Below are 49188 nucleotides of genomic sequence, written 5' to 3'. Positions count from 1 at the left end.
CCCTCAACCCACGGAATTATTATTATTTTTTAAATAGTCCACTGACTATTTATCTTCAATAGCTGAGCATAGACCAGCCTTTTACTTCTGCGATGGCCTGGCAGGATATATTCTTCCCTAATGGTACAGAAATGCCCTCATCAAAAAATGGATGTGACTTACTCACTCCAGGAATGATAGTAGATTCTTATAAAAATTTTCCTTCAGGCAGTGTTTATACTCAGCCATACGCATTACGTATAAAATAAGATAATCTCATCAATTAATCGTTTCAGCATCAATACACAAAATCTTCTTATTAGTTTGTGTTAGTGAATAATCGATTTTCCCTTTCTTTTTCCATGTTTTTCAACAACTTTCTTCTGGTCAGGCAATGAACCATGGCTAACTCATTATTTATTATTAAACTTTTTTTCTTTAGATATTGTTATCAAATTGAACTAGTCTTTTTTCCTGAAGAATTTCCTAAAATTGTTCGCCTTGGAAAGCCGGAATTTTGGTTGCCCGTCGTAAACATTCGAACAGAACCTATTAATTTCATTCAGAAAGGATGAAATATTTTTGCCCTGGCTATACTCAATTTGCCATCCTAAAAACTGGAGTTTCCCCCATGCAAAAAAGTGTCCCCTTTAGAAGGACGATGATTGCCAGTGTGCTGACATTAGCAGCTGGCGCTGTGTCCACTGTTCATGCTGCACCTGCAACATCAAACGCAGCGGAAAATGCGCCAAAACAAGATTCATCAAAACCAAACATCGTCGTTATTTTTGGTGATGACATCGGCTACTGGAACCTGAGTACCTATAATCAGGGCACCATGGGCTATAAAACCCCGAATATCGACAGCATTGCTGCTGAAGGTGCTAAGTTCACTTCCTATTATGCTGAGCAAAGCTCAACGGCAGGCCGTTCTTCTTTCATTACCGGGCAGATGCCGTTCCGTACCGGGATGAGTAAAGTCGGGATGCCGGGTGCGCCGCAGGGTCTACAAAAAGAAGACCCGACCATTGCGAACATCCTGAAACAACTCGGTTATGCCACCGGCCAGTTTGGTAAGAACCACCTCGGCGATCGCGATGAATTCCTGCCAACTGCGCACGGTTTCGATGAGTTCATGGGTAACCTTTACCATCTGAACGCGGAAGAAGAACCGGAGAACCCGGACTACCCGAAAGATCCTGCTTTCCGCAAAGAGTTTGGCCCGCGCGGCGTGATTAAGAGCACCGCCGACGGCAAAATTGAAGATACCGGCCCGCTTACCGTAGAACGTATGAAAACCGTGGACGAAGAAACGCTTGCGGCTAACAACGACTTCATGGAACGTCAGGTTAAAGCCGGTAAGCCATTCTTTACCTGGTTCAACACCACCCGTATGCACAATAAAACCCACCTGAAAGACGGGAGCATTGGCGCTACGGGTCTCGGTACCTACGCTGACGGTATGGTGGAACATGACAAGATGATTGGCGAAGTGCTGCAGAAAATTAAAGATCTCGGCATCGAAGACAATACCATTCTCGTCTATACCACAGACAACGGCCCGATGACGGCCACCTGGCCAGATGCTGGCGAAACGCCGTTCCGCGGCGAGAAGAACACCGGCTGGGAAGGCGGTTTCCGCGTACCGGCGATGATTCGTTGGCCGGGCCACGTTAAACCGGGCACCATCATTGACGGCATTTTCGGCAGTAACGACTGGTTCCCGACTCTGGTCGCCGCTGCGGGTGATGCCAACATTAAAAATGAGCTGTTAAAAGGCTACAAAACGCCGTCCATTACCTACAAGGTTCACCTGGATGGCTACAACCAGCTCGACTACCTCCAGGGCAAAGGCCCTAACCAGCGTAAAGAGTTCTTCTACTGGAGCGATGACGGCGACCTGCTGGCAATGCGCTACGACCGTTGGAAAGTTCACTTTATGATTCAGGAGCATACCGGTCTTGATTTGTGGAAATATCCGTTCACTAAACTGCGTACACCGTTGATCTTCGACCTCGAAGCCGATCCGCTGGAAAAAGGCAGTGACGGTATGGGCTACAACTCCTGGTTCTACGACCGTCTGTTCCTGATGGGCGGCGCGCAGAAATACGCGAAAGAGATGCTGGCGACATTTAAAGAGTTCCCGCCGCGTCAGAAACCGGGTTCGTTCACCATTTCCGACGCTTCGGCAATGCTGGAACAGGGCTCTAATATCAATAAATAACCCAAGCCTCCTGGCAGGCTGTGCAAACAGTCTGCCCGTTTTTTGAAGAGTAGTGACGTTTTCTTGTTAGGGGTCTGCTATATGAAGTACAGCACCACACTACCGGTTAAAGCGCTTCCGTCGGCGGAAAAATATGACGGCAATGGACCAGAATACAAGCGCCGCTTTCATGTGATGGCCAAGCCTACCGGTTCGACCTGTAATCTTGACTGTTCCTACTGTTTTTATCTGCATAAAGAAGAACTACTGCATCAGGACCGACATACCGGCATGAGCGACGAGGTGCTGGAGAATTTTATTCGCCAGTATATCGACGGTCAGGACGGCGACCAGGTGGTTTTTTCCTGGCAAGGCGGCGAGCCCACGTTGATGGGGCTGGAGTTTTTCCAGAAGGTCGTCAAATTTCAGAAGCAGTATCAAAAGCCCGGCCAGCGCGTCGAAAACGACTTACAAACTAATGGCGTGTTGCTGAACGACAAATGGGCTGAATTTCTCAAACAACATCAATTTCTGGTGGGTCTATCCATTGATGGCCCACGCGAACTGCATGACCGCTATCGCGTTACCCGTAGCGGCAAACCGACATTCGACAAAGTGATGGCGGGCGTTGAGGCCCTGAAGCGTCACAGCGTCCCGTTTAACGCGCTGGTGACGGTAAACCGCACCAATGCCCGCTTTCCGTTAGAAGTGTACCGCTTCGTCACTCGCGAACTGGGTGCGACCTACGTGCAGTTTAACCCCTGCGTCGAACCGGTCGATTTTAAGCAAACCGCACCGCAGTTCTGGCAGGACGACGCCATTCCGGTCACCGGTAGCCGTCGCGCGCGCCCCGGCGATCTCGACTCTATTGTCACCGACTGGTCGGTTGATCCTGAAGACTGGGGCAAATTTCTGATTGCCGTGTTTGAAGAGTGGGTCAATAACGATCTGGGCCGCGTACAGGTCAATCTGTTTGAAACGGCAGTCGCCCAGACCATGGGGATGCCGGCGCAGATTTGTACCCATTCCGAATTCTGCGGCAAAGGGCTGGCGATTGAGAAAAATGGCGACATTTTTTCCTGCGATCACTACGTCTATCCGGAATACCAGATTGGCAATATTGAACACGCCCAGCTATCGCACCTGGCTTTTTCCGAACGGCAGAAAGCCTTCGGCATGGGCAAGCGCGACACGCTGCCCAGCTACTGCAAAACCTGCCCCTATCTGAAGCTGTGCTGGGGCGAATGCCCGAAAAACCGCATTGTGCGCGCACCGGATGGCGAGCTGGGGCTGAACTATCTTTGCCCAGGCATCAAAGCCTTTTTCAACTATGCCGAGCCGATTCTGGTGGGCATCACAACCCTAATCAAACGTGATTTTGCAGGGCTACGCCGATGATAAATAGAGAAAAGTTATTGCAGCTTGAACAACGGATGAACGAACAGGTTCTTGGTCAGGAAGAGCTGGTACGCATGTTGATAATCGCCCTGCTCTGCGACGGACACGTGCTGCTGGAAGGGTTACCGGGGCTGGCGAAAACCCGTGCCGTGCGCGAACTTGCACGCCACGTTGAAGGGGATTATCGTCGTATTCAGTTCACGCCAGATCTTCTGCCTTCAGACATCACCGGCAGCGAAATTTATCAGCAAAACGCCGCCCGCGAAGAAGATCAATTTCGCTTTCGCCCCGGCCCGGTGTTCGGCAATATCATCCTTGCCGATGAAATCAACCGCGCCTCGGCCCGCGTGCAGTCCGCACTGCTGGAAGCGATGGAAGAGCGTCACGTCACCGTGGCGGGCAACAGCTGGCCTCTGCCCGGCGTTTTTATGGTCCTCGCCACGCAAAACCCGGTGGATCAGGAAGGCACCTGGCCGCTGCCGGAAGCCCAACTGGACCGTTTCTTGATGAAGGTGCTGGTGCACTACCCGTCAAAAGAAAACGAACAGAAAGTCATGCAGCTGGTGCGTGCCGAGCAGCAGAAAAAATATCAACAGCTAACCAACGCCGCATCATCTGCACCGGAACAACCCGATCCGCTGATGCTGAGTCAGCAGGAAATTGCCGAATGCTGGCAGGCCATCTCTGCCATACACGTCTCCTCTACGGTCGAAAACTATATCGTCAACCTTGTGGATTTAAGCCGCCATCCGCAGTCGGTGAGCGATACGCTGGCCGGTTATCTGTCGTTTGGCATCAGTCCCCGCGGTACGCTGGCGCTGGAGCGCTGCGGCCGGGCGCAGGCCTGGCTGGAAGGCCGTGACGCGGTACTGCCAGAAGACATTAAAAAGATAGCCCCGGCCGTGTTGCGCCACCGCCTGATGCTCAGCTACCAGGCCAGCGCCGACAACTGCACGCCGGACGATGCCGTGCGGATGCTGCTTGACGCCGTGGTGGCATAATGAGCAGCGCCGTTCGCGTTGACCGCGATACGCTGCTGAAGCTTGCCGCTGATGCGCGAGCCATCGCCAATCCGCCCGGGCAAATCCCGCCGGGCGCGCTCGGCGGAGAACGCACCTCTCGCCAGCAGGGGCGCGGACTAAACTTTGACAGCCTGCGTCGCTATCAGCCCGGCGATGACGTCCGGCTGATCGACTGGCAGGCCACTGCCCGCATGCGCACCCCGTGGATCCGCCTGTATAACGAAGAAAAAGAGCGTCCTGTGTTTTTGCTGGTCGATCAGCGACGGGATATGTTCTTTTCGACGCGGGTCCAGACAAAATCCGTGGCAGCGGCAAAAACCGCCGGGCTGCTGGCCTGGCGCAGCTGGCACGATGGCGATCGTTTAGGCGGCATCGTATTTGGCGACCGGGACTTTTCCCTGCGCAAATGCCGTGCGCCAAACGCTACGCTGCCCGCGTTTCTCGACGATGTCGTGCAGTACAACCACTCTGTGGCGGACAACTATCCGCATGAAGCCCCCCATTCACTTTCGCTGGCGGACATCCTGCGCCACAGCCTACCGGTGATTCCCACCGGCTGCTGGGTGGCGTTAATCAGCGATTTTCACGATCTGGATAACGAGTGCGATGCACTGCTGGCGGCGCTGCGCCGTCGGGGGGAAGTGAGCGCGTTCGTGATGCTCGACGATCTGCATTTACGCCTGCCTGCGCACGGGCGACTGGCCGCACGCTATGAAGGGCAAGAGGCGGCATTTTCGCTCTCACCCGCGCTACAGGACAGCATCAAACAGAGCATCACCGCACGACTTTCGGCACAGGCGTCGCGCCTCTCGCGGCTTGGCGTCCAGGTGAAGCAGATTGTCGTCGCCGGAGATCTGCTCCGACAGCTACAAAAAGGGGTCTAGATGCTGGAGAAAGGATTTACGGTACCCGAACTGGCGGAACCGGCTCTCCCCGATTCGCCGTCATGGTTTCCCCTGCCGCCGGGATGGTTTGCCCTGGGCTGCATCATCCTGGTCGTGCTGCTGATTTTCTTCATCATTCGCCTCGCCAGATGGCGGCGTAACCTATGGCGTCGTCAGGCCCTGACAGCGCTTACTCAGCCGCAAACGGTAGACAGCTGGCTGCTGCTGATGAAACGCGTTTTGCTGGTGCATCAGCCGCGGGAACAGGTGAGCGGCGCGCTGGATCCAGCCCAATGGTTGCAGCACGTCCCGCTGGATGATGTGCTGCGCCAGCATCTTTGCGAACGCTACTGTCAGCCAGAAAACCAGCTGAGCGATGCCGATACCGCGCGGCTGCGTATGCAGCTTCGCACCTGGTTTGAGGGATTACCCCATGTCTGAATACCTCTCACGACTGGCCTTTGCCTGGCCGTGGGCCTGGCTACTGCTCTTACTGCCGCTGGCAGGCCGCTTTGTGATGGCCAAAGAGCGCTCGCTGAAAGAGTATGTCCGGGTGCCTTTTTTACCTGGGTTGATTAATGAACTCCAGCTCAACAGTCAGCCTGCCCGTGGCGGAAAGCTATCCACCGGACTGTTCTGGTTGGTCTGGGCGCTGCTGGTCTGTGCGCTTGCTCGCCCGGAATTACTCACCCCACCGCAGCATATTGAAAAACCGATGCGCAACATCATGCTGATTCTGGACGTTTCCGGCTCCATGGAGAAAAACGACGTTGCGGGCGGTATTACCCGGCTACAGGCGGTGCAGGAGTCGGTTAAAAAATTCGTGGCGGCCCGCAAATCTGACCGCATTGGTTTAGTTATCTTTGCCAACAGTGCCTGGCCTTTCGCACCGGTCAGCGAAGACAAACAGGCGCTGGAAACCCGTATCAACCAGCTTGCGCCGGGCATGGCAGGGCAACAGACGGCGATTGGCGACGCGCTGGGCGTGACGGTGAAGCTGCTGGATTCCAGCGGCAACAATGACGCCAGCAAACTCGCTATTCTTCTGACCGACGGTAACGATACCGCCTCACAGCTGACCCCACGCCTCGCCGCACAGCTGGCAGCCAGTCACCACGTACAGGTCCACACCATCGCATTTGGCGACGTGAACACTGGCGGCGATGACAACGTGGATTTAGATCTTTTACAGGACATCGCCCATACCACCGGTGGACGCGCGTGGACGGCGCAGAACAGCGGGGCATCGCTGGATGCAGTCTGGCAAGAGATTGACGCCATCACGCCGGTGCAGGTGAAAAGCATCGGCTGGTCATGGCGTATACCACTGTTTGCCTGGCCGCTGGCCGCCGCGCTGATTTTACTGCTGACCTTCAATCTGTATCGCGCGTTCAGGGAGAGAATGGCATGAGTGATTTCCACTTTTTATACCCCTGGCGTTTACTGCTGCTAATCCCCGCCATCGTACTGTGGTGGTTACCCTCCGCCGGGCGTAGCGCCTGGTCGCGGATTATGGATAAGCCGCTGGCGAAAGCGCTGATTGTCGGACGGCAGCACAAACTCAGCCGGGCGTTGCCGTGGCTGGCGATGCTTGGCGTTATCGCGCTGGCCGGTCCTAGCTGGCAGCGTCAGCTTCCCGCCGCCCTGACGCCGGAAAGCAACGTGATGGTCATTTTGCAACAGGATACCGCGATGTTTGCCAGCGACCTGCCTCCCAGCCGACATCAGCGGATGCAGACCAAAATCATGTCGCTGATGGAGCGTATGCCGGGTACCCGTTTTGGCCTGGTGGTCTATAACGCCGGGGCCTGGCTGACGACCCCGCTGACCGTCGACACGGCATTTTACTCGCTGTTCCTGCATGCACAAACGCCAGCATTATTACCCTCTGGCGAGGGTTCGGGATTACAGCATGCGGTCTCGCTGGCGCTGCATAATATGCCCGCCGCGCCGCGTAGCATTATCCTGGTTGCCGATAATCTCAGCCCGGAAGACGCAAAGTGGCTGGGTGAACAGAAAACGCCAATCCAAATCTGGGTGCCGGGAACCGCTCAGGGGGGCGCGTTACCCGAGAAATATGCCGCCAGCGGTACCGATACGCGACTGAACGTTTCGCGCTTTGAACAGGTGCGTGACGACGGTATCCCGGTCACGCTGGTGACCGCCGATGACGACGACCTGCCCGTGATACAGAGTCACATCCAGCAAAGCGTCACCGCGCAGAACAATGCCCGCAGCGATTTACACTGGCGTAACGATGGCTGGCTGCTGGCGATCCCGATGCTTGCCTTGCTGTTTTTCTTACGACGTCAGCTTTTTTGCTGGATCTTAGTTGCGCCACTGCTGTTCTGGCAGCCTTCAGGGCACGCCACCTGGCTGGACTCCTGGATAAGCCCGGATGTACAAGGGCAGCACGCGTTTGCCGACGGGGATTACACCCGTGCGGCCCAGCATTATAGCGACCCGCTACGGCGGGGTATTGCATGGTATCGGGCGGGCAATTATCCCGCCGCCACCGCCGCGTTCCGCCAGGCCCAACAAACCCCGGAAACCCTGCTCTGGACCGGCAATAGTTACGCCCAACAAAAACAGTGGCAACAGGCGCTGAACAGCTACGACCGGGCGTTAAGTCTACGTCCGGACTGGAAGATGGCACAGGGTAACCGTGCGAAAATCGCCGCTATCATCATGCAACTGCGACAAAAAGAGCGCGAGAACAAATCTGCGCAGAGTGAAGAAGAAGATTACAAACCTGATGAAATTAAGCATGACCTGAAGCCCCACCAGGGGGCAGAGCAAAAGGATATTCAGCCCATTGCCGGCGGGAACCCGCAGGTGAATCAGTGGTATGAAAACCTGGCCGTTTCACCTTCAGGGCTACTGGAAAGCCTTTACCGCACCCAGTCAGGAGAAAACCAATGAAGCTTATCTGGTTATTATTGCTGACGGCGCTTCCCTGCCAGGCGGCAATGACGGTCACCCGAGAACTGATCGCCCCCGAACACGTTGTTCCGGGCCAGCCGGTGCGCGTAGCGGTGACGTTCTGGACCGATTCCTGGTTTAACCCACCGCCGCAGTGGCCCAGCTTCCCGGTAGAAAATGGCGACATGTTGACCGGAGCTTCTCCGAATCAGCTCCTGACCCGTCACGAAGGCGGCAGCAGTTGGAGCGGCATACGTATGGAACGCCAGCTCACTGCCTGGGATCAGGGCAAGCTGGGTTTACCGGCCTTCGAAATGACATTAACCGCCTCCGGGCAAGCGCCTGTGACGGTTAAACTGCCGGCGCTGGAAACGCAGGTCAACTGGCCACAGGGTGTTGAACAGCCGGACCGTTTCCTACCCGCCGCCAGCCTGTCGCTCAGCCAGAAAGTGAATATTTACCGCAGCGGTGAAGATCAAACACTGCGCGCCGGTGACGTTATCGAACGCGTGGTCACCGCCCGTGCCACCGATGTGATGCCCGCGCAGATCCCTCCGCTGCTTTATGCCATCAACGGCACGCATACCCAGCGCCTGACGCCAAAAAACCGTCTCGTCACCTCGGGGCGCGGCGATATTGAAGGCGCAGAACGGGTGGAAACCCTTCGTTATCTGCCGGTTGTGGCAGGTGAAGTCACGCTGCCGCCGATTAAATTGCGCTGGTGGGATACCGCCCATCAGCAGTGGAAAACTGCGGAGCTGCCCGGCAGCAAGTATACCGTTGCCGCATCGCGTACCGCCGGTGCGGAATCGGCGTTAAAGGGCAGCCGCGACGCCTTCACCTGGCTAAGCGCGCTACTGCTGGCGAGTGGACTCGGGTTACTCGTGCTGATGTTCATTTTCCGCCGCACTTTGCTGCGCAGCGCGCGTTATTTATCTCACCGCTGGCGCCGATTCTGGCAGCCTATTTCGCTTCCGGGGCAAACCCCGGATAACAGGAGTTCACGATGAAGCGTACGTTAATCACACTGACATTATGCGCCTTCTGCGGCACCGCCGCGGCAGAGCCGCTCTCTGCATGGAACGATACGGCGGCCAAACGCGCCATCGAGGAATGGGTACAAAACACCACTACCCCAGACAGCCCAACGTTTATTCCCACCGAAAAGCGCTACGTCGTATTTGATAATGACGGCACCCTGTGGCCGGAAGCGCCGCTGACGTTTCAGATTAAGTTCGCGCTGGATGAAGTCAAACGTCTGGCCCCGCAAAATCCAGGGTGGTCAAGCGACCCACTGGTGCAGGCCGTATTAAAAGACGACATCAAAACCGTCGCAGCTTCCGGTGAAAAAGGGCTTATGCATCTGTTGTCGCTCACGCACAGCGGCATGACGACGGATGACTTTAATCAGCGTGTCGCCAACTGGGTTTCATCGCACAAAGATGCACGTTTTGGCTGCCAGTACGACCAGATGGGCTACCAGCCGATGCGCCAGCTGCTGGATTATCTGCGGGCAAACGGCTTTAAAACATGGATTGTTTCCGGCGGTGGTATCGATTTTATGCGCGTGCTGTCGCAGAAGATGTACGGTATTCCGCCTGAACAGGTGATCGGCTCGTTCTCGCTCGGCGAATTCGCGTTATCCGGCGACGGGACAAAAATTACCAAGACGATGTCAGGGGCCTTCAATGACGATGCGACTAATAAGCCCGTGGCTATCCATCTTTTCATGGGCCAGCGCCCCGTGGGCGCATTTGGCAATAGCGATGGCGATCTCGCCATGTTGCAGTACACAGCCGCCAATCCGGACGTGAAAACCTTCGGTCTGCTGGTGCATCATACGGATGCCGCGCGTGAATACGCCTATGATAGTCATCCACCCGCCAGTGGAAAACTGGTTGCAGGATTAACGCAGGCAAAAGCGCATGGCTGGACCGTGGTTGATATGAAGCAGGACTGGAAGACTATATTTGACCCAGCAATGTGCGCGACAAAACCGGGATCTTAGGATTTTTTAAGCTTACACCTAAGCAAAAAAATCAGGGCTAAAGATTGTTGAATTAGTGATTGATAGCTTTCAAGAAACCTGGTGAAAAATAGTATTATCAGGCTTATTTACCGGATGGGGTATTAATCAGATCTGTGTAATTAAAATTCAAAATTTCTACAATATCCGCTTCTGGCACACAGCGGACGGCTAGCAGGAGCACGAAGGCCGTTATAAGCAAGAAGCGAACATAGTTTTCATCTCTACTGTTTATAGTGACGCTGACTGGATGCGGGGTGTCGCAAGAGGGACGCTTCGGGGCGTATTGGACGTCGCACCAACTCCCCTCCGCAGTTCGGGCAATGGCCATTAAGCCGTTGGGTCACGCAATCAACACAAAATGTGCATTCAAATGAACAGATGAATGCCTCCTTTGATTCAGGTGGCAGATCTTTATCACAGCATTCGCAATTAGGACGGAGTTCAAGCATGGTGCTCTCTTATTGTTAAAGGGACATCATTGGCTATACCAAAGGCGATCTACCCGTATCTCCTTATGCGATAGATGACGCTATTGTTTTTCACGTGTATTAGATGAGCATGGTCTCTAGTCTGGGAAAATTCAAGAGAGTGAATTATCCGACAGAAACGCTCACGTGAGAAAACGAACGACAAGCCTACAACTTCCACCAAAGCCTCAACCAACACGCAAAACCCAGCCTTCAACAATCAACTTAAAAATCAGTCAGATACAAAACCCCTTCCATATCAACATCATCACCACTCTTTTTGCGCCTTCCCCTTCGCGCAAAAATCAAAATCCCCAATAAACTCAACCCCCCCAATTACAAGGACGCCAGCCCAAAATCTTTAGCGGCGATTCCAGAGTTGACCGCAGAAGTCGAAAGCCCGCGAGGCGTAAGTCTTGCGGGCTTTTTGTTGGGTTTTGTTTATGGATATCTTTATAAATCAGCAACCTAAAAGATAACCCTCATCGCTACCCGGCGTGCTGGATCGAAACCCTTTGCGATCTCATCCTCACTTATCGCCGCCAGATGCGGCGGTCGCGCCTCCCCTTCTACAATTTCAAAACCTAACGTGGCGTAAAACCGGGCATTAAATGCCGCCATTTTGTCGGTAGTTAGCGTGGCGCCTGTCAGGCTGCGTTGTTTCCCGTTAAGGAGAATCGCCTGCATGAGTTGTTTACCGTTCCCTCGGCGTTGCCAATTCGGATACACATCCATTTCTGCGATATGTAGCCATTCGCCAGCGATTTGTCCCGCGATGAATCCAACGGGAACGGAGTCTGATGTACAGGCCGCAAGCAGTAACCCGTTACGGCTGAAATCCCTGAGTTCTTCAATGCTGCTGGCGCTGGCGGGACCGGCCATAGCCCCGGCGTGGCGCAGCGTCTCAAAGGCGGCCAGCTCGATAGCGCGAAGAGCGGCAAAGTGCTCTGAGTGTGCGGTGGTGATGATGACGTTTATGTGCGGGCTCTCCGTGAGGGTTGTTGGTACGATTATTCTTTTGGCTGAAGATTGGGGAGAACGGTTCGGCTACAAGGTAGCATATGTTTGCGAAGTCTGTTGTTAATTGGGGGCGAACTGTTGGGAAGATAATAGGGCTGCTTTGAGCGAAAAGCAGACCAACTCATTTAAGCCAGCTCGTTTTATCTCACCATCATCTCCCCCCTAAAGCATCGACTGTGGATCTTGCAGGACCACTCACTTTGCCGCCTGCATAATTGAATACCGAATCTGGCTTGATACTGATCAAAAAAGACAGATTTAACTTGATGAAAAGAATGATAATTCTTGTGTAATGACAAAATACGGGGATAGTAGCGTTGATTATTAGACGATCGGTCAATATTATTTGTTGACGACTTTGTAGCTAAACGACATACGACCAGAAAGATGAGGTAATAGTGTTTAAATCTTTATTAATCAACAAAACAGATGATCGCTACAGTACACAAATTGCAGAAATCGCTGAAAGTGAGCTGCCGCAGGGGGATGTGGAGGTCTGTGTCGACTATTCATCCATCAACTACAAAGACGCACTGGCCATTACAGGCCGCGGGCCTATCGTCCGGCACTTTCCAATGGTCCCGGGCATTGATTTTGCCGGTACGGTGTCCGCCAGCTCACATCCTGAGTATCAGATCGGAGATAAGGTCCTCCTGACCGGATGGGGTGTAGGAGAAAAACACTGGGGTGGGCTTTCCGAAAAAGCGCGGGTAAAAGGAGACTGGCTGACGCCGCTCCCGGCTGGCGCAAACAGCAAACATGTAATGGCAATCGGAACAGCTGGTTTTACCGCGATGCTATGTGTCGACGCATTATTGACTCATGGTATTAAGCCTGAAGATGGCCCGGTACTTGTTACTGGTGCCAGCGGAGGTGTCGGGAGTATTGCGGCCATGATCCTTGCGTCGATGGGTTACCGCGTGACCGCATCTACTGGTCGTCCGGAAGAAGCCGCCTGGCTCTATAAGGCGGTCGGTGTAGAGGAGATTATTAATCGTTCCGAGCTTTCATCCCCTGGAAAACCGTTACAAAAAGAACGCTGGGCTGCCGCCATTGATACAGTTGGCAGCCACACGCTTTGCAATGCCTGCGCCGGGGTGCGGTATGGCAGTATCGTGGCGGCCTGCGGCATGGCACAGGGTATGGATCTGATGGGCAATGTGGCTCCGTTTATTCTGCGTGGTATCACGCTTAAAGGAATTGACAGTGTCATGTTCGCGAAAGAGAAAAGAGCAGCAATCTGGCAGCAGGCGGTACAGTATTTGCCAGAATCCAGGCTGGATAGCCTCACGACAGTATACCCGCTGAGTGAAGCCATCAATGTGGCCGAAAAACTACTGAGTGGCGGAATTCGCGGCCGGGCAGTCATTCAATGTAGCTAATTAGATGGATGCCGAGCTCAGTCTTGGTGTAATAAGTTTTAGGGGCTGCGGCCCCTTTTACTGGTCAGTTGTTGCTTCTTGAGAAGACTGATAGCGTACCGAGGTTTTGAAATAGCTCCAGAAGTCGTACACTGGCTGAGTAGAACAATAGAGTTTGGAACGCATTACCGCACCTTCCCAGCCACTCCAGAAAATAGCCGCCAGTTGTGTATTATTCATATTTGAACTTATTTCGCCTGAAGATAACGCGTCGGACAGGCAGGCCGCAACAAGTGCCTGCCAGCTCTCAAGAATATTCTGTAGCAATTTAATAAAGGATTGTGGAAGCCCCGGACTCTCCTGCATCATATTTCCAACCAGGCAGCCGCGGGTGAAATTGTATTTTTTAATCCCCTCGCAGGCATCATTGATGAAATTGTCCAGACGTACCATTGGTGTGTGGGCAGATTCCTGTAGATGTTTTTTGAGTTTATGCTCGAAGAAACTGTCATAGGCATTCAGAACGGTCTGAGCATATTCCTCTTTACTCTTGAAGTAGTAATAAAATGAGCCTTTGGGAACATTGGCATTTTTAACAATGGCATCAACTCCCGTCGCGAGAAAACCATTCTGCGTCAGCAGTTCGAGTCCACTGCGGATCAGGTCATTACGAGTATCTGCATAGGTACTTTCTGTCTTTCGTGGCCTTCCCCGTCCACGATTCTCGCCTGCCATGACTCATCTCCTACATTATATTAACGCAAAAGAATAAGTGATTTTGCGCGAGGGCTTCAATCAGTTTATCCCCAACAGTGGCAAAGTGGTCGCTTTTGCCGACTGGACAGTGCCTGTCGCTATAGCGCCATCGCTGAACAGTGCAGAATTATCAATGTCTGCTTCTGGCACTCAGCAGAAATTTGAATTTTCCCCTTATCCTGACATCCGAACCTAACTTTAACACGGTTACAGTTACCAAACCGAGTTGTCCATTCCTTGATTTGAGTATTGGCGGCCTCTTCCATGATGCTTTTACTCCGACCGTGTAAACGACCGGAGTATCAATTTAACCCCTGCCAGAATACGCTTTCAACATGGCAAGAACCGCCAAACGAGCCGCATCATCTGCGATATTTTCAGGCAAAGCATCAGCCCGCAGATTGATATAAGCGTCAACAGCCCTACTGATGGCAATACTGACGGAGTCACAATCGTGCGTTGCCAACGTGGAAGTCAGCAGACCATCAGGATCAATGCCGTAGAATTCAATGCGGCGAACCCCACGTTGCGGCAGATTTGCGCGACGGTACAGCATTGGTCCCAGCACCTGCTCCCGGAAGAATGCCAGCATACCAATCGCCTCAAAGAGTTCGCCCCTTCCCAGTTTAACCACTGCGTAATGAAGCCAGATCCAGGCTCGGGACTCAAACCACTCCGGCGTCATGTTGGGCCAGTGAGCGCTAAATTTTGCCAGTTGTCGTTCCAGAGCAGTGCTATCACGGGTAAATAACACCGCTGGCTCCTCAACGCGTTGAGTAAGCATGTCCAGGGTGACAAATTTCAGATCGACGTGAAGGAGTTCAGGGCCATACAGGCATATTAGCAGGCGAGGCTCACCGACATGTTCCCCGGTGAAAGCATGCAGAAGATGGCCTAATGTTCCGGCAAGCTCCCTACGCTGCGTCATGATTTCGTCATAGTGGAGAGGGTCGACGACAACGATGAAATCGAGATCGGAGTATTTATCAAATCCGCCATGAACAATCGAGCCACCAGCGAGAAGGGAATTAATCCGCGAATCCGACTGAAATTTAAGCTTGAGTTGCTCTGCAAAACGTCTGTGTAAATCGGGTAACGTACTCAGCATACTTTTTCCTGTTCACAAAAAACACAAAGCGTTTCAGAATATCGAGTTGTTTATATTCAGACCAGATATTTTGTGCAGGAACAGTAATGCCCTGAGAAAATTTATTCACTTAACCGCATGTCCACTATTGGTGGTTTAGAACACTTCCGCTTCTGGCACCACCGCGCCCTACCCCCACCAATACCCCATCCCATAAACCACACCCACCAGCACCGCGACATTCACCACCACGCTCCCCACAAACCACCGTTTAAACGGCTGTTTCTGCGTTTTATGCCTGAACAATTGCTGAGCGGCTAACCCGCCGGGCCATCCACCCACAAGGCCAAATGCCAGCAATGTCTTTTCCGGTACGCGCTGCCAGCTTCTCCGTGCGGCAAATTTATCCGCACCATAGATGAAAAAGGTCAAAACATTGACCAGCAAAAACCACGCCCAAACGGGATGTAAAAACCAGAAGCTGGCGATCAATGATGCGGCCAGTAAGCCATAACAAATTTTATTGATCATCACGAATTAATCACTCAGATCCATAATTTTTTTGATCACACTAGCCGGATCAATCGAAAGCAATTTTGCCAAATGAATAAACTCGACCACATCCAGCCTGCGCTCTCCATTTTCAACCTTCGCAATAAACGACTGAGGCTTGCCTAAAGCTTTTGCGAGGGTCGTCTGTGTTAATCCTTGCTCAAGGCGCGCATTCCGCAACGCGCTTATAACAAACTGATATTCTTGAGAATAAATGGATGACATTTTTCTTTCTCGATTTTTATCCCAAAATCGAATATCAGCGATTCACTCTTTTATCCCAAAACGGGATAATTCATGTTTTCAAAGTATCAAGGATGAATAAAGGCCCCAAAAAAACTGGCACCCCGCCGACATCATCGCAGCACTGCGCAAGCGCAGTACCAATCTTGCGCGCGTATCCCGCGAAGCCGGGCTGGCCTCCTCTACGCTAGCTAATACACAGAATCGACCATGGCCTAAGGGGGAGTGGCTCATTGCTAATGCGCTTAACCTACATCCTTCGGTGATCTGACCTGCACGCTATCAAAACTGTCACGATACACGCCTGCCCAGGGAAATGATCAGCCCTGAAGAATAGCGTCTGACGCAGGGGCCAGGAATTTTATTGCGCCAGGCCTCCCTACCAATTCAACCGGGAGTCTGCAAGAGAGATTATTTTATTGATTTGTTGAATACATAATTCAGCAAATCCTGAATCTGAGGCGGTGCGTAAAAAAATGCCGCGATCACACGTATTTTCATGTATTAACGCAGCCAGATGAAAGGTGTCTGTACAATGATTTAGTAGCGATCTTTCACTACCAAAATCACTCAATGCAGAACATCCTGATCCAAATACAGTTTTTTCCTAATGCATCTGCCGCTTCGCTCTGCCATGCTGAATATATCGCATACAGCCATAACGATAGATGAGGATATTATGAAAAAAACAATGATCGCATTATCTGCCCTGCTGCTGGCTTCTCCTGTTTTTGCTGCCACCACCCACGCAACGGACGATACCGTTGCCGCGGCGCATGAGAATGCGAATACCGCTAAAGAAAAGCTGCATCAGGCGCAGCATGAAGGCGAAGAGCTGAAGCTGAAATCCAAACATGCTGCTGAAGGTAAAGCAGACAGCACCGGGAGCAAAGTGAGCGAAGGCTCGCAGAAAGCCTGGAATAAAACCAAAGAAGGTGCTGAGTCGCTGAAAAATAAAGTGACTGAGTAATTTCTCAGAGTGATAAAAAGGCCGCTTAGCGGCCTTTTTGCTTTGGTGCTTATGCCGGATGCGCTGCGCTTATCCGGCCTACAGGTTATCTACAATGTGTTGGACTTGCGGTATTTTGCTGGCTAACAACTCAATTATACACCAGCGCAAACGTCACAATACTGTTCGCTTCCCCTGCCGTTACGCTGCCTTCCGTCTGAACATACTGCGCCGAAAAATTCACGTTCTCCGCGTTACCCGCATTTGCCGCCGTCACATGCTTCAGAATAGGCAGGTTAGACGCTTCATTAATTTTTACCGACGTGCCTGCTGAAGGTGCAGAGGCATCATTGTTGCCATAAGTCAGCTTAACGCCCACGCCCGTTGCCGCATCGCCGCTTTTCGTCAGTGCCAGCGTATCCGGGGAATCGCTGGCGGCAAGAACGCCGAAGAAGCCCACTCTGACATCGCTTGGCGCCGAACAATAAACCGGAATATCAAAGGAACGGGCGGAGCCTGCCGTCAGCCCTTTGCCCTTAAATTCGGCGCGATTCACAGATCCCAGGTTTACCTGAATGCTGGAGGCGCTGACCTGACAACTGCCGCTGGCGCCAATATCAACATTAAGCGCCGCCAGGTCAATCGACACCGGATTGCTTTTCACACTGGTCGCGCTGTCGGTACGATCCTCAATATAGAGTTCACCTAAATGCGGCTGAGATTCCACGTTGGTGTGGTTGCCGCCGCTCATCGTCACCTCACCGGTTTTATAGAAAGTGATATACATTTTGACGATGGGCTCGCGCTCACTAAGAAGGTCCGGCAGTTCATCACTGTCACATACCGTCACCGACTCACCGCCCGCCGGAGCCGTGCTGTCGCCGATATAGCGAATCGGCCCACCATTGCACTGAAATCCTGCCGAGTAGCTCACGCCATCCAGTTTTGAGGCAAACACATGATGCCCATTGATCACTGTCCCGGAACCGGTGGTGTCCTTTTGTTGGTAAACAATGCGTTTCCAGTTCGCCAGTGGTGTTTGCAAATCACAGGAAAAGTGAATCCCGTTGCCGTTATCCGCCATCTGATTGGCCATTTGCGTGTTCACGGGCAGCGTGGGTAAGTAGGTCAAATTATGCGTATTCAGCGTCATCTGCCCGACGCTCGCCATGCAGGTTTCCGCATGCGAAGCGTGGCTATAAAAACCCGCAATCAGCAGGAAAAAGAAAAACAGCGCGCCGTCACGATGTCGCATATCGCTCTCTCTTATAAGCAAAGACCAGTGACTGTTTTCACCGGATTTTGCTGTGGGTTACTGGAAATATGGAAGTGCAGCGTGCAGTGGTGCGAGATGTTATCGGTTTCCCATTGCGCCACCAGCGTGCCTTCTTCGGGCACGCCGCTCAGATACACTTGTCCCTGTTCAGCGACAATACCGCTGGCAGGCGTCGCGTCGTCATCGCTGTTTTTACGTATCTGCGCGCTGGCACCGAAGGGCAATGGCCCGTGGCTATCATGGAGAGTAAACAGAACGCGATTACCAATGTGCGTTTGATAATTCGCCATCACTACCGCACCGCCGCCGGGGATCACCGTCTGCCCCTGAAGATCGACGTCGGTGTCATCTTTGAGCGACTCGGTGTCGAGGGTAATGTAGTTTTTGCGATACGGCGTTAAGGTCGGCACCACTGCGTAGCCGCGCCAGTCCGTATGCACGTTCGTCCCATTCTGGATGGCCACGTCCGATGCGCCTGGGGCGCGAACAATCGCAAAGCTGTCGCCCGTACTCTGCCCAAACGTAACGCCGTGGGGATGCGCGACAATCGAGCCCGATGCGCCCCAGGTAAGTTGGTTACTCTGCTTATCGTGGCGATAACCCAGTTGAGTGCTGCCGTACCCCCCACGGTAATCAAGCGCAACGCTGCTGTTGGCGCCCTGGCCGTTATTGCCGTAACCCTGCTGGACGGTGTAATAAAGATTTTGATTATCCGGCACCGAGCCGTACAACGAAACCTGCTGCGAGGTATAACCGTTGTTATCTGATGTGGTGTTGTAGCTCACCGAGCTGTTGGATAACCACTGGCCGAGCGGGATCGTGATGTTAAATGACAGTGAACGGTCAGATTTATTCTGCTCGGAAGATTTGGTGTAGTAGTAGCCTACGCCCCACGAAACGCCCTGCCAGGTGTTGTAAAACCCGAAATGCACCGTCTGATCGTGACGCCCGGTACGCCAGTATCGTTGGGAATAAGCAGATGCCGTCAGGCTGCTGCTACCACCAAGGGGCTGTGAAATCGATATCTCTTCACGACTACGCTTGTTGTCCACCAGACCGTTTTCACTCTCCAGCGCATTGGCTTCGCTGAAGTCATAAAATCCGTTGGATGAGTAGCGGTAGCTGGCAAGGTTAAAGGTCGTACCGGTTAGACTCACATCTTTTTGGTACTGCACACGGACAGAGTGACCTGAATAACGCTTACCGGAAGGCGCGCGCGTATTGGCCCAGGTGACATCCGCCCCCAGCGAGCCGAAATCGCCAAACCCGTGCCCCGCACCAGCCGCCCAGGATTGATAATCCTGTGCCAGTTGACTGCCGCCGTAGAGCGTAAAGCTCGCCGGTAACCCGTAAAACAGCGTCGACTGAATAAACTGCGGGGAACGATTACCATCAATGCCTGAATGATAGTGGCCTGCGCTGACGCTGTATTTTAGCCGCCCCTCGCGCAGCATAAAGGGGATCGCGGAATAGGGCTGGGTAAACTTGCGCTCGGAACCGCCGCTCTCTTTTACCGTGACCTCAAGATCGCCGCTTTGCGCGGTCGGATAAAGATCTTTCAGGGCAAATGCCCCTGGTGCGACATAGGTTTCATAAATGACATAACCGTGCTGCGAGACGGTGACTTTGGCGTTGCTGTGTGCCATCCCGCGGATCACTGGCGCAAAGCCGCGCATGCTGTCCGGCAGCATTTCGCCATCCGAGGAGAGCTGCGCGCCACGAAACTGCACGCTATCGAAAACGTCGCCGGAGGTATAAGTATCCCCCACGCGCAGCAGGCTTTTTAAAGACTTCACGTCGCGCTGCAAATAGGTGCTTTGTGAGCGCCAGTGGCTGGTTTTGTCGTATTGCATCGACGAGACGTTGCGCAGCCGCCAGGCGCCAATGTTCATGCCGCTGCGTAAGCTTAAATAGTTCGAGTTATGCTCGCCGTCGCGATACCGCGATTGTGCGCCAGTAAGATTGTAATTTACAAAGGCAGCCGGTACGCCATCATCCCAGCGCGCCGGGTCAACGTAGCCACGGCTTTGCAGGTTCATTGCCGCCTGCGGAATACTGAGATTCAGCCGCTGTTCGCTAAAATCGAAAGTACTGCTGGCATCAGGAATATAGCGGCTGATCTGAGCAAATGTTTCGCCATCATGTAGCTGATTAAAAGCAGAAAAAGCGCTGACGTTGACGCCAAATTCCGCCAATTGCGCCGCCGTCAGCAGAGGTTGCAGAGTGCCATTGTCCTCGACAAAGGTCACATTCCCCTGCCCGACCTGCTGATTATTCACCCAGATAGCCACCGGGTAAGTACCGGGCTGCTGGCCGCCATTCTTTTCAAAATAGTGAAGATCGGCGGTTTTCTGCTGCGGATCGGTCACCTCCAGCGCAGCCGGATCGAAATAGTCGTCGGCCAGCGCCAGACGGTGGTGGCACAACAGAAACAGTGCGGTTGGCACCGTTGCCAGCAGCAGTGCCTTGTCCATCGTCGTATACGAATGGCTGCGTGGGAACGGGCACATTACTGCTGCGCAACGTCAGTGATGCCGCCGAAATCATTAATTGCACGCCATTTCACCGTCCCCGAGCCACTCATCGGCCACGTTAACGATGACATGGGCGCAACCATTCCTGGTTCATCGACCTCTTTTCCGGCAACGGAAACAGAAAATAAAGACACAAAATAGGGCGTAGGGTTATTTACCACTAACTGATTACCCGTCGTGTGAAATTGCAGCTGCTGCCATGCTTTAGCCGGATCACCCGCCAAATTGTCTGGGCGATAAAAAATCTTAAATTTAGATTTAATGTTTACCTGTAATTTATTCACATCCCCTTTCTGGGAAGGCGAAATAGTCTTCACATTCAACCAGAATACGGACTCCCGATCATGCGGCAATTCCATACCGGTATAGCTGATGCGCAGCATATTTCTTTTTTCAGGATCAAGACGGAACAGCGGCGGCGTAACAATAAAGGGCACCGGGCGTTTGTCATTTTCGTTAAAATTCTCCGCCCAGGATTGCACCAGATACGGCGTGTGGGTATCAGCATTCGTCACCGAAATAGAGGCTTCACGCTTCCCTTCCTCATATATTACGCGGGTTCCCCCCACGACCACGCCCGCCTTAGCAGCAGTAACCAATAAGAATGAAAGAGCAACGCCTGCGATAATACGTTTCATAAATAGCAATCATTTGTGAGGGGAAACGAGAAAAAGATTAATGAGCAGGAGAAATCCCCTGCTCAGATTCGACTTAGTTGTAAATCATTTCGAAATTGGTCACGCCATCAGCGTTACCTGCTGTGACGGTATCGGCAGTAGCACGATAGTCAGCGTAGAACAACAGATCGGCGCTACCCGCCTCACCTTTGCTGCCTGCATCAATCGGGTAATCTTTAGAAATCGTACCCAGTTTAACCTGCGTGGTTTCGTCCGCTTCAATCAGTTTAATACCAACGCCTGTCGCATCACCTTTAATCGCCAGCAGATCGCTTTCAATAGCATCATGCGTGCCATCGAACAGTACAGAAACTTTACTCACAGAAGACGGGCAATCTTTAACTTTGATGTGGAAAGGCGTTTTAGTCGTTTCTGTCCCGGTTGCTTTAAAGTAGCTACTTGCCCATTTTCCCAGATCGACCACCTGATTGGTGCTGTTGGCATCGATATCGCACGCTGCGTCAGTGATTTCCCCGGTAAATTTCACCTGACCGCCAGCACCCTGAGCACCATCAGCGGCGGGCACGGTAGTGGTCATGTCGTTAGCAATAGCGGAAAGCGTGGTACCTGATGCCAGAGCCGCGATAACCACGGCCATAATACGGAACTGCGATTTCATTGTTATTTCTCTCTTCTTTGACGGCTATCCAGTGCGGTATACGCAAAGCAATAAAATGCCAGGCGTTATCGCCAGTTCTTCCGTGTTGAAGTTAATCGTCGTTCCATCGGTAGGATATTATGCACAGTCTTTATCTCAGTGTTCTCAACCGAAAAATATCGACTTTAATGAGTGTCAGACCCGATAAACATATTAGGCCTACGAATAAATAATATCGGCAATAGCACGAATTGCAACAACAAATTATGTGACTTATGCGTTGCGGAATTTAAACACTTCCAGGTTAATCGTTAAATAAGAATGATATGTTGGACTGAGGATATAAATGAATGCATTATAAATTACAATATATGTCATTATGATTAACACAGTAGTTAATAAACGCTGATAGTTAACATAAATTTGATATTTAAAGTGAATAATGTTCATCCATAAGCTTTAAATATTTACATTAAGTAAGAATATTCCTACCAAGAATATTAACCATAGTCATCATGCGGCTAAACCATGATCTTGCTAAGTGTTAAAATTCGAACCATGATTATTTTACTTTTTATATTAATCATTAATGACGAATAGTGGACAGTTCTCACTCTCGTTATTCACCTGCATATACATTAAGATAGGAACACCCCTGCACAAGGTATCAGGATAATGACAACAGAGATGATTTCCCCCCAGCAGGCGCTAACGCAACTTCAAGAAGGCGCAAAGCTGGTTGATATCCGCGACGCAGATGAATTTGCTCGCGAACATATTGCCCAGGCTCAACCGTTACCATTAAGCGTCATTGAGCGGGGTTCGACGCTGCCTGTTAACGCCGATGACGTGGTTATTTTCCATTGCCAGTCCGGAAACCGCACCCGCAACAATCTCACCCGGCTGGTTGCCGCCGCCGCGCCTGCTAAGGTAATGGTGCTGGAAGGTGGCATTCAGGCATGGAAAGCCGCCGGGCTGGAAACAATCGAAGATAAAAAGCAGCCATTACCGCTTATGCGGCAGGTGCAAATTGCGGCCGGTGGATTAATTCTTCTGGGCTGCGTTTTGGGTTACACGGTTTCAGAGGCATTCTTCCTGCTGAGCGCCTTTGTCGGTGCCGGTCTCACCTTCGCGGGTATCAGCGGATTTTGTGGCATGGCCAGGCTGTTAGCCGTCATGCCGTGGAATCGTCGTTAAGGATGCTGCATTTACTATTTCGTTACACCAGCTTAATCTTAGATAACGTTAACAAATAGAGCAGGAGTATTGCGATGTATTCACCAGGTGATTTTGTACAACCGAAAATGGGTGGGCCAAAACTCAAAGTTGTGGAAACGCACAACGATCATATTGTTGCTGTACAGGCAAGTAATGAGCAGGGAGAGAAATACACCCTGAAGCTGGAAGAGGTTACGCCATATACCGAAGAAGGTGATTTCGGCGTTTGCTGATAAATTGTGCGGTGAGACACTTCTCACCGCTTTATTTGGGCACTTAGATCAGAAAATCATCCAGTGATTTACCGTTAGCCAGCGCCTGCGCGATAGGTTTTGGCGTACGGCCCTGGCCAGTCCAGGTTTTTACTTCACCGTTGAAATCGGTAAAGCGATATTTTGCCGGACGCGATGCGCGTTTTTTCGGCGCACCGGCGATAGCGGCTTTCATATCCGCCAGCTCTTCCGGTGAAATACCATCAGCCTGCATTAACTCGAGCCAGGTATTAATTTTTTCTTGCTGCTCTGCACGTTGCTGCATCGCTAACTGCTCTTTATTTCTCTTTTCTTCAGTGACGATCCTGACTTTTTCCAGCATTTCTTCAAGAACGTCAATGGAGAAATCTCGCGCCATTGCACGCAAAGAACGGATGTTATTCAATTTTTGTAACATAACAGACATAGGGCTATAAAATTCCTTATTCAAAACAAAATACATTACTACAGCGGCTAATTATATTGTATTTACAAATATATTACCACCGCCGAAATATTAATGAATATATCCTCACGGTGTTTCGATATTATATTTAAATACAGCCCGCAGATACTAAATTAATATTCCCGCAACCGATGCGCATTTGCCGGATGTTGCAACGTCTTGTTAACAAAACAACAGGGTGAATAATAACCCACGCTAAGTGCATAACTACAGAATAATGACATCAGAACTAACTGCTGCAAAACACCGTTAACTGGCATAAAAAACACCAAAAATGACAAATATCACACTTATAAACCGTATCCCAAGCTTACTGGCCTCAACAGCACATCTCAGTTATCTGCAACACAGTGCACATAAACACATAAATTATTGATTTTAAAACAATAAAAACAACACATAACTAAAAATAATGCTAACAGTTAAAATCATCCATCGACAGAGTATTTTATTGACAAAAAGCGTTTAAATAAAAATATTTCACTAGTTGTTAGTTTTAACCCAGCCAGATAATCTATACATAGCAACAAAGGCAACCCAAAACGCCTTTAGAACCCCCTTTATTGACGGTTTTCGTTACTTTTCGAGGAGCATACCGATGTTCTCTGCGCAGTCACGCCTGCGTCACGCAGCAGCAGACACTTTCGCCATGGTGGTCTACTGTTCCGTCGTGAACATGATGATTGAAATTTTTCTCTCCGGAATGACCTTTGAGCAGTCGCTTTCTTCTCGTCTGTTAGCGGTACCGGTAAACATTATTATTGCATGGCCGTACGGTATTTATCGTGATGCGATTATGCGCCTGGCACGTCGCATTAGCCCGGCAGGCTGGGTGAAAAATCTCGCGGATACGCTGGCGTATGTTACGTTTCAGTCGCCGGTGTATGTGGTTATCCTGCTGACTATCGGCGCAGACTGGCATCAGATTGCCGCCGCCGTAAGCTCGAATATTGTGGTTTCAATGGTGATGGGCGCGGTATACGGTTATTTTCTCGATTTCTGTCGCCGACTTTTCCGTGTCAGCCAGTACAGTCAGGCAAAGGCATAATGCACTGCGACTGGCCAATGCCAGTCGCTCGCTTAATGAAACTCGCCAAATAAACCGTTCAAATAACGCTCCAGCGCAATACGCGAACTGAAGCCATGCGGAATACCGTAATGTTGCTGTTCATCCCCACCTAAATAGAGCGGGAATTGCTGATAGTGATCGCAGGTTTTGATTTCAGAAGCCGGTTCTGCTAACGAATTACTACGCTCTTTTAACGCCGGATGGATAATCAACGCCGTGCGTCCCATCCGCGCTTCACGATTCACGTAAACATAATTCTCGCCACGGCGATAGCCGTAAGCTTTTTGGGTTACCACATCCACAGTGAAGCCCACTTTTTCAAGAACGCGCGCCACCTCATCAGGTCGTAAATACATTATTTTTTCCTCGTCATCTCTTACTGCATCGCCACCTTACAGTAATCAGCATTAACCCCGCTTTCAGAAAAATCCACAAACGCGTCGATTCGCTGTGATTCGCTCCAAAGGATAAAAATTTTGCCTACACTTAATTCCGTCCCCACATAAAAAGGAGAAACACATGCCTAATCGATTTGGCCGCAATGAGGTTGTTGATGAGACTCAGGATATCCAGGATCAAGTTAATCAGTTAGCTGATAGCCTTGAGGATGTACTAAAAAGCTGGGGTAGCGATGCAAAAGGTGAGGCTGACGCCGCACGTCGTAAAGCACAGGCGCTGTTGAAAGAGTCCCGCGCCAGACTGCATGGCCGCAGCCGTTCCCAGCAGGCCGCCTGCGATTACCTGAACTGCGCCAGTACCTACGTCCGTGAGAAGCCCTGGCAGAGCTTAGGCGCGGTTGCCGCCGTTGGGATATTTGTTGGCGCATTATTAAGTTTGCGTCGATAATTGAAGTGAAACAGTCAAGATAATAAATGCGCCGTATCGGGAAAATTTAAGATCAGTTTCTGAACGGCTACGCGTCTGCACCCCGGCGTTTACGCCGGGGTTTTTATTTTAAAGCCCGCTTCAACGCCAAAACCTGCTCGTTTGCCATCGCCTGCGACGTAATATTGGTAAAGCTCATGATGAGCCCTGGCACTCCGCTTCCGTTAATCCGCCAGTCATTCACCGCCTGCACAGCCAGCCCGGCATCGCGCGCGCGCCGCGCCCATGACCTATCGTCGCCGGAAATCTTCACCACCAGTTGAATACCCCCTTGCTGCGCCACCACGTCAAAACCGTGTGCCTGTAACGCCTCCTCCAGCCAGCGCCGCCGCTCGGCGTAATGCACGCGCATCTTCTTCAGATGTCGCCAGAAGTGACCTTCATGGATAAAATCCGCCAACGTTTGCTGCCACAACAGCGGTACCGGGCAGGCGATTTTTTGTACCTGGCGACGAAACTGCGCCACCAGCGGCACAGGAATCACCAACCAGGCGGTGCGCAGCGCCGGAAACATCGCCTTGCTGAAGGTACCGGCGTAAATGACGCGCTGCGGCGCATCCAGGCTTTTCAACGGGGGGAGCGGCTTACCCTGATAGCGAAACTCACTGTCGTAATCGTCTTCAATAATCCACGCCTGCTGGCGCATTGCCCAGTCCAGCAGTTGGCGGCGACGCGGCAGAGAGAGCGCCACACCCAGCGGGCTTTGATGTGCAGGGGTGAGCAACGCAAAGCGGGCTTCAGGTGCATTAGTGAGTGCCCACTCCACTTCCATCCCTTCACTATCCACCGGAATCGGGTGCATGTTCACCCCTTCTTGCGTAATCACCGGACGAATTAACGGGAAACCGGGATCTTCCACCCACATTCCCTGCCCGCGCCCATCAAGCGCACGTAATATCAGACTCATCGACGCCGCATAACCAGAAGTGATGAACACCTGTTCTGGCTGACACTCAATACTGCGCGACAGTCGCAGATACTCGACAATCGCCTGACGTAGCGCCATCTCGCCACATACATCACCCAGCGCAAGGTCAAAACGCGTCTGAGTTCGCAACCTCCGCCCCATCACTTTCGCCCATAATGCCCGGGGGAAGAGATCCAACGCAGGCAGCCCAAGCTGAAAAGGTTGCGGATGCGGCTCCTCGCCGCCAAACCAGGTTGGCTCTGCCACCGCCGGTTTGAGCGTGAGATGTTCACTGACAAACGTCCCGGCCTGGCCGCGCCGTTCAAGCCATCCCTGCGCCACCAGCTCGCCGTAGGCATTTTCTACCGTCACGCGTGACACGCCCAGCTCCTGCGCATAAACCCGGCTGGACGGTAGCCGTCTGCCTGCCGTTAACTTGCCTTCCTCTATTGCGGTTTTCAGCTGCCTGGCAATCTGCCGATAACGTGGGCCATCGCTTTGCATCATGGTCTGCTTTTTTACTCATAATATGGCTATCTGATGCAGACCATTATAGTGCTACTTTTATGCATATCGATAATGAGGAGAGACAATATGACCCTGCTGCGCCAACCCTATAACGAATTAAGCCCTGACGTGTACAAAGGTATGGTTCAGGCAAGCCTTGCCCTGGAAAAGAGTTCTCTGGACCGCACCCTGCTGGAGCTCGTCTACCTGCGCGTTTCACAAATTAACGGTTGCGCCTTCTGCCTGGAGATGCACAGTAAAGCGCTGCGCAAAGCGGGTGTGGATCAGACCAAACTGGACGCCCTGGCTGGCTGGAGAGTGAGTAATCACTTCAGTGAAGCAGAAGCCGCTGCACTGACCTGGGCCGAAGACGTAACGCATATCGCCGAGCATCACGCGGAAGATAGCGTGTACCAACCGCTGCTGACGCATTTTAGCGCAGAGCAAATCAGCGACCTGACCTTCGCTATCAGCCTGATGAATGCCTTCAACCGTCTGGCTATCGCAATGCGCATGTAATTTTTTTCGCAAACATCCCCGGCCCCCGCCGCATTTCGCGCTGGGGGCTTTTTTGTTCAAACATCTATATATTGTATGGTTGAAGTTTTCAAAAACTACATCTAGTATTCCTTTCAGGTAACCACTCCCGGACCGACGCTCTTAACTGCGCCCTATTGTCATTTTAAATGGAAATACGAATCATGCGCATTACTATTTACACTCGTAATAACTGCATCCAGTGCCACGCCACCAAACGGGCAATGGAAAGCCACGGTTTTGATTTCGAGATGGTCAATCTCGACCAGCATCCTGAGATGGCCGATACCCTTCGTGAACAGGGCTTTCGCCAGCTTCCGGTGGTGATCGCGGGGGAAACCCGCTGGTCCGGCTTCCGCCCGGATATGATTAATCGCCTGCGCCCCGATGCCATTGCCGCTCACGCATGAGCCGTCTCGTCTACTTCTCCAGCAGCTCTGAGAACACACACCGCTTTATGGTGCGCCTCGGGCTGCCTGCGATACGTATTCCGCTAAATGAGCGTGAACGAATCCAGGTCGAGGAACCGTACATTCTGGTCGTCCCCAGCTATGGCGGCGGCGGTACGGCAGGTGCGGTTCCGCGTCAGGTGATCCGCTTCCTGAACGACCCGCAAAACCGGGCGTTAATCCGTGGCGTGATTGCAGCGGGAAACCGAAACTTTGGCGACGCCTATGGCCGCGCGGGCGCGGTGATCGCAGAAAAATGCCACGTTCCCTGGCTCTACCGCTTTGAGCTGATGGGCACGCAACACGATATTGATACAGTGCGAAAAGGAGTGAGCGAATTTTGGCAACGACAACCGCAGAACGTGTAACCCAGGCCATGCCCGACTATCATGCGCTTAACGCGATGCTGAATCTGTATGACCGGAACGGGCAGATTCAGTTTGAAAAAGACAGTGAGGCCGTAAATGCCTTTATGACCGCTCATGTTCAGCCGAACAGCGTCACGTTTAATGATGCAGAAGCGCGCCTGCGCTGGTTGGTCGCGGAAGGCTACTACGATGACGCTGTGCTTAAACGTTATCCCCCCGCGTTCGTCACTGCGCTGATTAAACACGCGCATGCCAGCGGTTTTCGTTTCCAGACCTTCCTCGGCGCATGGAAGTTTTACACCAGCTACGCGCTGAAGACCTTCGACGGCAAACGCTATCTGGAACACTTCGCCGACCGCGTTTGTATGGTGTCGCTAACCCTCGCCCAGGGCGACGAAGCGCTGGCCTGCCAGCTTACCGATGAGATGCTTTCCGGTCGTTTCCAGCCCGCGACGCCGACCTTCCTCAATTGCGGAAAACAACAACGCGGCGAGCTGGTCTCCTGCTTCCTGCTACGTATAGAAGACAATATGGAGTCTATCGGTCGTGCGGTGAACTCAGCGCTTCAACTCTCAAAACGCGGCGGCGGCGTGGCCTTTTTATTGTCGAATCTGCGTGAATCCGGTGCGCCGATTAAGCGCATTGAAAATCAGTCATCCGGTGTCATTCCGGTGATGAAAATGCTGGAGGATGCCTTTTCCTACGCCAACCAGCTCGGCGCGCGTCAGGGCGCGGGGGCCGTGTATTTACACGCGCATCACCCGGACATTTTGCGTTTCCTTGATACCAGGCGGGAAAATGCCGACGAGAAAATTCGCATCAAAACGCTTTCGCTTGGCGTAGTGATCCCCGATATCACGTTCCAGTTAGCGAAAGAGAATGCCGACATGGCGCTCTTCTCGCCCTATGATGTCGAACGTCTGTACGGCAAACCGTTTGGCGATATCGCCATCAGCGAAAGGTATGCCGAGCTGGAAGCGGACACCCGCGTGCGCAAAAAATATATTAATGCGCGTGATTTCTTCCAGACGCTGGCCGAGATCCAGTTTGAATCTGGTTACCCGTACATCATGTACGAAGATACGGTGAACCGCGCGAACCCGATTGCCGGTCGCATCAACATGAGCAACCTGTGCTCGGAGATTTTGCAGGTTAACAGCGCTTCAACCTACGATGAGAATCTCGATTATGCCGCCACCGGGCATGATATCTCCTGCAATCTCGGTTCGCTGAACATCGCGCACACCATGGATTCGCCCAACTTTGGCCTGACCATCGCCACCGCAATACGCGGGCTGACGGCGGTATCCGATATGAGTCATATCCGTTCGGTGCCATCGATTGAAGCAGGTAACGCCGCCTCACACGCCATCGGCCTTGGGCAGATGAATCTGCACGGTTATCTGGCGCGGGAAGGCATCGCATACGGTAGCCCGGAAGCGCTGGAATTTACCAACCTCTACTTCTACACCGTCACCTGGCATGCCCTGCATACATCAATGCTGCTGGCGCGCGAGCGTGGGCAACGCTTCGCTGGGTTTGAGCAATCCCGCTATGCCAGCGGCGAGTACTTTACGCAATATCTGGAAGGTGACTGGCAACCAAAATACGACCGTGTTCGCGCCCTCTTCCAGCGCTCAGGCATTACCTTACCGAGCCACGAAAACTGGCGGCAACTGCGCGAAGCGGTGATGTGCTATGGCATCTATAACCAGAATTTGCAGGCGGTACCGCCGACAGGGTCGATTTCCTATATCAACCACGCCACGTCAAGCATTCACCCGATCGTGTCAAAGGTAGAGATTCGCAAAGAGGGGAAAACCGGGCGCGTGTACTACCCCGCACCGTTTATGAATAACGATAATCTGGCGCTTTATCAGGATGCCTATGAGATTGGCCCACAAGCGATTATCGACACCTACGCAGAAGCGACGCGTCATGTCGATCAGGGGTTGTCATTAACGCTGTTCTTCCCCGATACCGCCACCACGCGCGATATCAATAAAGCGCAAATATACGCCTGGAAGAAAGGCATCAAAACCCTCTACTACATTCGCCTGCGCCAGCTTGCGCTGGAAGGCACCGAAATTGAAGGCTGCGTGTCCTGCGCGCTGTAAGGAGAAAAGGATGAACCGTTTATCGCACGTCAGCGCCGTCAACTGGAATAAAATTCAGGACGATAAAGATCTGGAGGTGTGGAATCGCCTGACCAGCAACTTCTGGCTGCCGGAAAAAGTCCCACTATCCAATGATATCCCTGCCTGGCAGGGCCTTACGCCCGCCCAGCAGCAGCTTACTATTCGCGTGTTCACCGGTCTGACACTGCTGGATACGATTCAGAATACGGTAGGCGCGCCATCGCTGATGCCTGATTCGCTCACGCCACACGAAGAAGCGGTAATGTCGAATATCAGCTTTATGGAGGCGGTGCACGCCCGCTCCTACAGTTCGATTTTCTCCACGCTGTGTCAGACAAAAGATGTCGATGCCGCCTATGCGTGGAGCGAAGAAAACGCGCCGTTGCAGAAAAAAGCGCACCTGATGCTGGAACGTTATCAGGCCGATGAACCGCTGAAGAAGAAAATTGCCAGCGTATTTCTGGAGTCGTTCCTCTTCTATTCTGGCTTCTGGTTGCCGATGTACTGGTCGAGCCGGGGCAAGCTCACCAATACCGCCGATCTTATCCGCCTGATTATTCGTGATGAAGCCGTCCACGGTTACTATATTGGCTATAAGTATCAGAAAGGGCTGGAGAAAGTAAGCGAAGCAGAGCGTGAAGCGCTGAAAGATTTTGCCTTCGATTTGCTGATGGATCTCTATGACAATGAACTGGCCTACACCGAAGCGCTTTATGCTGACAGTGGTTGGATCGACGAGGTAAAAGCGTTTCTCTGCTACAACGCCAATAAGGCACTGATGAATCTGGGCTACGAAGCGTTATTCCCGGCAGAAATGGCCGAAGTGAACCCGGCAATCCTCGCGGCACTCTCCCCTAACGCCGATGAAAACCACGACTTTTTCTCCGGCTCAGGTTCCTCTTATGTGATGGGAAAAGCCGTCGAAACCACCGACGACGATTGGAATTTCTAATAACGTTTTCCGGCAAAAATAGCCCTCACTTTTTGCCGGATTATTTCCATAATAACACAATTAATCACACAAATATTCTTAGAGCTACTACACTGTTATTTGTCTCTTCATTTCACCTGAATTTATCGCTTTCAGGTGAAATTTACGGTGGAAGAACGTAAAAATATCAGAAAAATTCGAATTGCCCGCAGCCCTTATATCATGGGAAGCCCCGGCAATTCGCCCTTCAAATTTCGGCAAGCAGAATGCTCCCAAGGGTTGTCACAGAATCTCAGTATGTTAGGGTATACCCGTGTAATTATTTCCATCAGGAATCATATTGATATAAATAAATAACGGGAATTCTATTATTGCATGGCAATTAAATTAGAAGTGAAGAATCTTTATAAAGTATTTGGCGAGCATCCACAGCGCGCATTCAAATACATTGAAAAAGGCCTCAGCAAAGAACATATTCTGGAGAAAACAGGATTATCGCTTGGCGTTAAAGACGCCAGTCTGGCCATTGAAGAAGGCGAGATATTTGTCATCATGGGATTATCCGGTTCCGGTAAATCAACCATGGTACGCCTTCTCAATCGCCTGATTGAACCAACCCGCGGGCAGGTGCTGATTGACGGCGTAGATATCGCCAAAATCTCTGATGCCGAGCTTCGCGAGGTGCGCAGAAAGAAAATTGCGATGGTCTTTCAGTCGTTCGCTCTGATGCCCCATATGACCGTGGTCGACAACGCCGCCTTCGGCATGGAGCTGGCGGGCGTTACAACCGCTGAACGTCAGGAGAAAGCCCTGGACGCGCTGCGTCAGGTCGGGCTGGAAAATTATGCCCACTCTTACCCGGACGAGCTCTCTGGCGGTATGCGTCAACGTGTTGGTTTAGCCCGTGCGCTGGCCATCAACCCCGATATCTTATTAATGGATGAAGCCTTCTCGGCACTCGACCCATTAATTCGAACGGAAATGCAGGACGAACTGGTAAAATTACAGGCCAAACATCAGCGCACCATCGTCTTTATTTCCCACGATCTCGACGAAGCCATGCGAATTGGCGATCGCATCGCCATTATGCAAAATGGTGAAGTGGTACAGGTCGGCACTCCGGATGAAATTCTCAATAATCCGGCAAATGATTATGTGCGCACCTTCTTCCGTGGCGTCGATATCAGCCAGGTGTTTAGCGCGAAAGATATTGCCCGTCGAAGCCCGGCAGGCATTATCCGAAAAACACCCGGATTCGGCCCGCGATCTGCCCTGAAATTATTGCAGGATGATGACCGTGAATATGGTTATGTCATCGAACGCGGGAATAAGTTTGTTGGGATTGTCTCCATTGATACGCTGAAAGCTGCCCTGAGCGCAGGCCAGGGAATTGAAAGCGCCTTGTTGGATCCGCCATTAGTGGTTGACGCAGAAACACCGCTCAGCGAATTGCTCTCTCACGTCGGCCAGGCACCGTGCGCGGTCCCGGTTGTTGGGGAAGAACAGCAGTACGTTGGCGTTATTTCTAAACGCATGCTTCTACAGGCTTTAGATCGCGAGGTGACAAACAATGGCTGATCAATCCAATCCGTGGGATACCGCACCGGCGGCCGATAACGCCGCACAATCCGCCGACGCCTGGGGCAGCGCGCCTGCCGATGGCGGTGGCGGCGCAGACTGGCTGACCAGCGCCCCCGCGCCGCAGCCAGAACATTTCAATATCATGGACCCTTTCCATAAGACGCTGATCCCGCTGGATAGCTGGGTGACGCAAGGGATCGACTGGGTTGTTCTGCATTTCCGCCCGGTATTCCAGGGGATCCGCGTACCGATCGATTATATCCTCAGTGCTTTTCAACAGTTGCTGTTGGGGATGCCGGCGCCGGTGGCAATTATCGTTTTCGCCCTGATTGCCTGGCAGATGTCGAGCCTCAGCATGGGTGTCGCCACGCTGGTGTCGCTGATTGCCATTGGCGCAATTGGTGCCTGGTCGCAGGCGATGATTACCCTCGCGCTGGTTCTGACCGCACTGCTGTTCTGCATCATCATCGGGCTACCGTTGGGGATATGGCTGGCGCGCAGTCCACGGGCGTCAAAAATTATTCGCCCGCTGCTGGATGCCATGCAGACCACGCCAGCGTTCGTTTACCTGGTGCCCATCGTCATGCTGTTCGGTATCGGTAACGTACCGGGCGTGGTGGTCACCATTATCTTTGCCCTGCCGCCGATTGTGCGTCTGACCATTTTGGGGATTAACCAGGTGCCAGCGGATCTGATTGAAGCTTCGCGCTCATTCGGTGCCAGCCCGCGTCAAATGCTGTTCAAAGTACAGCTCCCTCTGGCGATGCCGACCATTATGGCGGGTGTGAACCAGACGCTGATGCTGGCGCTCTCTATGGTGGTTATCGCCTCGATGATCGCCGTGGGCGGCCTGGGGCAGATGGTTCTGCGCGGTATTGGCCGTCTTGATATGGGCCTTGCAACCGTGGGTGGCGTCGGGATCGTTATTCTGGCAATCATCCTCGACCGCCTGACGCAAGCCGTCGGCCGCGATTCCCGCAGCCGTGGCAACCGCCGCTGGTACACCACGGGTCCTCTGGGTCTGCTGACCCGTCCTTTCAGCAAGTAATCCTGTTTTCACCCGGCGCATCGCGCGCCGGGCTCTGCAAACCATACTCATCATAAAAAAGGAACAACGATGCGACATAGCGTAATGTTAGCCACAGCCTTCGCCACCCTTGTTTCCACCAGCACCTTTGCGGCGGATTTACCGGGCAAAGGCGTTACCGTACAGCCCATTCAGAGCACCATTACGGAAGAAACCTTCCAGACCCTGTTGGTCAGCCGTGCGCTGGAAAAACTGGGCTATACCGTCAATAAGCCCGATGAAGTCGACTACAACGTCGCGTACACCTCGCTGGCGTCGGGCGATTCCACCTTTACCGCCGTCAACTGGCAACCGCTGCATGACGATATGTATGCCGCCGCCGGGGGCGATAAGAAATTCTACCGTGAAGGTGTCTTCGTGAACGGTGCGGCTCAGGGTTATCTGATCGACAAGAAAACCGCTGACCAGTATCACATCACCAATATTGAGCAGCTTAAAGATCCGAAAATCGCCAAACTGTTCGACAGCAATGGCGACGGCAAAGCAGATTTAACCGGCTGTAACCCAGGCTGGGGTTGTGAAGCGGCGATTAACCACCAACTGGACGCCTATGGCCTGACCAAAACCGTCACCCACAACCAGGGTAACTATGCGGCGATGATGGCCGATACCATCACCCGCTACAAAGAAGGCAAACCGGTGCTTTATTACACCTGGACTCCGTACTGGGTGAGTGATGTGATGAAGCCAGGTAAAGATGTGGTATGGCTGCAGGTGCCGTTCTCTTCCCTGCCTGGCGTGCAGAAAGACATCGATACCAAACTGCCGAACGGTGCGAACTATGGCTTCCCGGTTAGCACCATGCACATTGTTGCCAACAAAGTCTGGGCCGAGAAAAACCCGGCGGCAGCGAAGCTGTTCTCAATCATGAAACTGCCGGTTGCTGACATTAACGCCCAGAACTCAATGATGCATGAAGGTAAAGCATCGGAAGGAGATATTCAGGGTCACGTTGATGGCTGGATCAAAGCGCACCAGGCGCAGTTTGATGGCTGGGTGAAAGAAGCGCTGGCGGCGCAGAAATAACCCCCTCACCCCTGCCCTCTCCCACAGGGAGAGGGAGAAAACCGGTGCAGGACGGGCAGATATGCACTCCCAGTCCCCTCTCCCTGTGGGAGAGGGTTAGGGTGAGGGGCCCCTCCCCACAGAAACCGCACGTCTCGCCACTATTCATTTCACTTAATTCCCCCTGCATCCGTTATTATTGGTAACATCAATAATAATCACCACAAAAATAATTTACCCCAATGACCAAAACCTCACACGGGCTGAGTCCCGCGCTGATTGCCCTGATGTCTGTCGCCACCGGGCTTGCCGTTGCCAGCAACTATTATGCACAACCGCTGCTCGAAGCCATTGCGCGTGCATTTTCCCTGAGTGCGAGCCAGGCTGGCTTTATCGTCACCGCAGCGCAGCTTGGCTATGCTGCCGGGTTGCTTTTCCTGGTGCCGCTGGGCGATATGTTTGAACGTCGACGGCTGATTGTGGTGATGACGCTACTCGCCGCTGGCGGGATGCTGATCACCGCCAGCAGCACATCGTTGGGAATGATGATTCTGGGTACCGCGCTGACCGGCCTCTTTTCGGTGGTTGCGCAGCTGTTAGTGCCGATGGCGGCCACGCTCGCCGCACCGGAAAAACGTGGCAGAGTGGTCGGTACGGTGATGAGTGGCCTGCTGCTTGGGATCCTGCTGGCGCGCACCGTCGCCGGGCTGCTGGCAAGCCTTGGCGGCTGGCGCACCGTGTTCTGGGTTGCCAGCGTATTAATGGCGATTCTGGCGCTCGCGCTGTGGCGGGGTTTACCGAAGCTCAAACAGGAAAATCACCTGAGCTACCCGCGCATTCTTGGCTCAATCTACCATCTGTTTGCCCATAACAAACTGCTGCGCACCCGTGCGCTGCTGGGCTGCCTGACCTTCGCCAGCTTCAGCATTCTCTGGACGTCCATGGCATTCCTGCTCGCTGGCGCACCCTATCACTTCTCCGAAGGTACCATTGGTCTGTTTGGCTTAGTGGGTGCGGCTGGCGCGTTAGGCGCACGTCCGGTGGGTACACTTGCTGATAAAGGTAAAGCGCATCTTACCACCACGATAAGCCTGCTGGCGCTGCTGCTCTCCTGGCTGGCTATCTGGTACGGGCAGGTCTCCGTGGCGGCGCTCATCGTCGGTATTCTGGTACTCGATCTGATGGTTCAGGGTGTACATATCACTAACCAGACGGTGATTTATCGCGTGCATCCCGATGCGCGTAACCGTCTGACCGCGGGTTACATGACCTGCTATTTCATCGGCGGCGCGGCCGGGTCGCTGATTTCCGCTTCGGCCTGGCAACACGCAGGCTGGAACGGGGTTTGTCTGGTTGGCGCATGCATTACGCTGCTCAATCTGTTGGTGTGGTGGCGAGGCTACCGGCACCAACCGCAGGCGTAATTCCCTGCACGGCTTGCTCCGGGCTGGGGAACGGCCCGGCCTTCACTTTGATAGATTCGTCATATAAATTCGAATCAATAATTCATTTACTTTATTTGTCACCGTCGTTACTATATCGGCTGAAATTAATGAGGTTATGCCCAAATGGATAGTTCGTTTACGCCCATTGAACAAATGCTAAAATTTCGCGCCAGCCGCCATGAAGATTTTCCGTTTCAGGAAATTCTTCTGACCCGTCTTTGCATGCACATGCAGGGCAAGCTGCTGGATAACCGCAATAAAATGCTGAAAGCTCAGGGGATTAACGAGACATTGTTTATGGCGTTAATTACGCTGGAGTCTCAGGAAAATCACAGCATTCAGCCTTCTGAGCTGAGCTGCGCGCTGGGCTCGTCTCGTACCAATGCAACCCGTATCGCCGATGAGCTGGAAAAGCGCGGCTGGATCGAGCGTCGTGAAAGCGACAACGATCGCCGTTGCCTGCATTTGCAGTTAACCGATAAAGGTCATCAATTCCTGCGTGAGGTTTTGCCTCCGCAACATCATTGCTTACACCAACTCTGGTCTTCTTTAAGCGCGGCTGAAAAAGACCAGCTTGAGCATATCACCCGGAAACTTCTCACCCGTCTGGATCAGATGGATGAAGATGGCGTTGTCCTTGAGGCACTGCGCTAAGTCCGGATATCGCTCAATTATCCTGATTGATAACAGAAAACTGACAGGCCAGCAGATCTCCCTCTGCTGGCCTTTCTGATAAACAGGTCGGCTCAGCCGATGTGAAATAATAAGATCGTGGAGAATAACATGAGCGCAAATGCGGAGACTCAAACCCCGCAGCAACCGGCCAACAAAAAAGGCACGCGTAAACGTGCCCTGATGCTGTTGACCTTGCTCTTTGTCATTATTGCTGTGGCATATGGGATTTACTGGTTTTTAGTACTGCGTCATTTTGAAGAAACCGATGACGCGTACGTGGCAGGGAACCAGGTACAAATTATGGCGCAGGTGTCCGGCAGCGTGACGAAAGTCTGGGCCGATAACACCGACTTCGTGCAAAAAGGCGATGTGCTGGTCACGCTCGATCAGACCGATGCGCAGCAGGCCTTTGAAAAAGCGCAAACCGCGTTGGCCTCTACCGTACGTCAGATGCGTCAAACGATGATCAACAGCAAGCAATTGCAGGCGAGCATCGACGTGAAAAAGACCGCCCTGGCACAGGCGCAAACGGACTTAAATCGCCGTATTCCACTGGGCAGCGCCAACCTGATTGGCCGCGAAGAGCTGCAACACGCGCGTGATGCCGTTGCCAGCGCACAGGCGGAACTCGATGTCGCTATCCAGCAATATAATGCTAACCAGGCGATTATTCTGGGGACGAAGCTGGAAGACCAGCCGACCGTCAAACAAGCGGCAACCGAAGTACGTAACGCATGGCTGGCCCTGCAACGTACCAAAATTGTCAGCCCGATGACCGGTTACGTGTCACGTCGTGCCGTACAGCCTGGTGCGCAAATCAGCCCAACTACCCCGTTGATGGCGGTTGTTCCGGCGAACAATTTGTGGGTTGATGCGAACTTCAAAGAAACGCAGCTGGCACACATGCGCATTGGCCAGCCGGTCACCGTTATCTCTGATATTTACGGCGACGACGTGGAATACCATGGCAAAGTGGTCGGTCTCGATATGGGGACCGGTAGCGCCTTCTCGCTGCTGCCCGCGCAAAACGCCACCGGGAACTGGATCAAAGTGGTTCAGCGTCTGCCGGTTCGTGTTGAGCTGGATGAAAAACAGCTGGCGGAACATCCGCTGCGTATTGGCCTCTCCACGCTGGTGAAAGTGGATACGTCGAATCGTGACGGTCAGATCCTGGCAAGCCAGGTCCGCACCAGCCCGGCTTACGAAAGTAACGCACGCGAAATCAGTCTCGATCCGGTCAACAAGCTGATCAACGACATCGTGCAGGCCAACGCCAACTGATCCCGGGGTGAGTGTAATGCAACAGCAAAAACCGCTGGAAGGCGCGCAACTGGTCATCATGACCATTGCGTTGTCGCTTGCGACTTTCATGCAGGTGCTGGACTCCACCATCGCAAACGTAGCGATCCCGACGATCGCCGGTAACCTTGGCTCCTCATTGAGCCAGGGCACCTGGGTTATCACCTCATTCGGCGTGGCAAACGCCATCTCCATTCCGATTACCGGATGGCTGGCGAAGCGCGTCGGTGAGGTGAAACTGTTCCTGTGGTCTACCGTGGCCTTCGCTATCGCGTCATGGGCCTGCGGTGTCTCCAACAGTCTGGGCATGCTGATCTTCTTCCGCGTGATTCAGGGGATTGTTGCCGGGCCGCTTATCCCGCTGTCGCAAAGCTTGTTGCTCAGCAACTATCCGCCTGCCAAACGCTCTATCGCGCTGGCGCTGTGGTCGATGACCGTTATCGTTGCGCCGATTTGCGGGCCTATCCTCGGCGGCTATATCAGCGATAACTATCACTGGGGCTGGATTTTCTTCATCAACGTGCCGATTGGTATCGTGGTCGTGCTGATGAGTATTCAGGCGTTGCGTGGGCGTGAAACGCGTACTGAACAGCGTCGTATCGACGGTATTGGCCTGGCGCTGTTGGTTTTGGGGATCGGTAGCCTGCAGGTGATGCTCGACCAGGGGAAAGAACTCGACTGGTTCAACTCCACCGAAATCATCGTGCTGACCATTGTGGCGGTGGTGTCGCTAAGCTTCCTGATTGTCTGGGAACTGACGGACGATAACCCGATAGTCGATCTCTCGCTCTTTAAGTCGCGAAACTTTACCATCGGCTGTTTGTGTATCAGCCTGGCCTATATGCTTTACTTCGGCGCAATCGTTCTGCTGCCGCAGCTATTGCAGGAGGTGTACGGCTACACCGCGACATGGGCGGGGCTGGCCTCTGCACCGGTTGGGGTGATACCGGTAATTCTGTCGCCGATTATCGGTCGTTTTGCGCATAAGCTTGATATGCGTCGTCTGGTCACCTTCAGCTTTATTATGTATGCGGTCTGCTTCTACTGGCGAGCGTATACGTTCGAGCCGGGGATGGATTTCGGTGCGTCGGCCTGGCCGCAGTTTATCCAGGGCTTTGCGGTGGCATGCTTCTTTATGCCGCTGACGACCATTACGCTCTCCGGTTTACCGCCTGAGCGTCTGGCAGCGGCATCGAGCCTGTCGAACTTCACACGTACGCTGGCGGGCTCTATCGGGACGTCTATCACTACAACATTGTGGACCAACCGGGAATCGCTGCACCATGCGCAGTTAACGGAGTATGTCACGCCGTACAATCCAGATGCTCAGGCAATGTACAATCAGCTTGAGGGGATGGGTATGTCGCAACAGCAGGCTTCCGGCTGGCTGGCGCAGCAGATAACCAATCAGGGGCTGATTATCTCGGCAAACGAGATATTCTGGGTGTCGGCGGGGATATTCCTCGTCCTGCTGGGCCTGGTGTGGTTTGCCAGACCGCCATTTGGTGCCGGCGGCGGTGGCGGTGGCGCGCATTAATATGTCGATATAAAAAAAGGGCCGATGGCCCTTTTTTGTTGCCCGGTGGCGCCTGGCTTACCGGGTCTACGTTGTTCATACGATCATGTTTGCCGGATTAACCGGCACAACCAAACTAAATGTGCAGTTCCTGTAATTTCTCTTTCGGCAGCGCCAGCTCATCGTTGCTGTTCACACGCACGTCGCGATCGAGAATATGGCGCGCGATATCCTGCGCTTCTGCCAGGGAGTGCATCTGATACGTACCACACTGGTAAACGTTCAGTTCCGGGATCTGGTTCTGATCCTGAACTTTCAGGACGTCTGCCATCGCCGCTTTCCACGCATCCGCTACGCGCTGCTCATCTGGCGTGCCAATCAGGCTCATATAAAAACCGGTGCGGCAGCCCATCGGGGAGATGTCGATGATCTCAACACCGTTACCGTTCAGGTGATTACGCATGAACCCGGCGAACAGGTGCTCCAGCGTGTGAATACCCTTTTCCGGCATCACTTCTTTGTTTGGCACACAGAAACGCAGGTCAAAAACGGTAATCGCGTCACCATGCGGCGTGTTCATCGTTTTGGCTACACGGACGGCTGGTGCTTCCATACGGGTGTGATCGACAGTGAAGCTATCTAACAACGGCATTTCGTAACCTCCGGTGTATCCCTCATCCTCGGCATTTTATTTTTTCATCATAACATATTGAAAAATAATACCTTTAAGCCATTTTGGTCAGGACTTTTTGGGATAAAGTGATTTTTTTTTAAAAAAAACTGAACTCTTCATTCCAGTGCGAGTCTGAGTATATGAAAGACGCGCATTTGTTATCATCATCCCTGAATTCAGAGATGTATATTTGGCCACAGTGATGTGGCCTTTTTCTTTTCTGTCAGGCGTGTTTTGCCAGTAACGCTTCAAATGATTCCGTATCCGCCGCTTCCAGCTTACGCTGACGTTCAACGGATGCATCACGTTCCACAGCAAACCCCTCTTCTGTGAGGATCTCCAGCGGCTCTTCACGCAGCATATTTCGATACTGCTCCGCCAGCGCCTTACCCGTTCCGCCAATCCCTTCATCAAGCATAGAACGCAGAATGCGGGCTGAGAAAGTTAATTCCGGATTATCAAAGCAGGCGACCAGTTCATCGCACACTTTCTGGTAAGCCTCACCGCCTTCAATGCTGTCCATCGTCTGCGCCACGCGTTTTAGATCGCGGAACAGATCTTTACCCACTTTCGGCAGCGGGAACTGCGCGGTTTCGCAACCAATGCCCAGCGTCAGACCCGGTTTACGCCCTTCCAGAATCACACGATTCCAGTTGGTACGTGTACATTGCAGCTCCTGGCTGCTCATTTCTGGCGCATCGGCCAGCACGCACCAGACCATAAACAGGTCAAGGAAGCGAATCTGCTGCTCATCCACGCCAATTGGCGAGAACGGGTTGATATCCAGCGAGCGCACTTCAATGTACTCAATCCCGCCACGCAACAGCGCATCGGACGGATTTTCGCCGCTGCGAGTAACACGTTTCGGGCGAATCGGCGCATAGAGCTCGTTCTCAATCTGCAAAATATTGCTGTTGATTTGCAGACGCTTACCGTCTTTCTCAACGCCAATACGCGCATATTCTTCCGACGGCGTTTTGATAGCCCGCTTTAATCCTGCCACGTATTCGTGCAATTCGTTAAACGTAATTCCGAGATTGCTTTGCGATTTATTGGTATAGCCAAGATCGCTCAGGCGCAGAGACGTGGCGTAAGGTAAGTAGTACATGCCACACTCGGTTTTCTCAAACGGCAGCGCGCTCTCTTTCCCTTGCAGGAATGAAGAACAAATCGCCGGAGACGCACCAAACAGATACGGGATCACCCAACCAAAGCGGTAGTAGTTGCGGATCGCGCGTAAATAACCGGCAGAGATCGCCTCTTTACCGCTCTCAGCATCCGTCACGCCGCATTTCGCCTGCCAGAATGCCATCGGCAGAGAGAAGTTGTAATGCACACCAGAAATGGTCTGCATCAACGCACCGTAGCGGTTCTTCAGCCCTTCGCGATACAGCGTTTTCAGACGGCCGACGTTAGACGTACCGTACTGTGCCAGTTCGATATCCTGGCCCGGCGCGATATAGCATGGCATACTCAGCGGCCACATCCGTTCATCGCCAAGATGACGCGCCGTATAACGGTGAATGTCACGCAGGAAAGTGAGCATATGGTTGACGTCGCCATCAACCGGAGTGATAAATTCCAGCAGCGCTTCGGCAAAATCGGTGGTGATCCATTTATGGGTCAACGTCGAGCCCAGCGATGCCGGGTGCCCAGTCGTTGCCAGTGAGCCATCAGCGTTAACGCGCAGCGTCTCACGCTCCAGACCACGATTTATCCCTTTCAGTGCTTCAGGGTGTTTTTCCAGCCAGGTCAGTGCCTGTGATACATCCGGGATCAAATTGACCTCCCGCCTGTCGATATCATTTTATTAAGCATAATTGTAATGGTTGACGATTAAAGGTCACAAGCAATCCAATTAGTGCCACCACGTCATACCCTGGAGTGTCGCCGCCGCTACAGCGATGTAGCGTAACGCTTTTCCAAGACATAAAAAAAAGAGCACCGGTCCCCAGGAGATGCGCATCCATCCCGCCAGCAGACACAGTAAATCACCGATAACGGGCATCCAGCTCAGTAACAGTGTGGCTGCGCCGTAACGTTTTAACCAGGATGTCGCTTTTTCCTGCCAGCGCGATTGCTTACGCACGGGAAACAACCGTCCAAGGATAACGTTTGTTGCCCCACCAAGGCTATTACCCATTGTTGCTATTAATACTAAAAGCCAGGGGTGGCTGAGGCCAGAGACGAGAAGCGCCACGAGTACCGCTTCCGAGTTGCCCGGCAGCAGCGTGGCGCTCAGAAAGCTGCTGGCGAATAACGACGCCAGCGCCAGCCCGTCACTCACAGCAGACGGACATCCACAGCGTCCATACCGGCGCTTCTGGCCGCCTGCAGGCCAAAATCCGCATCTTCAAACACGACGCATTTTTCCGGCGCAACGCCTAAACGTTCCGCGCAAAGAAGGAAGGTATCCGGTGCAGGTTTGTGATTCTTAACGTGATCGGCGGCGACAACCGCAGAAAAGTAGTGACGCAGGCCCAGATGCGCCAGCAATGCTTCAGCAATAGCGCTCTCGCTGCCTGTACCGACCGCCATTGGCCGACGACCATGCCAGGCTTTCACTACATCGATAAGTGGCAACGGCGTCACAGAGTCCAGCAGCATCGCTTTAACAGCGGCTGTTTTTTCCTGTGCCAGAAGATGAGGGTCAAGATCGGCCTGATGAAGTTCGATAATGGCCTGGGCGATACGCCAGGTTGGAGAACCGTTAAGGGCAACCATCGCCTGCTCGTCGAAACGCATACCATAACGCCCCAGCACCTCGTGCCACGCTTTACGGTGCGTAGGTTCGGTGTCCAGGATGGTGCCATCCATATCAAAGATTAATCCCGCGTAGCGTTCGTACATCCCGTTCTCACAGACAAGATAAAGTGAGATGTTACTTTAACGTAAAAGGCGGTTTTTGTCGCTGACAGACGCGTTGGAAATAGGCAGAGAGGAAGGGTTTAGAAAAAATTAGGATTTTGTAAGTGTATCAAGGGAGGAAATAAGAGACTTGCTGTTGTTCTGGATAAGATGGTGCATCCGGGAGGATTACTCGGCTGCGCCTCGCCCGATGGGTCGTTGCTAAAGCAACGCTTTCCTCCCTGGTGCCTGCGGTGTCTTCGCAGAACCTGAAACAACAGACTCGCTGTTATCCTGGAGAATATGGTGCATCCGGGAGGATTCGAACCTCCGACCGCTCGGTTCGTAGCCGAGTACTCTATCCAGCTGAGCTACGGATGCATCGGGAAACTTGCTTTACTGCCGATGTTGATATCACTGAAATGATATCAAGTAAGATGGTGCATCCGGGAGGATTCGAACCTCCGACCGCTCGGTTCGTAGCCGAGTACTCTATCCAGCTGAGCTACGGATGCATCGGGAAACTTACTTTACTACTCTGATACTACTCTGATTTAACATCACTAATGCAATGTTAAGTAAGATGGTGCATCCGGGAGGATTACTCGGCTGCGCCTTGCCCTACAGGTCGTTGCTAAAGCAACGCTATCCTCCCTGGTGCTCGCGATTATTTCGCGGAACATGAAACAACAAACCCACTGCTATTTCGGAGAATATGGTGCATCCGGGAGGATTCGAACCTCCGACCGCTCGGTTCGTAGCCGAGTACTCTATCCAGCTGAGCTACGGATGCAAAATGGCGGTGAGGCGGGGATTCGAACCCCGGATGCAGCTTTTGACCGCATACTCCCTTAGCAGGGGAGCGCCTTCAGCCTCTCGGCCACCTCACCACACGCCTCTTTCGAGTGCTTCGGAGAACTCGTTAAAAGCTCTTCGTCGCTGCGTGGCGCACATATTACTTTCTGGGCTTTATAAGTCAAACAATTTTTCGAGACCTTTTATCGTTTGCACACTTCGCGCACAATTAGACGTTAAAAACGGCAAAAAGACTGTTTTCTCAACAGTAAAATCGCTAACTCACGGTAAAACAAAACAGAAAGAATGTGGCGCAACAGAGGCGACAAAATCACGACAGGATGAAAAAGAGAAGAAAGCGAGAAGAAAACGAAGAGGTTAAACGGGAAATCTGGGAAGGATGCGTCTCACCGGAAGGTGAGACGCGAGAACTTAGTAACTGGACTGCTGGGATTTTTCAGCCTGGATACGCTGGTAGATCTCTTCACGGTGAACGGATACTTCTTTCGGAGCGTTAACGCCGATACGCACCTGGTTACCCTTCACCCCTAAAACTGTCACAGTGACCTCATCTCCAATCATGAGGGTCTCACCAACTCGACGAGTCAGAATCAGCATTCTTTGCTCCTTGAAAGATTAAAAGAGTCGGGTCTCTCTGTATCCCGGCATATCCATCATATACACACTCACCCTCAGGCTTCCTTGATTTGACCTGAACGCTTCGTGCATAACGCCAAACGTACGCTGTGACAAACATCTGGTGTAACCGTCACTGCATCACATTCTGTTAAATGTAAGTTTAGCCGATATACATGACTTCAACCTGACTTTATCGTTATCAGTACTCCATATGCAAGGCGTCTTAACAATTAACGTTAAGACGCCCACACAGGATTTATTTTTGTTACAGCTTAGCGCTTACCCAATCTTTCACACTGGCCAACGCGGCTGGAAGCGCCGTCGCATCGGTACCACCGGCTTGCGCCATGTCCGGGCGACCACCGCCTTTACCACCAACCTGCTGAGCCACCATGCCGATGAGCTCCCCTGCTTTAACGCGGTCAGTGACATCCTTAGACACGCCCGCAATCAGAGAAACCTTATCGTCAGCAACGGTCGCCAGCACAATAATGGCGGAACCCAGCTGGTTCTTCAGATCGTCAACCATCGTACGCAGCATTTTCGGCTCAACGCCGGAAAGCTCGCTCACCAGCAGCTTAACGCCGTTGATGTTTTCTGCTTTGCTGGAAAGGTTTGCACTCTCCTGCGCTGCCGCCTGCTCTTTCAGTTGCTGCAGCTCTTTCTCCAGTTGACGGGTACGTTCCAGAACGGTGCGCAATTTCTCCGTCAGGTTATGGCTATCGCCTTTCAGCAACTGGGCGATATCACCCAAACGATCGCTTTCTGCATGCAGGCTGGCAATCGCGCCTTCACCGGTTACTGCTTCGATACGGCGAACACCTGCCGCCGTTCCGGATTCGGACACAATACGGAACAGACCGATATCACCCGTGCGTGAAGCGTGAGTACCGCCGCACAGCTCAGTAGAGAAATCGCCCATGCTCAGCACGCGAACGCGGTCATCATATTTTTCGCCGAACAGCGCCATCGCGCCCTTCGCTTTTGCCGCGTCGAGATCCATTACGTTGGTTTCAACCGGCAGGTTACGACGAATCTGGGCATTAACCAGATCTTCGACCGCGCGAATCTCTTCCGGTTTCATCGCTTCGAAATGCGAGAAATCGAAACGCAGAACTTTATCATTCACCAGAGAACCTTTCTGCGCCACATGCGTGCCCAGAATCTGGCGCAGCGCCGCGTGCATCAGGTGCGTGGCGGAGTGGTTCAGACGAATACGCCCACGACGCGCTTCATCAACGTCGGCCTGCACCGCGTCACCCACTTTCAGGGAACCCGCCGTCAGTTTGCCGAGATGACCAATCGCCTGACCATATTTCTGCGTGTCGTTCACGCTGAAGCTAAAGCCCGCGCCTTTCAACTCGCCTTTATCACCAACCTGACCGCCAGATTCCGCATAGAACGGGGTCTGGTCCAGAATGACAACCGCTTCCTGACCGGCCGCCATGCTATCAACCGCTTTACCGTCGATAAACAACGCGGTGACTTTGCCGTTCAGTTCAAGATGATCGTAGCCTTTGAATTCTGATGCACCATCAACGCGGATCATCGCGTTATAGTCTGCGCCGAAACCGCTGGATTCACGCGCACGACGGCGCTGTTCTTCCATCGCGGCTTCAAAGCCCTCTTCGTCCACTTTCAGCCCGCGTTCACGGCAAACGTCCGCCGTCAGGTCAACCGGGAAGCCGTAGGTGTCATACAGACGGAAAGCGGTTTCACCGTCCAGCGTATCGCCAGTCAGCTTAGACAACTCTTCGTCCAGCAACGCCAGGCCGCGTTCCAGCGTACGGGCAAACTGCTCTTCTTCGGTTTTCAGAACCTGTTCAACCTGAGCCTGCTGGCGTTTCAGTTCTTCACCAGCTGAACCCATCACATCGATCAACGGGCCAACCAGCTTATAGAAGAAGGTATCTTTCGCGCCCAGCATGTTGCCATGACGGATGGCACGACGAATGATACGGCGCAGCACATAGCCACGGTTTTCATTCGACGGCGTAACGCCATCAGCAATCAGGAACGCACAGGAACGAATGTGGTCCGCAATAACGCGCAGTGACTTGTTCGTCAGGTCAGTCGCGCCAGTGACTTTAGCCACGGAATCAATCAGCTTACGGAACAGGTCAATTTCATAGTTAGAGTTGACGTGTTGCAGTACCGCAGTGATACGTTCCAGGCCCATACCGGTGTCGACGGACGGCTTCGGCAGCGGCTCCATTGTACCGTCAGCCTGACGGTTGAACTGCATGAAGACGATGTTCCAGATCTCGATGTAACGGTCGCCGTCTTCTTCAGGCGTTCCCGGAGGGCCACCCCAGATGTGGTCGCCGTGATCGTAGAAGATCTCGGTGCACGGGCCGCATGGGCCGGTATCGCCCATCTGCCAGAAGTTATCGGAAGCATACGGCGCGCCTTTATTGTCGCCGATGCGGATGATGCGCTCACGCGGGATACCGACTTCTTTCTCCCAGATTTCGTAAGCTTCGTCATCGGTTTCATAAACGGTCACCCACAGACGCTCTTTCGGCAGGGCGAACCAGTTTTCACCGGTCAGCAATTCCCACGCGTACTGAATAGCATCGTGTTTGAAGTAGTCGCCGAAGCTGAAGTTACCCAGCATTTCGAAGAAAGTGTGGTGACGCGCGGTGTAACCGACGTTTTCCAGATCGTTATGTTTACCACCCGCACGAACGCAACGCTGCGCAGTCGTTGCGCGAGAATAATTACGTTTGTCGAGACCAAGGAAAACATCCTTGAACTGGTTCATCCCGGCGTTGGTAAACAGGAGGGTCGGATCGTTATTCGGCACCAGGGAGCTGCTGGCAACTACCTGATGTCCCTTGCTATGGAAAAAGTCGAGAAACGCCTGACGGATCTCAGCGGTGCTCTTGCTCATAATTATCCTGAAATCAAGCTAACGAATGGTCGCCGTCGTAGCAGGTCATTTGTTGTTCAACTTGCTACCAGACGGAAAAAGTGGGAATAAGATAAGTTTTCTTTAAAGGGAAGTAAAATCCCCCGTGCGCTCAATCGTCAAAATTTCGCCATATTTCCTGGATATCTTCCATCAGATAGCCGCGATTGAGCAAAAAGCGCTGGATTTTTACTTTTTCGGCAAATGTGATCGGTAATGGATCGCCATATTTACGCTCCGCCTGGTTACGCGCCAGCGTTCCCCAATCGATATCGCACTCGCGCATAGCCTGTTCAATATCATTACGCTGAATACCTTTCTGACCAAGTTCCTGCCGAATACGTGCGGGACCATAACCCTTGCGGCTGCGGCTGGCGATAAACTGTCCGACAAATCGCAAATCATCGAGATAGCGGTTTTCATGGCACCAGGCAATGACCTTTTCCACATCTTCTTCTGGTGCATCAACAGGTTCAGGGCCATTCTTCGTCATCACCGGCGCAATAAGCTTGCGACGCAGTTCCTGCTCACTGTGGTCGCGCATTGCCAGAATGCGAATCGCGCGATCCAGCAAGCGGGCATACGCCGAGCGGCGTGGTGTATTCTCGTTCATCTTTCTCCCGCTCCTTCAAATGCAAAAAGGGCTGCATCGGCAGCCCTTCTGTTTCTGATGAGAGGTTATCAGAAATCTTCGTTAGTTTCTTTCGCGTGCGTGTCGTTTTCATCGACCACGAAATCCGGCGAAGAATCTTGATTGCTGAGCAGCAGCTCACGCACTTTCTTCTCGATTTCTTTCGCCGCCGCCGGGTTCTCTTTCAGCCAGGAGATAGCGTTCGCTTTACCCTGACCAATTTTGTCGCCGTTGTAGCTATACCAGGCACCCGCTTTTTCGATCAGCTTCTCTTTCACGCCCAGGTCTACCAACTCGCCCAGGAAGTTAATACCTTCACCGTAGAGGATCTGGAATTCTGCCTGTTTGAACGGTGCAGCGATTTTGTTTTTCACCACTTTCACGCGGGTTTCGCTACCGAT

47 protein-coding genes, 4 tRNA genes and 2 pseudogenes (1 of these 53 cut by a window edge) are annotated in these 49188 nt (G+C 52.6%); 28 read left to right on the top strand and 25 right to left on the bottom strand.

What is annotated here, in order from left to right; genetic code table 11:
- Positions 1-610: 610 nt before the first annotated feature.
- From NMC31_RS17340 to NMC31_RS17300, 9 genes are all read left to right on the top strand, one after another.
- Complete coding sequence (locus NMC31_RS17340; protein WP_216436819.1) at positions 611-2203, top strand: arylsulfatase; 1593 nt, start codon at positions 611-613, stop codon at positions 2201-2203.
- An 81-nt stretch (positions 2204-2284) separates the two neighbouring features.
- On the top strand, positions 2285-3580 hold the full coding sequence (locus NMC31_RS17335; RefSeq protein ID WP_253898619.1) for an anaerobic sulfatase maturase: 1296 nt from the start codon (positions 2285-2287) through the stop codon (positions 3578-3580).
- Positions 3577-4581, top strand: a complete 1005-nt coding sequence (locus NMC31_RS17330; RefSeq protein ID WP_253898618.1) for an AAA family ATPase — start codon at positions 3577-3579, stop codon at positions 4579-4581. The genes NMC31_RS17335 and NMC31_RS17330 overlap by 4 nt, the downstream gene beginning before the upstream one ends.
- A complete protein-coding gene (locus NMC31_RS17325) occupies positions 4581-5486 on the top strand; it encodes a DUF58 domain-containing protein (protein ID WP_253898617.1) in 906 nt (301 codons plus the stop codon). Before NMC31_RS17330 ends, NMC31_RS17325 begins: the two co-directional genes overlap by 1 nt.
- Positions 5487-5927, top strand: coding sequence for a DUF4381 domain-containing protein (locus NMC31_RS17320; RefSeq protein ID WP_253898616.1), 441 nt, complete (start codon positions 5487-5489; stop codon positions 5925-5927).
- Positions 5920-6897, top strand: a complete 978-nt coding sequence (locus NMC31_RS17315; protein WP_253898615.1) for a VWA domain-containing protein — start codon at positions 5920-5922, stop codon at positions 6895-6897. Before NMC31_RS17320 ends, NMC31_RS17315 begins: the two co-directional genes overlap by 8 nt.
- On the top strand, positions 6894-8408 hold the full coding sequence (locus tag NMC31_RS17310; protein WP_253898614.1) for a tetratricopeptide repeat protein: 1515 nt from the start codon (positions 6894-6896) through the stop codon (positions 8406-8408). Before NMC31_RS17315 ends, NMC31_RS17310 begins: the two co-directional genes overlap by 4 nt.
- Positions 8405-9418 (top strand): oxygen tolerance domain protein, encoded by a 1014-nt coding sequence (locus tag NMC31_RS17305; protein ID WP_253898613.1) that lies wholly within the window; start codon positions 8405-8407, stop codon positions 9416-9418. The genes NMC31_RS17310 and NMC31_RS17305 overlap by 4 nt, the downstream gene beginning before the upstream one ends.
- Positions 9415-10416 (top strand): HAD family hydrolase, encoded by a 1002-nt coding sequence (locus NMC31_RS17300; protein WP_253898612.1) that lies wholly within the window; start codon positions 9415-9417, stop codon positions 10414-10416. The genes NMC31_RS17305 and NMC31_RS17300 overlap by 4 nt, the downstream gene beginning before the upstream one ends.
- A 242-nt stretch (positions 10417-10658) precedes the next feature.
- Here NMC31_RS17300 and NMC31_RS17295 read toward each other — a convergent pair whose 3' ends face one another.
- Both NMC31_RS17295 and NMC31_RS17290 read right to left on the bottom strand, forming a co-directional pair.
- Positions 10659-10886, bottom strand: coding sequence for a DUF1272 domain-containing protein (locus NMC31_RS17295; protein WP_181637646.1), 228 nt, complete (start codon positions 10884-10886; stop codon positions 10659-10661).
- A 486-nt stretch (positions 10887-11372) separates the two neighbouring features.
- The gene (locus NMC31_RS17290) at positions 11373-11786 is read right to left on the bottom strand and encodes a GNAT family N-acetyltransferase (RefSeq protein ID WP_253898611.1); all 414 of its coding nucleotides are present in this window, start codon (positions 11784-11786) and stop codon (positions 11373-11375) included.
- Positions 11787-12322: 536 nt separating this feature from the next.
- Here NMC31_RS17290 and acuI point away from each other — a divergent pair.
- Entirely contained in the window at positions 12323-13306 is a 984-nt protein-coding gene (gene acuI / locus NMC31_RS17285; protein ID WP_253898610.1) for an acrylyl-CoA reductase (NADPH), read from the top strand.
- Between the two features lie 57 nt (positions 13307-13363).
- Here the strand turns inward: acuI and acuR are convergent, their stop codons facing one another.
- The 4 genes from acuR to NMC31_RS17265 form a co-directional block, all read right to left on the bottom strand.
- The gene (gene acuR / locus NMC31_RS17280; protein ID WP_253898609.1) at positions 13364-14020 is read right to left on the bottom strand and encodes an acrylate utilization transcriptional regulator AcuR; all 657 of its coding nucleotides are present in this window, start codon (positions 14018-14020) and stop codon (positions 13364-13366) included.
- Positions 14021-14348: 328 nt separating this feature from the next.
- Positions 14349-15149, bottom strand: a complete 801-nt coding sequence (locus NMC31_RS17275; protein ID WP_253898608.1) for a nucleotidyltransferase domain-containing protein — start codon at positions 15147-15149, stop codon at positions 14349-14351.
- A gap of 168 nt (positions 15150-15317) precedes the next feature.
- Positions 15318-15662 carry a DUF1294 domain-containing protein gene (locus NMC31_RS17270; RefSeq protein WP_253898607.1) on the bottom strand — a complete coding sequence of 115 codons (345 nt, stop codon included), beginning with the start codon at positions 15660-15662 and terminating at the stop codon, positions 15318-15320.
- A 3-nt stretch (positions 15663-15665) separates the two neighbouring features.
- The gene (locus NMC31_RS17265) at positions 15666-15905 is read right to left on the bottom strand and encodes a helix-turn-helix domain-containing protein (protein ID WP_253898606.1); all 240 of its coding nucleotides are present in this window, start codon (positions 15903-15905) and stop codon (positions 15666-15668) included.
- 109 nt (positions 15906-16014) lie between these two features.
- Here NMC31_RS17265 and NMC31_RS17260 point away from each other — a divergent pair.
- Both NMC31_RS17260 and NMC31_RS17255 read left to right on the top strand, forming a co-directional pair.
- Positions 16015-16194, top strand: a pseudogene (locus NMC31_RS17260) (helix-turn-helix domain-containing protein); the annotation flags it as partial.
- A 408-nt stretch (positions 16195-16602) separates the two neighbouring features.
- Positions 16603-16890: pseudogene (locus NMC31_RS17255) on the top strand (KPN_00521 family repetitive protein); the annotation flags it as partial.
- Positions 16891-17023: 133 nt separating this feature from the next.
- Here the strand turns inward: NMC31_RS17255 and NMC31_RS17250 are convergent.
- The 4 genes from NMC31_RS17250 to NMC31_RS17235 form a co-directional block, all read right to left on the bottom strand.
- The gene (locus NMC31_RS17250) at positions 17024-18127 is read right to left on the bottom strand and encodes a fimbrial protein (protein WP_436650591.1); all 1104 of its coding nucleotides are present in this window, start codon (positions 18125-18127) and stop codon (positions 17024-17026) included.
- A gap of 11 nt (positions 18128-18138) precedes the next feature.
- Positions 18139-20622, bottom strand: a complete 2484-nt coding sequence (locus NMC31_RS17245; RefSeq protein WP_253898605.1) for a fimbria/pilus outer membrane usher protein — start codon at positions 20620-20622, stop codon at positions 18139-18141.
- A gap of 35 nt (positions 20623-20657) precedes the next feature.
- On the bottom strand, positions 20658-21320 hold the full coding sequence (locus tag NMC31_RS17240) for a fimbrial biogenesis chaperone (protein WP_253898604.1): 663 nt from the start codon (positions 21318-21320) through the stop codon (positions 20658-20660).
- A gap of 73 nt (positions 21321-21393) precedes the next feature.
- Positions 21394-21978, bottom strand: coding sequence for a fimbrial protein (locus NMC31_RS17235; protein WP_253898603.1), 585 nt, complete (start codon positions 21976-21978; stop codon positions 21394-21396).
- 654 nt (positions 21979-22632) lie between these two features.
- On the opposite strand from NMC31_RS17235, the gene NMC31_RS17230 reads away from it, so the two are divergent.
- Both NMC31_RS17230 and NMC31_RS17225 read left to right on the top strand, forming a co-directional pair.
- Positions 22633-23154: a rhodanese family protein gene (locus NMC31_RS17230; protein WP_253898602.1), complete on the top strand. Its 522-nt coding sequence runs from the start codon at positions 22633-22635 to the stop codon at positions 23152-23154.
- A 74-nt stretch (positions 23155-23228) separates the two neighbouring features.
- On the top strand, positions 23229-23408 hold the full coding sequence (locus NMC31_RS17225; RefSeq protein WP_149461705.1) for a GDFGVC terminal motif YodC-like protein: 180 nt from the start codon (positions 23229-23231) through the stop codon (positions 23406-23408).
- Positions 23409-23451: 43 nt separating this feature from the next.
- On the opposite strand, the gene stpA is transcribed toward NMC31_RS17225, so the two are convergent.
- Positions 23452-23853: a DNA-binding protein StpA gene (stpA, locus tag NMC31_RS17220; protein ID WP_253898601.1), complete on the bottom strand. Its 402-nt coding sequence runs from the start codon at positions 23851-23853 to the stop codon at positions 23452-23454.
- A 637-nt stretch (positions 23854-24490) separates the two neighbouring features.
- Here stpA and alaE point away from each other — a divergent pair.
- On the top strand, positions 24491-24940 hold the full coding sequence (gene alaE / locus NMC31_RS17215; RefSeq protein WP_253898600.1) for an L-alanine exporter AlaE: 450 nt from the start codon (positions 24491-24493) through the stop codon (positions 24938-24940).
- A gap of 32 nt (positions 24941-24972) precedes the next feature.
- Here the strand turns inward: alaE and NMC31_RS17210 are convergent, their stop codons facing one another.
- Positions 24973-25317, bottom strand: coding sequence for a DUF2002 family protein (locus tag NMC31_RS17210; protein WP_149461702.1), 345 nt, complete (start codon positions 25315-25317; stop codon positions 24973-24975).
- A 163-nt stretch (positions 25318-25480) separates the two neighbouring features.
- On the opposite strand from NMC31_RS17210, the gene NMC31_RS17205 reads away from it, so the two are divergent.
- On the top strand, positions 25481-25807 hold the full coding sequence (locus NMC31_RS17205) for a DUF883 family protein (protein WP_149461701.1): 327 nt from the start codon (positions 25481-25483) through the stop codon (positions 25805-25807).
- Positions 25808-25910: 103 nt separating this feature from the next.
- Here NMC31_RS17205 and pdxR read toward each other — a convergent pair whose 3' ends face one another.
- A complete protein-coding gene (pdxR, locus tag NMC31_RS17200) occupies positions 25911-27257 on the bottom strand; it encodes a MocR-like pyridoxine biosynthesis transcription factor PdxR (RefSeq protein ID WP_253898622.1) in 1347 nt (448 codons plus the stop codon).
- 90 nt (positions 27258-27347) lie between these two features.
- On the opposite strand from pdxR, the gene NMC31_RS17195 reads away from it, so the two are divergent.
- The 12 genes from NMC31_RS17195 (at position 27348) to emrB (ending at position 40312) form a co-directional block, all read left to right on the top strand.
- Positions 27348-27779: a carboxymuconolactone decarboxylase family protein gene (locus NMC31_RS17195; RefSeq protein WP_253898599.1), complete on the top strand. Its 432-nt coding sequence runs from the start codon at positions 27348-27350 to the stop codon at positions 27777-27779.
- Positions 27780-27961: 182 nt separating this feature from the next.
- Complete coding sequence (gene nrdH / locus NMC31_RS17190) at positions 27962-28207, top strand: glutaredoxin-like protein NrdH (RefSeq protein ID WP_253898598.1); 246 nt, start codon at positions 27962-27964, stop codon at positions 28205-28207.
- On the top strand, positions 28204-28614 hold the full coding sequence (nrdI, locus tag NMC31_RS17185) for a class Ib ribonucleoside-diphosphate reductase assembly flavoprotein NrdI (RefSeq protein WP_149461698.1): 411 nt from the start codon (positions 28204-28206) through the stop codon (positions 28612-28614). The genes nrdH and nrdI overlap by 4 nt, the downstream gene beginning before the upstream one ends.
- Positions 28587-30731: a class 1b ribonucleoside-diphosphate reductase subunit alpha gene (nrdE, locus tag NMC31_RS17180; RefSeq protein ID WP_253898597.1), complete on the top strand. Its 2145-nt coding sequence runs from the start codon at positions 28587-28589 to the stop codon at positions 30729-30731. Before nrdI ends, nrdE begins: the two co-directional genes overlap by 28 nt.
- A 10-nt stretch (positions 30732-30741) precedes the next feature.
- Positions 30742-31704 carry a class 1b ribonucleoside-diphosphate reductase subunit beta gene (gene nrdF / locus NMC31_RS17175; protein WP_149461696.1) on the top strand — a complete coding sequence of 321 codons (963 nt, stop codon included), beginning with the start codon at positions 30742-30744 and terminating at the stop codon, positions 31702-31704.
- A 354-nt stretch (positions 31705-32058) separates the two neighbouring features.
- Positions 32059-33261, top strand: coding sequence for a glycine betaine/L-proline ABC transporter ATP-binding protein ProV (gene proV / locus NMC31_RS17170; protein ID WP_253898596.1), 1203 nt, complete (start codon positions 32059-32061; stop codon positions 33259-33261).
- Positions 33254-34312, top strand: coding sequence for a glycine betaine/L-proline ABC transporter permease ProW (proW, locus tag NMC31_RS17165; RefSeq protein ID WP_149461694.1), 1059 nt, complete (start codon positions 33254-33256; stop codon positions 34310-34312). The genes proV and proW overlap by 8 nt, the downstream gene beginning before the upstream one ends.
- A 69-nt stretch (positions 34313-34381) precedes the next feature.
- Positions 34382-35377: a glycine betaine/L-proline ABC transporter substrate-binding protein ProX gene (gene proX, locus NMC31_RS17160; RefSeq protein ID WP_253898595.1), complete on the top strand. Its 996-nt coding sequence runs from the start codon at positions 34382-34384 to the stop codon at positions 35375-35377.
- Positions 35378-35598: 221 nt separating this feature from the next.
- Complete coding sequence (locus tag NMC31_RS17155; RefSeq protein ID WP_149461692.1) at positions 35599-36780, top strand: MFS transporter; 1182 nt, start codon at positions 35599-35601, stop codon at positions 36778-36780.
- A gap of 144 nt (positions 36781-36924) precedes the next feature.
- Positions 36925-37455 (top strand): transcriptional repressor MprA, encoded by a 531-nt coding sequence (gene mprA, locus NMC31_RS17150; protein WP_015963311.1) that lies wholly within the window; start codon positions 36925-36927, stop codon positions 37453-37455.
- 129 nt (positions 37456-37584) lie between these two features.
- Positions 37585-38757, top strand: a complete 1173-nt coding sequence (gene emrA / locus NMC31_RS17145) for a multidrug efflux MFS transporter periplasmic adaptor subunit EmrA (RefSeq protein WP_253898594.1) — start codon at positions 37585-37587, stop codon at positions 38755-38757.
- A gap of 16 nt (positions 38758-38773) precedes the next feature.
- On the top strand, positions 38774-40312 hold the full coding sequence (gene emrB, locus NMC31_RS17140; RefSeq protein WP_149461689.1) for a multidrug efflux MFS transporter permease subunit EmrB: 1539 nt from the start codon (positions 38774-38776) through the stop codon (positions 40310-40312).
- A gap of 115 nt (positions 40313-40427) precedes the next feature.
- Here the strand turns inward: emrB and luxS are convergent, their stop codons facing one another.
- The 12 genes from luxS to recA form a co-directional block, all read right to left on the bottom strand.
- On the bottom strand, positions 40428-40943 hold the full coding sequence (luxS, locus tag NMC31_RS17135; RefSeq protein ID WP_015963308.1) for an S-ribosylhomocysteine lyase: 516 nt from the start codon (positions 40941-40943) through the stop codon (positions 40428-40430).
- A gap of 244 nt (positions 40944-41187) precedes the next feature.
- The gene (gene gshA, locus NMC31_RS17130) at positions 41188-42744 is read right to left on the bottom strand and encodes a glutamate--cysteine ligase (protein WP_253898593.1); all 1557 of its coding nucleotides are present in this window, start codon (positions 42742-42744) and stop codon (positions 41188-41190) included.
- Positions 42745-42822: 78 nt separating this feature from the next.
- On the bottom strand, positions 42823-43251 hold the full coding sequence (locus NMC31_RS17125; protein ID WP_108476423.1) for a YqaA family protein: 429 nt from the start codon (positions 43249-43251) through the stop codon (positions 42823-42825).
- Entirely contained in the window at positions 43248-43814 is a 567-nt protein-coding gene (gene yqaB, locus NMC31_RS17120) for a fructose-1-phosphate/6-phosphogluconate phosphatase (protein ID WP_149461686.1), read from the bottom strand. Before yqaB ends, NMC31_RS17125 begins: the two co-directional genes overlap by 4 nt.
- Positions 43815-44115: 301 nt before the next feature.
- Positions 44116-44192, bottom strand: a tRNA-Arg gene (locus tag NMC31_RS17115).
- A 57-nt stretch (positions 44193-44249) separates the two neighbouring features.
- Positions 44250-44326, bottom strand: a tRNA-Arg gene (locus tag NMC31_RS17110).
- A 201-nt stretch (positions 44327-44527) separates the two neighbouring features.
- Positions 44528-44604, bottom strand: a tRNA-Arg gene (locus tag NMC31_RS17105).
- Between the two features lie 4 nt (positions 44605-44608).
- Positions 44609-44701 (bottom strand) — tRNA-Ser (locus NMC31_RS17100).
- Positions 44702-45038: 337 nt separating this feature from the next.
- Positions 45039-45224, bottom strand: a complete 186-nt coding sequence (csrA, locus tag NMC31_RS17095) for a carbon storage regulator CsrA (protein ID WP_000906486.1) — start codon at positions 45222-45224, stop codon at positions 45039-45041.
- Positions 45225-45510: 286 nt separating this feature from the next.
- A complete protein-coding gene (alaS, locus tag NMC31_RS17090) occupies positions 45511-48138 on the bottom strand; it encodes an alanine--tRNA ligase (RefSeq protein WP_253898592.1) in 2628 nt (875 codons plus the stop codon).
- A 130-nt stretch (positions 48139-48268) separates the two neighbouring features.
- Positions 48269-48769, bottom strand: coding sequence for a recombination regulator RecX (gene recX / locus NMC31_RS17085; RefSeq protein ID WP_149461684.1), 501 nt, complete (start codon positions 48767-48769; stop codon positions 48269-48271).
- A 68-nt stretch (positions 48770-48837) separates the two neighbouring features.
- A protein-coding gene (recA, locus tag NMC31_RS17080) for a recombinase RecA (protein ID WP_015963302.1) crosses the window boundary here: on the bottom strand, positions 48838-49188 show its 3' portion. Its footprint extends 714 nt past the window's final position; only the last 351 of its 1065 coding nucleotides appear in the window; its start codon lies off the right edge, out of view; its stop codon occupies positions 48838-48840.

Origin of the sequence: Pseudocitrobacter vendiensis (assembly GCF_943590815.1) — a bacterium.
Classification (GTDB): domain Bacteria; phylum Pseudomonadota; class Gammaproteobacteria; order Enterobacterales; family Enterobacteriaceae; genus Pseudocitrobacter; species Pseudocitrobacter vendiensis.
This window is presented reverse-complemented; position numbering and strand designations above follow the sequence as displayed.

What these genes read in the sequence shown, in the direction of transcription:
- NMC31_RS17155 (WP_149461692.1), top strand. Translation starts at nt 35,599, where the DNA reads ATGACCAAAACCTCACACGGGCTGAGTCCCGCGCTGATTGCCCTGATG.
- NMC31_RS17295 (WP_181637646.1), bottom strand. Translation starts at nt 10,886, where the DNA reads ATGCTTGAACTCCGTCCTAATTGCGAATGCTGTGATAAAGATCTGCCA.
- NMC31_RS17320 (WP_253898616.1), top strand. Translation starts at nt 5,487, where the DNA reads ATGCTGGAGAAAGGATTTACGGTACCCGAACTGGCGGAACCGGCTCTC.
- NMC31_RS17235 (WP_253898603.1), bottom strand. Translation starts at nt 21,978, where the DNA reads ATGAAATCGCAGTTCCGTATTATGGCCGTGGTTATCGCGGCTCTGGCA.
- NMC31_RS17300 (WP_253898612.1), top strand. Translation starts at nt 9,415, where the DNA reads ATGAAGCGTACGTTAATCACACTGACATTATGCGCCTTCTGCGGCACC.
- NMC31_RS17230 (WP_253898602.1), top strand. Translation starts at nt 22,633, where the DNA reads ATGACAACAGAGATGATTTCCCCCCAGCAGGCGCTAACGCAACTTCAA.
- NMC31_RS17335 (WP_253898619.1), top strand. Translation starts at nt 2,285, where the DNA reads ATGAAGTACAGCACCACACTACCGGTTAAAGCGCTTCCGTCGGCGGAA.
- NMC31_RS17325 (WP_253898617.1), top strand. Translation starts at nt 4,581, where the DNA reads ATGAGCAGCGCCGTTCGCGTTGACCGCGATACGCTGCTGAAGCTTGCC.
- recX (WP_149461684.1), bottom strand. Translation starts at nt 48,769, where the DNA reads ATGAACGAGAATACACCACGCCGCTCGGCGTATGCCCGCTTGCTGGAT.
- csrA (WP_000906486.1), bottom strand. Translation starts at nt 45,224, where the DNA reads ATGCTGATTCTGACTCGTCGAGTTGGTGAGACCCTCATGATTGGAGAT.
- nrdH (WP_253898598.1), top strand. Translation starts at nt 27,962, where the DNA reads ATGCGCATTACTATTTACACTCGTAATAACTGCATCCAGTGCCACGCC.
- NMC31_RS17315 (WP_253898615.1), top strand. Translation starts at nt 5,920, where the DNA reads ATGTCTGAATACCTCTCACGACTGGCCTTTGCCTGGCCGTGGGCCTGG.
- luxS (WP_015963308.1), bottom strand. Translation starts at nt 40,943, where the DNA reads ATGCCGTTGTTAGATAGCTTCACTGTCGATCACACCCGTATGGAAGCA.
- proW (WP_149461694.1), top strand. Translation starts at nt 33,254, where the DNA reads ATGGCTGATCAATCCAATCCGTGGGATACCGCACCGGCGGCCGATAAC.
- emrA (WP_253898594.1), top strand. Translation starts at nt 37,585, where the DNA reads ATGAGCGCAAATGCGGAGACTCAAACCCCGCAGCAACCGGCCAACAAA.
- emrB (WP_149461689.1), top strand. Translation starts at nt 38,774, where the DNA reads ATGCAACAGCAAAAACCGCTGGAAGGCGCGCAACTGGTCATCATGACC.
- alaS (WP_253898592.1), bottom strand. Translation starts at nt 48,138, where the DNA reads ATGAGCAAGAGCACCGCTGAGATCCGTCAGGCGTTTCTCGACTTTTTC.
- NMC31_RS17250 (WP_436650591.1), bottom strand. Translation starts at nt 18,127, where the DNA reads ATGCGACATCGTGACGGCGCGCTGTTTTTCTTTTTCCTGCTGATTGCG.
- NMC31_RS17240 (WP_253898604.1), bottom strand. Translation starts at nt 21,320, where the DNA reads ATGAAACGTATTATCGCAGGCGTTGCTCTTTCATTCTTATTGGTTACT.
- NMC31_RS17305 (WP_253898613.1), top strand. Translation starts at nt 8,405, where the DNA reads ATGAAGCTTATCTGGTTATTATTGCTGACGGCGCTTCCCTGCCAGGCG.
- NMC31_RS17210 (WP_149461702.1), bottom strand. Translation starts at nt 25,317, where the DNA reads ATGTATTTACGACCTGATGAGGTGGCGCGCGTTCTTGAAAAAGTGGGC.
- NMC31_RS17205 (WP_149461701.1), top strand. Translation starts at nt 25,481, where the DNA reads ATGCCTAATCGATTTGGCCGCAATGAGGTTGTTGATGAGACTCAGGAT.
- NMC31_RS17265 (WP_253898606.1), bottom strand. Translation starts at nt 15,905, where the DNA reads ATGTCATCCATTTATTCTCAAGAATATCAGTTTGTTATAAGCGCGTTG.
- NMC31_RS17195 (WP_253898599.1), top strand. Translation starts at nt 27,348, where the DNA reads ATGACCCTGCTGCGCCAACCCTATAACGAATTAAGCCCTGACGTGTAC.
- NMC31_RS17310 (WP_253898614.1), top strand. Translation starts at nt 6,894, where the DNA reads ATGAGTGATTTCCACTTTTTATACCCCTGGCGTTTACTGCTGCTAATC.
- NMC31_RS17340 (WP_216436819.1), top strand. Translation starts at nt 611, where the DNA reads ATGCAAAAAAGTGTCCCCTTTAGAAGGACGATGATTGCCAGTGTGCTG.
- NMC31_RS17275 (WP_253898608.1), bottom strand. Translation starts at nt 15,149, where the DNA reads ATGCTGAGTACGTTACCCGATTTACACAGACGTTTTGCAGAGCAACTC.
- stpA (WP_253898601.1), bottom strand. Translation starts at nt 23,853, where the DNA reads ATGTCTGTTATGTTACAAAAATTGAATAACATCCGTTCTTTGCGTGCA.
- nrdI (WP_149461698.1), top strand. Translation starts at nt 28,204, where the DNA reads ATGAGCCGTCTCGTCTACTTCTCCAGCAGCTCTGAGAACACACACCGC.
- alaE (WP_253898600.1), top strand. Translation starts at nt 24,491, where the DNA reads ATGTTCTCTGCGCAGTCACGCCTGCGTCACGCAGCAGCAGACACTTTC.
- mprA (WP_015963311.1), top strand. Translation starts at nt 36,925, where the DNA reads ATGGATAGTTCGTTTACGCCCATTGAACAAATGCTAAAATTTCGCGCC.
- NMC31_RS17330 (WP_253898618.1), top strand. Translation starts at nt 3,577, where the DNA reads ATGATAAATAGAGAAAAGTTATTGCAGCTTGAACAACGGATGAACGAA.
- pdxR (WP_253898622.1), bottom strand. Translation starts at nt 27,257, where the DNA reads ATGCAAAGCGATGGCCCACGTTATCGGCAGATTGCCAGGCAGCTGAAA.
- yqaB (WP_149461686.1), bottom strand. Translation starts at nt 43,814, where the DNA reads ATGTACGAACGCTACGCGGGATTAATCTTTGATATGGATGGCACCATC.
- proX (WP_253898595.1), top strand. Translation starts at nt 34,382, where the DNA reads ATGCGACATAGCGTAATGTTAGCCACAGCCTTCGCCACCCTTGTTTCC.
- proV (WP_253898596.1), top strand. Translation starts at nt 32,059, where the DNA reads ATGGCAATTAAATTAGAAGTGAAGAATCTTTATAAAGTATTTGGCGAG.
- nrdF (WP_149461696.1), top strand. Translation starts at nt 30,742, where the DNA reads ATGAACCGTTTATCGCACGTCAGCGCCGTCAACTGGAATAAAATTCAG.
- NMC31_RS17290 (WP_253898611.1), bottom strand. Translation starts at nt 11,786, where the DNA reads ATGGCCGGTCCCGCCAGCGCCAGCAGCATTGAAGAACTCAGGGATTTC.
- NMC31_RS17245 (WP_253898605.1), bottom strand. Translation starts at nt 20,622, where the DNA reads ATGGACAAGGCACTGCTGCTGGCAACGGTGCCAACCGCACTGTTTCTG.
- NMC31_RS17225 (WP_149461705.1), top strand. Translation starts at nt 23,229, where the DNA reads ATGTATTCACCAGGTGATTTTGTACAACCGAAAATGGGTGGGCCAAAA.
- acuR (WP_253898609.1), bottom strand. Translation starts at nt 14,020, where the DNA reads ATGGCAGGCGAGAATCGTGGACGGGGAAGGCCACGAAAGACAGAAAGT.